Raw genomic sequence first — 54,399 nt, forward strand, 5'->3', positions numbered from 1 at the left:
GCACCATCCGAAAAGCGCAAGACGCAGGTGTCCCGGTCATCACGGCGACCGAGATGCTCGACTCGATGGTCCACTCCCGCCGCCCGACTCGTGCCGAGGCGTCCGACGTCGCCAACGCCGTCTTGGACGGCACCGACGCAGTGATGCTCTCGGGCGAGACCGCCGTCGGCGACCACCCCGTTCGCGTCGTCCAGACGATGTCCCGCATCGTCGAAGAGGTCGAAGAGAGCCCCGAGTACCACGAGAGCCAAGAACAGCGCGTTCCGACCGCCATCGACGGCTCTCGAACCGAGGCGCTCGCACGCTCTGCCCGCTATCTCGCCCGCGACGTGAACGCTGCGGCAATCGTCGCCGTCTCCGAGTCCGGGTACACCGCCCGGAAGACGGCGAAGTTCCGCCCGGGTGTCCCTGTCGTCGCCGTCACCCCGAACGACCGAACGCGACGCCAACTCGCACTTCTGTGGGGTTCGTCGGCCGAGTACTCCGACTACAGTACGAGCGTCGAGTCCGTGATGGACGACGCCGTCACGGCCGCCCTCGACGCCGGTGCCGCAGAGTCCGGTGACACCATCGTCGTCCTCTCCGGGATGATGACCGAACTCGAAGGCACGAACACGACGAACATGCTCAAAGTGCACGTGGCTGCAGAGTCCATCGCCACCGGTCGCAAAATCGTCGGTGGGCGCGTCGCCGGACCGCTGTACCGGACCAACGATGGCGACCTCTCAGACGTCCCCGAAGGGGCGATTCTCTCGCTCGCCGCCGACTTCGATGGCGAGTTCGACGGCGATGCAGACAAACTCGCGGGAATCGTCGATGCACGAGCAGGCATGACCGGCTATCCGGCACTCGTCGCTCGTGAACTCGACATCCCGATGATTTCTGGCGCACCGCTTCCCAGCACAATCGACGAAGGGTCCACCGTTACCCTCCACGCGGAACGCGGTGTCGTCTACGAAGGTGCCGTCATCGGCCACGAAGGCGACGTCATCGGCCACAAACGCGACAACCGATAAGCGTGCGGTAGCCCTTTCCCGCCCCATCCCCTATCTGTAACTAATGTCTCGCTCTCCCCAGCCGCAGACCGAAGACGAACCCGAGTGGCGATTCGGTATCGACGACGTTGGACCAGACGGTATTGTCGACGACTCGACCGTCGAGGAAGAGCCAATCGAACCCGGGTCGCCACGGACGGAGAACGTCGTCTTCGTGCTTCTCGGCGTGCTTCTCGCAGTTGGACTCATCCTCATCACCGTCTTCCCGAGCGCTGCCTGACGCCGGCCGCACCGCCCTCGCTGCCGGGGTGAATTTCCGTTTTGATAATCGGGCCTTTTGATTTATGTAACCCCGAGCGAAATCGCCGTCAACCCCAACCGGGACACACGACATGAGTTACGTAGCCCGCGCACCCTCCGTCTTGGCTTCCGTGCTGATTCTCGTTGCGGCGCTGTGGGTTCCGATGCCCACTGCTGCGGCCGGCGAGCCGACCGCTTCGTTCGAACAGGACGTCACGACCGTCACGCGTGGCGACGTCGTCGAGATACGGGTGAGACACTCCGACCCCGGTGTCCTCCACGTCGGCGGCGACGACTACGGCTACCACCTGACGGTCGAACTCACCGGCGCAGGTGTGACGACGGTCACCATCGACACGTACAACTCGACCGGGACGCCGGAGAACTACGTCTCCGGAGGTGGGAACAAGACCCTCCACACTGCGCAACTCAGTCGGCCAATCGAACCGACGACGTACTTGATGAACGTGACCATCGGGGGCGTCGAACGTGCTATCGGCCAACTCGACGTCGAACCCCGAGGCAACACGTCGGCGTCGACGTTGGTCGCCCCGGCCAGTCTGAACGGCACCGACTCGTCGCTCTCGCCCGCGTCAATCCAGTCCGCGTCGACGGCGCGAACGACCGTCGCCAAAGGTGACCTCGCCATCATCCGTCTCAACGAGAGCGGTCTGGAATCGGCGCTGTCGCCCAACGACGTGGCCGGCGGTGCGACGGCAAACGGAATCGAGGTTTCGATGAACCAACTCGAAGTGCGCCCCAACCACGACCAACAGACGTTCCTCGCCACGTCCGAAAACGGCGCGACGGTCGTTCCAGACTTCGAAACCGACCGCGTCTACGTCGTCTGGGACACGTCTGACTTGCCGCTCGAAGGCGAGGCCGAAGACTACGAAGTCACGGTGACCCTGCAGGGCGACCACAGCGACTTCGTCGAATCAGACACCATCACTGCACGCTCCCGGGTTCGACTCGTGAAACCGACAGTGTCGATGGCCGTCGACAACGAGACCATCTACCCGTGGGACGCCCCGTCGGTCAACGTGAGCGGCGAGTCGACGTTAGCGCCCGGAAGCGTCGTCGAACTCCGAGCGCGTGCCCCGGGGCAGCCGTTCTTGAAACTCGTCCCGATGACCGTCTCCGAAAACGGGACACTGCGTGAAAATCTGACGTTCGCACCAGAAGACCGTGGCCTCGTCTTCCCGCTGTGGGTTCGTGACTACCGCGACAGTACCGAGACGACGATGCGGATTCTCGAATCCGACGCGAGTCTCCGGTTCGTCGACCAGGAGACGGACGGAACCTTCGTCACCATCAGCGAAGTCAACCTCTCTGTGGGTGGCTTCATCGAAGTGGAGACACCCGACGAAGAACGCCTCGGGACGAGCGCGTATCTCCCACCCGGACACCACGAGAACGTCATCGTCGAGTTCGACCGTCGACAACTGACCGACAGCGAACTGCTCGCACTCTCCTACACCGACCGCGACCGCGACCAGAACTTCTCGTCGTCGGTCGACCGCCCGTATCGGACGAACGGGAGTAGCAACGGGACGCTCATCGCAGACGACGCGATGGTCCGACTCGAACCCGACGCCAAGACACCGACGCCGACCAGCACTCCGACGACGGACGAACCACCTTCGACGGCGGCGACGCCGACTGGGACCCCATACCCGGTCGTCGAACGGACACCACTCGAACCAGCAGTCGCTGGGACGAACACGGGGATTCCGTTCTCGCCCGGACTCGTGGTCATCGCGTTCGTCGTCACCGGACTCCTCGCACGCCGACGATGATTCGCACGCCAACGATGGTCCACGTACCTCGACTAAACGAACACGGACACCACATGACCGGATACGACGGACGAACGAACTGGGACCGAGTGGAGGGAGCCTGACGATGGCGAGACTCGTCGAACTCGAACCAACGAAGTTCGTCCGCTTCCTCGCAGACCTCTGGACGCAGCGCAACTGGCAGACGAACGTACAACCGCGTGGCGAAGGCCGCTACCTCGTCCAGGGACAGCGTGGTGACGGGGCGAAGGGGATGATGCTCGTTCTCCCCACCGCCGAGGGGACGGTCGAGATGGACCACGTCAGAGGCTTCGTCGCGCACGCGAAGAAACGCCAGATAGACGTCATCTCCATCGCAACGCAAGGCGAGTTCACCGACGAAGTCCGAGGATTCAGCACGAAGCACGACGTGACACTCCTCGATTTAGACACCCTCGGTGAGACCGTCGAAGACGAAGAACTCGAAGAGACCGTCAAGCAGTACACCGACGGCGACGTGTACGAGACTGCAGAAGTCGAGTTTGGACTTCCGTTCGACCTGCCAGAACCGGTCGCGAATGCTGTGTCCTCGCTCCCGCTCGACAGCATTCGAGCGCGCCTTTCTGGCAATTCGGGCGACAGTGACGTGTCGCTTCGAGACCGCCTCCCCTCGTCGCTCGAAGATCTCAAATCTGGGTCACCGCCGAGCGTCCGCGTCGTCGTCGTCGCTGTCCTCCTTCTCGTCCTCGCGCTTGGGTCGGTCGCCGCCCTCGGCCCGGTCGTCGACGGACTCGGCACACAGGTCGGCCAGCGTGGTGTCTCCGTCTCCGCAGTATCGAGCGCGCCGTCTTCGTCGGCGGACCTCGTCGCACGCTGGAACACACAGACCACAGACTCGGTCGCAATCGGGAACGACTCGTACACTGCACCCGAAGGCACGCAGTTCGTCGTCGTGGCGCTCAACGTGTCTGCCAACGGGTCGTCACCGGGGTCGCTCCCGTCATCGTCGCTCGTCCTCGAATCCGACAGCGTTCGGTACGGCTACCAACCCCTCACGAACAAAAGCGGATTCGCTAACGGAGGACTGTTCGCGCCAAACGAGTCAGAAAGAGTCTGGACGGTGTTTTCGGTGCCGGAGAACACGACAACCGGAACCCTCCTCGTCAGCGATTCGAACGGCGACACTGTCGCCTTCGTCCATGACGAGACGGTGTCTGCCGAACCGACCGACTCCGCGTGACCGCTGTCGACGCGACCGACTCCGTGCGATTGCTGTCGACGCGACTGACTCTGGATGACGACCACCGACCCCCAGACAGGATACGTCACACCCTCAACCCTTAATCGGACGACGGCCCTAGAGCACCTATGGCACGCCCGCCGTTCCCGTTGCAGCTCGACCTCATCGGCCCCGAGACGCTTCCGTTGGTCTTGGTTCTCGCTGGACTCGGCCTCTCGCTCGCCGAAGCGATGGCTCCCGGTGCCCACTTCGTCGTCCTCGGCGTTGCCCTCCTCGCCGCGGGACTCGTCGGGCTCCTCATCGGGCCGTTTGCGACCCCGCTCGTCCTCGGCCTCCTCGTGTTCGTCTTCGGAGCACTCGCGCTGTACGGCTACCGCGAACTCGACCTGTACGGTGGCAAAGGCGAAGGGAAGACGAGCGATTCGAAGGCACTGAAAGGGAAGACCGGGCGCGTCACGGAACGCGTCACTCCAACCGACGGCGAAGTCAAGTTAGACGAAGGTGGGTTCAATCCCTACTACGCCGCTCGGTCAGTCCACGGCGAACTCGAAGTCGGAAGTGAAATCGTCGTCGTCGACCCCGGCGGTGGCAACGTCGTAACTGTCGAGGGATTCGGTCCCGGTGAGGACGAAATCGACCGTGAACTCGCCAGAGAGCGGGCACGAAAACAGCGTGAACGAGACGAACGCGAACGAGAAGCCGAAGACGCAGAGCGGGTCTGACGCCGACTCGGACAGGTTCGACCCCGCTCCAGTCTTGGAAAAACCGTCCGACGTGATTGCCGTGGTACACGAATACTTATCATATGGCCAACCCTAGACCAAGTTATGGACCTTATTGCCCTCCAAGTGGGGTTGGGGCTCGGAGGCGCCGTCGCCGGCCTCCTCGTCCTCGTCCTCGCTGTCGTCACGGTGTACCAGATGGTGGAGATCGTGGACGCCTACGAGAAGAAGGCACTCACGGTCTTCGGGGAGTACCGACGACTCCTCGAACCGGGTATCAACTTCATCCCGCCGTTCGTCTCTCGAACCTACGCGTTCGACATGCGGACGCAGACACTCGACGTGCCACGACAGGAAGCAATCACCCGCGACAACTCACCGGTGACCGCCGACGCCGTCGTCTACATCAAAGTGATGGACGCCAAGAAGGCGTTCCTCGAAGTCGACGACTACAAGCGTGCCGTCTCCAACCTCGCCCAGACGACCCTTCGTGCCGTGCTCGGCGACATGGAACTCGACGACACGCTCAACAAGCGACAGGAAATCAACGCCCGCATCCGCAAGGAACTCGACGAACCGACCGACGAGTGGGGTGTTCGCGTCGAATCCGTCGAAGTCCGCGAAGTCAACCCGAGTGCAGACGTGCAGCAAGCGATGGAACAGCAGACCTCTGCCGAGCGCCGTCGCCGTGCCATGATTCTCGAAGCGCAGGGTGAACGCCGCTCCGCCGTCGAGAAGGCAGAGGGTGAAAAGCAGTCGAACATCATCCGTGCGCAGGGTGAAAAGCAGTCGCAGATTCTCGAAGCGCAAGGTGACGCCATCTCGACGGTGCTTCGTGCGAAATCTGCCGAGTCGATGGGCGAACGCGCCATCATCGACAAAGGCATGGAGACGCTGGCGAACATCGGTCAAAGCGAGTCGACGACGTTCGTCCTCCCGCAGGAACTCACCTCGCTCGTCGGCCGGTACGGCAAGCAGCTAACCGGTTCAGACGTACAGGACATGGAAGGCCTCTCCAGCATGGAGTTCGACGAGGAGACGCGCGAACTCCTCGGCCTCGACGACATCGACGACATCCTCGGCCAGATAGACCAGGCCGCCGAGATGAACGTCGAACAACTCGAACAGGAGGCCGAGGCGATCAAAGCCGGTGCAGAGGTCAACGACATCAAGTCACCCGACGAAGTCATCGCCGAGGCCGACGACGAAGAAGAACCAATCAAGTCACCCGACAAAGTCGTCGCAGAATCCGACGAACAGGCAGCAGAGCCGGCCGAAGGCCCGACAAACGGCCAGCAGCGCGACGAGGAGGCAGACGAGGACGAGTCGGAGATGACGTTCGAGAAAGACCTCGAATAGGGACGCCGACACCCGTTCCGCCATCGTTCGAACCCGTCGAATCGACAGACAGTCGTGGTATCAAGCGGCATAGATGGCGAAGCGCTTTTCTTAGGGCCGTCTCGTATGTGGGAGTAGATGTCGAATCGCCGGATAGACGACGACAAGCGTGCGACCCTTCGCAGATTCGCTGCACTCGGTGCGGCGACGCCACTCGTGGGACTCGGGAAACGCGACGACGACGAGTCGGGGTCGAGCGATGCTCGTGACGCAATCGTCGGATACGTCGCGTCCACACCGGGCGCTCACTTCTCGAAGGTACGCGACGATTTGAAGTTGGGAACGGGCGAGACACAACACCACCTCCGGACCCTCGTCGACAGCGGGACGCTGGAAGTCCGCCGCGACGGCGACTACAAACGATTCTTCCCCGCAAAGCGATTCTCCGAGTTCGAACAGGTCGCTCTTGGTTATCTCCGTCGGGACACGCCACGAGGCATGCTCGTTCATCTCCTTCGCGACCCGGACGCGACCGGGAGCCAACTCGCCGCCACACTCGACGTGTCGCGGGCGACAGTGAGTACGTACGCCAAAGAACTCGACGCGGTTGGTCTCCTCTCCCGTGAGAATGGTTACGCGGTCACCGAACCCGAGACGGTCATCACACTCTTGATTCGGTACGCCGACTCCTTCGGTGCCGACGCCGCCGCGTTCGCCGACGACGCGGCCGGGTTGATTCGGTTCGACCCCTGACCACTCGGCCACGCGGTCCGAGTTCCCAAGAGAGCACCCCAGATTTTCGGCGTGGCCCACACGAAGAGCACTGCTGCGGTGTCGGCGGTGAGGTAGCCGAGCAGTGAGTGAAGGGTAACGAGGGAGAGAATCACTCAGCGACTCGAACTGCGAAACAGAAGTGAATGCCAGATGATGTGGAACGCGTAGGGGGAGACACCGGCGTTCCGAGGGGCGCGTGAGGGCAGTGAGGCGTCAGCGAGGTGTCAGACCGTGACTTTCCACGTCGTGCCCGACGAGTAGCCCCACTTCTCGATTTCCACGTCGAACTCGCCGTCGAGAAGCGGCCGCATGTTGGCACCGACTTCCTTAGCCGTGAGGTCGAGGTCTTCGGCGATGAGGCGCGATTTGAAGTACATCTGCGACTCCGCGTTCTGCCGGAGGTACTGAAGGATGCGACGTTGTTTCTCGGAGAGAGAACTGGTGGTGTCGAGGACGTTCCCCTCGACTGCGGTCGTGGTGGCGGTCGTGCTCATATCAGTATAGAATATCGAGACGCCTATCAGGGGTTTGGTACACGAGGTTAACACGCCGCTGTCTGTCGATTTTCTCGCCGAATACTGCGTTCGGAAGGGTCGTCTGAGCCATCGCAGGTACGGTCACCTAACACTCACGCACGCCTGACACTCCACACTGACCGAGGGTATGTCCGTCTCGTCGGGTGACTGTCTACGGGACGAGACAGAAAATTCATACGCGGATAGCGGCCATACCACGACAATGGACCGTCCGACAGACCGACGCTCGGCCACGTCCTCCTCCACCGGCGTCGAAGTGAGTGTCGTCCTCCCCGCGTACAACGAAGAGCGGACCATCGAGAACACGGTCCACGTGACGGTGGAGACGCTCGAATCGTTCCTCCCGTCCGACGCGTTCGAGGTCATCGTCGCCGAAGATGGATGTGACGACCGCACCCCCGAAATCGCCACGCGGATGGCCGACGAGGACACACGAATTCGCCACTACCACAGCGACGAGCGACTCGGCCGTGGTGGTGCGCTCGAACGCGCCTTCGACGCCGCACACGGCGAGACGCTGGTCTACTTCGACACGGACCTCGCCACGGACATGCACCATCTCGAAGAGTTGGTCGAGCGTATCCGGTCGGGAGAGTACGACGTCGCAACCGGGTCGCGCTGGATGCCTGAGCACGTCGCCAAACGCCCGGTCAAACGCGGGTTCCCGAGTCAGGTCTACAACGGCCTCGTTCGGTTCTTCCTCCGGTCGGACCTCCGCGACCACCAGTGTGGGTTCAAGGCCTTCAGTCGGACGGCGTTCGTGACGCTCCGCGACGACGTCGAAGACAACCACTGGTTCTGGGATACGGAGATGCTCGTCCGCGCACAGCGCGCTGGATTCCGCGTCGCCGAGTTCCCCGTCGACTGGGAGCCGAAAGGTGACACGAAAGTCGACCTCGTCCGCGACATCCTCGGCATGGGGAGTCAGATTCTCCGAACGTGGTGGCAACTCTCGGTTCGACCGCATATCACCCAGCGGGTGACGATTGCCGCCGGACTGTTGCTCACCATCGCTGCCGTGGCGTTGATGACGCTCTACATCGACCCCTCGGAGGTGCTCGCGGTCCTCAGCGAGACGAACCCCGCACTCGTCGCGTTGGCCGCAGGCATCTACGTCCTCTCGTGGCCACTTCGGGGCGTCCGCTACCGCGACATCCTCCGCGAACTCGGCTACGACGAGAAGGCGAGTTTCCTCACCGGTGCAATCTTCATCAGTCAGACAGGGAACCTCGTGTTCCCGGCCCGCGCGGGTGACGCCGTGCGCGCGTACATCGTGAAAGCCCGACGCGGCATCCCGTATCCGTCTGGATTCGCGTCACTCGCCATCGAACGCGTCTTCGACCTGCTCACGATTGCCGGCCTCGCCGGTGTCGTTCTCGTCGGACTCGCGGCCACGGGCGGTCTCCAAGACATCGCCACCGTCCTCGCCACCGGCGTGAGCGGCGGGTCCGTGAACGTCTCTGCGGACGACGTCCGCACCGTCGCTTACGTCGCGACCGGCGTCGGTATCGTCGCAATCGCCGGCGTCATCGGAATCGCGCTCTCCGCGCGTGCCGACCGCAACTTCGTCCGTGAGTTCGTCGGCCGGTTCTCGTCTGACTCGTACGTCGAGTACGTCGCAGACATCATCGAGCAGTTCATCTCCGACCTGCAGGCCGTCGCTGGCAACCGTACCGCGTTCGGTCTCGTCGGGATGTCGAGTCTCGCCATCTGGACCATCGACGTGGTGAGTGCCATCGTCGTTCTCTACGCACTGGGTGTGGACATCGACCCTGTCGTCCTCGTCGGCGTCTCCTTCTTCGCGGTGAGCGTCGGGAACCTCGCGAAGGTCTTGCCACTCTCGCCCGGCGGCGTCGGTCTCTACGAGATCGCCTTTACCGTGTTCCTGGCCGCACTCGCACCGGTCACACCGGCAACTGCGCTCGCGGCGGCCGTCCTCGACCACGCAGTGAAAAACGCCGTCACGCTCGTCGGTGGCGTCGTGTCGATGCTCTCGCTCAACGTCTCGCTGACGACGGCAGTCGAAGAGAGCGCCGACGTTCGTGACCGAGAGTTCGCCGAGTCAGAATAGGGAACGTCGCCGCAGGAGTCGAGCTATTTTGCAGACAGCCCGTGTCAGTACAGGTCGCTTCGAATCGGCGACAGTGCGGCCGTCACTGCCGAAACGAGTGCATCCGCCCGGGTGATTCGTCCCTCCGAGAACGCACCTGCAGCGCCCTCGTTCTTCGCGACATCCTCGGTTCCGAGGACGTCGTCCATCACCGGGCCGAGTTCCTCGCCAGCACGGATTCGGTCGGCGATGCGGTCGGGGAGTGCGAACGTCGGGCCAGCACCGCGGCCCACTCGGTCGCCGTCGGTCACGGCCGACCACATGATGAGATAGAGGTCGTCGTCGGTGTCGGACCCCGACGGATGTGCGGCGACGCCGCCTTCGATACCGACGCCGAGGGCGTAGTCGCCGGACTCGAACGCTCGGCGCGCGCGAGTGACCGCACCGGAGATGGTCTCGTCGTGCCCGACGGGTTGTTCTGAGACGCCAGAGTCGACGGCGACTGCCGCCACACTGGCGTGGGGTATCGCCCGTTCGACTGCACGCCGCTTCACTGGGTTACCGCTTCCGACCGCGATGTCCATGTCGTCAGAGCGTGAGTGAACTCATATCGCTCCATCGGATTCCGTCTCCGGGGGCGACCAGGGGGCGGGGAGGTCGACAGTCGGGAAGAAACAGCGTGCGAGTCGGTCGACTCCACCCAAGAGCGCCGGACTCGGTTGGTTGAGAAGTGAGTCGTCGACGGCGTGAACCGCGGCGTCGACGTCCCACTGTCGTGTCTCGAACGCTTCGGGGTCGCCGCGTTCACCCTTCCCGCAGGGGTGGAGGACCACGAAATCTGGGTCGGCCGCGGCGACCGTTTCGGCCGTGATTTCTCGTGACCGTTCACCCGCGTCGAGAAACGGGTACGACCCGCCAGCGGCCCGAACCACGTCGGGGACCCAGTTTCCCGCGGCCATCGGTGGGTCTGCCCACTCCTCACAGTAGACGGTCGGTCGCGGCCGGTCGCCGACTGCCGCCGCGACTCGGTCGATGTGGTCACGACAGTCTTCAGCGAGCGTGGTGCCGGCGCGCTCATCGCCTGCAACTGCACAGATAACGGGGAACGTCTCGAACACCTCGTCGAGGGTCGCCGGCTCGACGTGGCACACGTCGAAGCCCCGCGCTCGGGCCTCGTCGGCAATCTCCGCTTGTAAGTCGTCACAGGTACAGAGCACGTCGGGGTCGAGGGCCGCGATTCGCTCGAAGTCGGGGTTCAGCCAGCCACCGACAGTCGGGCGCTCGAGCGGCGAGTGGACTGTCGTCCCGACGATTCGGGACGCAAGCCCTGCAGCGTCGAGGATGGCGGTCGCGCTCGGCGCGAGTGAAACGACACGAGGTGGTCCGGCCATGCGTACGTGTCACGAGGGACGTGCGTGAAAAATATGTATCGTGTCGCCTCGTTCGGGAGGACACCGGAGATAGCAGTGAGATTCAATTGGGCCGTGTGAGCCCCCCACACATGCAAATATCGCCAAATTCTCCCGGGCAATACCAAACCATTTATGCAGTCGTCTGCGGTCGTTCGTGTTACGGACAGCATCCGGGTTCTAGCCGCCTCTACCAACCCCTTCCCGGAGCACCCGCCGTCGTATCCATGAGCGAACGAATCTGGACCCGAAACCCCGGCGCACAGGAGCGAGAAAACAAACAGCGAAACGGTCGACAGCAGACCGAAAGCGAAGAAGAGACCACCAAGGGTGACACCCTCAAGTGCCCCGAATGTGGCGGTCACGTCGTCACCGACGACGAACACGGAGAGACCGTCTGTAACGACTGTGGCCTCGTCGTCACCGCCGACTCGGTCGACCGTGGCCCCGAGTGGCGCGCCTTCGACGCCCGCGAGAAGGACGAAAAGTCCCGTGTCGGTGCCCCCACGACCAACACGATGCACGACAAGGGGCTTTCGACCAACATCGACTGGCGCGACCGCGACGCCTACGGGAACTCTCTCGGCGCCCGTCAGCGCCAGAAGATGCAGCGCCTCCGCAAGTGGAACGAGCGCTTCCGCACGCGCGACTCCAAGGAGCGCAACCTGAAGCAGGCACTCGGCGAAATCGACCGAATGGCATCTGCACTCGGCCTTCCCGAGAACGTCCGCGAGACGGCATCTGTCATCTACCGCCGCGCACTGGACGACGACCTGCTCCCCGGTCGCTCCATCGAGGGTGTCGCCACGTCCTGTACCTACGCCGCCGCCCGCATGGCCGGCGTTCCCCGCTCGCTCGACGAGATTGCCGAAGTCTCCCGCGTCGAGAAGAGCGAAGTCGCTCGCACGTACCGCTACATCGCCCGCGAACTCTCGCTGGAAGTCAAGCCCGCGGACCCCGAGCAGTACGTCCCCCGTTTCGCCAGCGAACTCGGCCTCTCTGACGAGTCGAAGATGCGTGCTCGCAAGCTCCTGAAGAACGCCAAAGAGAAGGGCGTCCACTCCGGCAAGTCGCCGGTCGGCCTCGCCGCCGCGGCCGTCTACGCTGCTGCACTCCTCACCAACGAGAAGACGACGCAGGCAGCAGTCAGCGACGTCGCCGACATCTCCGAAGTCACGATTCGCAACCGCTACCACGAACTCCTCGAAGCCGAAGAGAACCTCGGCCTCGTCTGAATCGTCGACGCTCCCGACGGCACGAGTAGACGACTGACGATTCAGTTTTCGCTTATTCGACTGCCGAGCCACAGCACTGGCTGCTGCAGCAGAGAGTGACTGGTCGACGACATCTCACCGGGGAGAAACATTTTGTCGTCGCGTGAACACCTATCTACGATGCGCACGAATCACGCCCTCCGCGTGGGCGATGCCGCCGACACTGGACTCGCCGACGGGAGCGTGGACCTCGTCGTCACTTCACCACCGTACCCCATGATAGAGATGTGGGACGACCTCTTTTCGTCGCGTGACGAGCGAGTCTCTCGTGCCCTCTCGGCGGGCGACGGTGACGCCGCGTTCGAGGCGATGCACGAACAACTCGACGCGGTGTGGGACGAAGTCAAACGCCTCCTCGCACCGGGGGGTATCGCGTGTGTGAACGTCGGTGACGCGACGCGAAGCCTCGACGGGTCGTTTCGGCAGTACCCAAACCACGCCCGAATCCTCACTGCCCTCTGTGAGCGTGGGCTCGTCCCACTTCCAGACGCAATCTGGCGAAAGCCGACGAACCGACTGACGAAATTCATGGGTTCGGGGACGCTCCCACCTAACGCGTACGTCACACTCGAACACGAGTACGTTCTCATCGTGCGAAACGGCGACTCTCGGTCGTTCCCACCGGGTGACGAACGCCGCTACGAGAGTGCCTTCTTCTGGGAAGAGCGAAACAGTTGGTTCTCGGACCTCTGGGAGTTCACCGGGACGGACCAGCGACTGGATTCGGGCACCAGAGAACGCTCTGCTGCGTTCCCGGTCGAACTTCCGCTGCGACTGATACGGATGTACTCCGTCTACGGCGACACCGTGTTCGACCCGTTCACCGGGACCGGAACGACGACGCTCGCGGCCATGCTCGCAGGGCGTGATTCGGTCGGTTACGACCTCGACGCTGGTCTCCTCAGTGCGTTCGAAGACCGACTCGACGATATCGAAGAGCGCTCTCGAAGAGACGTCGAGCGACGACTCGACGACCACCGGGCGTTCGTCTCCGACCGGGACGACCGGCCCGGCCACGAGGCCGAACACTACGACTTCCCCGTCGTGACGAAGCAAGAACGGAACATTCGACTGTACGCCGTCTCGTCGGTCACGAAGTCACAGTCCGGTGACGACCACCTGTTCACCGTCGACCACGAACCACTCGACGAGGCGTCGGACACTGACGTGAGTGCTGCGTCGACTGAGTCGCCACCCGAAGCCGTCTCCGAAGACGTGCAGACGACCGATTGAGGCCCCATCAACACCCAGACCACCTCACACCGGTCCTGTCCTGAGGCGTTTGCGGACACGAACACCGATTTATCACCGGCCGACCCAGCAAGCAGTATGGACCTGTCGTTCGACTCGTTCGTCCTCGCGGCGAGCACCGCAGACTTAGGCGACGAACCCGCCGCACGGGGTGTCGCTGACGCCGTCGAATTTCGGATGGACCTCGCAGACGACCCGCTTTCTGCCCTCGACGAGTACGATGGGTCGCTTCCGATTCTGGCGACGAACCGTGCCGACTGGGAAGGCGGCGAAGCCGACGCATCCGACGCCGAGCGGCTCGAAACACTCGTCGCGGCTGCCGAGTTCGACGCCGTCGGGGCGGTCGATATCGAACTCGCCTGTCTTCGGGCGGACGTCGGCGTCGACGCTGCAACCCGTGTACGCGACGCTGGCGCGACAGTCGTCGCGTCCGTCCACGACTTCGACCGGACACCCGCGCGTTCAGAACTGATTGCACTCCTCCACGAGGCGGCAGCGCTCGGCGACGTTGGGAAACTCGCCGTCACCGCGCACTCGAACGCCGACGCACTCCGTCTCCTCGACGTGACCCACACGGCAACTGAGTGGGGTGACACAGTCGCGACGATGGCGATGGGCGAGGCGGGCAGGCACACCCGTGCAGTCGCGCCAGTGTACGGTTCGAAGATTGGGTACGCCCCCGTAGACGCCGCTGACGCAACCGCACCAGGTCAGTACGACATTCAGACACTTCGTTCGCTCGTGGACGACCTGTCGAGTAATCCGGACGTTTAAGAGTACGGGCGTTGAGGCCAACGCACGATGCCAGATGTACGTCGTCGCGCCGTTGTCGCCGCCCTCGTGGGCGTGTTAGGCGCATCTCTCGGAATCGCTGGCGCTGGTCACGTCTATCTCCGGGAGTGGCGACGCGCAATCGCGTGGTTCACGTTCGTCCTCGGCGCGGGACTCGTGTTGGTTTCGACGTTTGCGGACCCAGCGACTGCGTCTATCGATACACTCCCGACCGAAGTGACAGTCCCCGTCATCGCACTGTTGTTCTTGAGCGCGCTCGACGCGTACCGAATCGGGATGCGGACGCCCAGCCAAACGAAGGACGGCACGCCTGCCTGTCCGATCTGTGGGGGCGAACTCGACCAGCAACTCGACTTCTGTCCGTGGTGTGCGACAGAACTCGAATGGCACTTCGTCGAAGAATAACCGCCGCGTCGGTCGAAAACTGGAGATTCCGTCTTACTTCTCGATGATGCTCTCTTCGACTGCTTCACCGAAGTGGCGCGCAGTGTCTTCGTAGTAGATGAGCATCTCGTCACCGGGTTCGAGGTCGGTGACCGCGACCCGACCGTCTCGGGTGTGGACTTTGATGGTTTCGGCGTTCTGCAAGAGCGTCGTGACGCGGTCGCCCTCGTACTCCGCAGTGATTCGGAACATCGGCCGTTTTTCTATCTTCACGCGTCCGACGATTGCCTCGCGGGTGTGGCCGTTTTCGTCGACGATTTGTACTTCGTCGCCGCTCTCGAGTTCCGAGAGGTAGGTCGTCCCCCCGTCGGGTGTCCGCGCGTAGGCGTGGACTGCACCTGCGTTGACCCGGAACGGACGAGAGGCGACGTACGGCGACTCGGCCGTCTCGGCGTGGACGAAAAAGAGACCGCGAGACATCGACCCGACGAGCATCCCCTCGTCGTGGTCCATGAGCGACCCCGTGTCGACGCAGACGCGGTCTGCCATTCCCGTGCGCTCGACTTCGGTGACCTCTGCCCAGACGAGGTCGAGGGACTCGCGTTCGGCCTCGTCACGAATCTCGGTAGTTCGCCGGATTTCGTCGGGACTGTCGCTGTCGAGGAGAACACCGTCGGCACCGATTTCGAGCGTCTCGAAGGCGGCTTGCGCCTCGTCTGCGCTCGTCACCCCAGCGATGAGGTCGGTCTCGTCGCCGATGCGCGCAATGAGATTCTCTAACGGGATGATAGTCCAGTCCTCGCCGACGACGATGGTGTGGTCGCCGTCGTGAGCGGCCTCTTCGGCGAACGCCTCGTAGTCTTTGCTCAGGATACGGATGTACGACCCATTCGTTCGGTCGTCGCCACGGCGGAGCGTCGTCAAGTCAGCAGACCCAGAGAAGTCAGACGGGAGGTCGACGGTCCCGTCACCTTCGCCATCCTTCCCGACGATGTAGGCGTCGGCGAGGGATTCGGGTTCGTCGTCTTCTTCTGCTTCCATCACGTGAACGTCGGCGTCCGTCCGGAACGCAGCGACCTTGACGTCACCGAGTTCACGAACCTTCTCGACGTCGTCCTCGTCGACGAGGACCCAGTCGACGCCAGCTTCGAGGCCTGCCGTGATGCGTCGCTTCCGCGTCTCCCAGTCGCCGACCGTGTCGTCGGCTTTGAGCCAGACGCTTCGTGTCATTATCGACCCCACTCGGTCGGCAGTCTTGAACGTGGCGGATGAATCAACGGACAGCGATGTGGTCTGGTCGAACAGCGCGTTTCCATCGTAGAGCAATTCTGTATCGCACTATGTGGTTTATGAGGGCCGATTCAGACATCTTTCGGCCCAATCGACTGCCCACAGAACACGGTTGCGACGGAGACTGCACGCTACACGGTTATCCGAGCCTCAAAGAACCGAGTTCGGGCGTCTACGATCGTGGAACGCGACCGTCGCTGACACGCCTCGGTACTGAACCTGTTGAGCACAGCAAATGGCATCAGACATGCGACCGCCTCGAACGTGGTCCGGTGACGTGGGAGTCCGAATCCAGCGAGCGAAGAGATAGCACTCAGCAGTTCACGAGTGTAGTGTCGACCGAGTCCGAACCACGCCGTGCAGTGAGTACCAGACAGACTCTCGAAGAGGTGGCCTGTTCAACGCGCAACCCCGGGGGTGAGCAGGCTGAAGAGAGGTCTCTGTCAGCACTGACACACACCAGTCTGACCAGTGCTGCATCGCAGTGTGCGCCTCTGTTAGCGAACAAACCGGCAGACGTCGGCGCTGTCGACGTGATTCGTCGAGAGGCAACAGAGCACTCAGCTGGTGGACTCAACCATGGGTGGGCTCCTTCTCTTCGAAAACTATCGAATAGCCGACAGCAACGCAAAGACACATCCTCTCCACCGAATCGAGTGGAGTCTATAGTTGGTACGACGATACCGAGCAGATTGGCCGGAGTAGGGATACGTTCACACCGATTGAGTGATCGTCGCGGGAAACAGGTCGTAGACGCCACTGTCTCTTGGTCACTTAGGCCTGCTCGAACACTCACGTGGCACGCCGTTACCGCACCAGAATCACCGCCTGGGCCTCTGACGCCGAAACGCCCGAATTCGTTGGCGAAACTGGCTCTCTCCCGACTCAGCAGTGGCACGCGACATATTCATAAACCAAATGTTGCGATACCAAATCCACTCTCGTCCGCGAACCTCGGTCGTTCTATCGAGTTGGGCGCGAGCGCGTGTGCTACCCGCTGCGTCGGGAGAAAACGAACGAATGACGCGCCCGATTGGTCGAGCGTATGCAGAAACTCAGTCGAAGGAAGCGAGGTCGACCTGTTCAGTGTCCTCGTCTGCTTCGTGGGCGAGCAACGCGTGTTTTAGCTCGACGCCACCCGCTGCAGAGAACCCGCCGAGTGAATCCGCCCCGACAACGCGATGACATGGGACGACCAGTGGAACGGGGTTTCGCCCGCACGCCTGCCCAACCGCGACCGGGTGACTGTCGAGTTCGGCCGCAATCTCGCCGTAGGTTCGCGTCTCCCCGTACGGAATGGCCAGCATCGCGCTCATCACTCTCCCGGTGAACGAGTCGGGGACGTCGACGTCGATATCGAACGTTCGACGCTCGCCGTGTTCGTACTCCGAAAGTTGCATCCACAGGTCGTCTGGTGACACCGCAACCAACTGCTCGTCGAGTTCCACGTCGAACCCCCACATCGTGACGTGCATCGACTGTGCTTCGCGCCCGACGCACATCTATGTGTGGCGTCTGCTCGGCGAGCGTCTACACAGGTCTCTGAGAGGTCCAGAACTACTGAAAGAGAAAACAGCCGCGAGTTAGGCTTCGATACCGAGACCTGCGCGGGTGAGGGCGGTCTCTACGTCGGCATCGTCGTGAATGACGGCGCTGACGGCGCGAGTGATGGCTTCGGGGTCGTCGTGCTGGAAGATCGACCGACCCATCGAGACACCGGCGGCACCGGCGTCCATCGTTCCACGGACCATCTCGACCGTCTCACGGTCGGTTCCGCGACTGCCACCGGCGATGACGACTGGCAAGCGCGTCGCCTCGACGACGCGACTGAAGGACTCTGCGTCGCCGCTGTAGGCTGTCTTGACGATGTCAGCACCGACCTCTTCAGCGAGGCGGACGGCGTGCGCGAGTGCCTCGGGGTCTTGTTCGTCGATACCGGGACCACGAGCGTACGCCATGGCGAGGACGGGGACACCGAAGTCTGCGGCGCGAGAACAGAGATTTGCGAGTTGCGTCATCTGGTCGGGTTCGTACTCGGAGCCGACGTTGATGTGGAACGAGACGGCGTCGGCGCCGACGCGGAGGGCGTCTTCGACCGACCCAGTGAGTCGTTTGTCTGCTTCGTCCGGGCCGATGACCGTCGAGCCATTGACGTGGACGATGTATCCTTTTCCGTTCTTGTTCGGGTGGACGCGGGGTGCTGTGCCTTTGTGTGTGAGGACGGCGTCAGCGCCGCCGCGTGTGATTGCATCGATTGTCGATTCGATATCTACGAGGCCTTTGACCGGGCCGAGTGTGATACCGTGGTCCATCGGGACGATGAGGTATCGCCCATCTGTCGAGATGCGTTCGAGTCGTGCCGAAAGTCCTGCGTCAGTGTTCATGTATGAGAAAGGGTGGCAGAGTAGTTATGTGCGTTCCGGATGCGGTGGGCGTTGCGAAGCGCCGGCCACTGCGCCGTCTTTGAGTTCGCGGGCGAGCGTTTCGAGGCGGTCTGCGACAGTTTTGGGGTCTGAGCCACGTTCGTGTCCCTCGGCAACGATATCCACGAGTGCGCTTCCGACGATGATTCCGTCCGCGCCGCTTCGAACGATTCGTTCGGCGTGTTCTCCGCTACTGATTCCGAACCCGACGGCTTTGGGCACGTCGTACCCGTCCAACCGCCCGAGAGAGCTCCCAGTCTCGTCGGAGACTTCCGACTGAGCACCTGTCGTCCCGAGGCGGGCCTGGACGTAGACGTAGCCAGAGACCTGTTCCATGATGCGTTCGAGGCGCTCGCCGCGCGTCGTCGGTGCGACGATAAACACGAGGTCGAGGCCGAACTCGTCGCAGGCCTCACGGAGTGGGTCAGACTCCTCGGCGGGCAAGTCGGGGACGACGAATCCCTCGATGCCGACCGACGCCGCCTTCTCGACGAATGGGCGCGGCCCGGGCTCGTCGCCGTAGCGGTAGATGAGGTTGTAGTAGGTCATACAGACCAGCGGCACCGACACGTCGAGGTCTTCGACGAATTCGAAGAAGCGCGTCGGCGTCATCCCTCCCTGGAGCGACCGAACGACGGCGTTCTGGATGGTCGGACCTTCTGCGATTGGCTCTGAGAAGGGTAGACCGAGTTCGATGATGTCCGCACCGCCGCGTTCGAGAGCTTCGACGTATTCGAGCGACGACTCGTAGTCCGGGTCGCCCGCAGCAAGGTACGGGATGAACGCCGGACCGTCGGCGAAGGCGTCTTCGAGCGACATCACAGTCCCCCCGTGAACTCGTCCATGTTCGGTGCGATGTCGATGTCGCGCTCGTACGTCTCTTCGATAGCCGATTCGAGGTCCTTGTCACCACGGCCAGAGACGTTGACGACGACGAACTCTCCGAGGTCGTCGGCTTCACCGGTCGAATCGGGACCGGCGACGCGTTCGAGATAGCCGAAGGCGTGGGCTGTCTCCAGTGCAGGAATGATTCCTTCCAGCTGCGAGAGTCGGTGGAACGCGGTCAGGGCGTCGTCGTCGCCAACGTTGACCGCAGTGACCCGACCGATATCGACGAGATATGCGAGTTCTGGGCCGACACCGGCGTAGTCGAGACCCGAGGAGATGGAGTGTGACTCCATAATCTGCCCGTCGTGGTCCTGCAGGATGGTGGTCCGAGCGCCGTGGAGGATTCCCTCGCTCCCGGTCGTGAGCGACGCCGAGTTTGGTGCGACGCCGGCGTCTTCGTCGACTTCGAGTGTCGACCCGCCTGCTTCGACGGCGTAGAGTCCGACTTCCTCGTCGTCGACGAACTCGGCGAACGCACCCATCGTGTTCGACCCGCCGCCAGCACATGCGAGAACCGAGTCGGGGAGGCGGCCCATCTTCTCTCGCGCCTGCGTCCGTGCTTCCTCGGAGATAACCGACTGGAAGTCGCGAACCATGCTCGGGAACGGATGAGGGCCGACGACAGACCCGATGACGTAGTGGGTGTCTTCGACGTTCGTCGCCCAGTCGCGCATCGTCTCCGAGATTGCCTCTTTGAGCGTCCCCCGGCCGACGGTCACGGGGTTGACCTCCGCGCCGTTGAGTTTCATCCGGAAGACGTTGGGTCGCTGGCGGTTGATGTCGCGCTCGCCCATGTAGATTTCACAGGGCATATCGAGGTGCGCGCAGGCCATCGCCGTCGCCGTCCCGTGCTGTCCGGCACCGGTTTCGGCGATGATGCGGTCTTTGCCCATGTACTTCGCCAACAGCACCTGCCCGAGTGCGTTGTTGAGTTTGTGGGCGCCGCCGTGGACGAGGTCCTCGCGTTTGAGGTACACTTCACGACCGTACCGCTCAGAGAGTCGGTCGGCACGCTGGAGTGGTGTCGGCCGTCCGCCGAACTCTCGCAGTCGCGTGCGGAACTCGTCCATGAACCCGTCTTCGTTGTTCAGGACGTATCGCTCGTACGCGTCTTCCAGTTCCTCGATGGCCGGCATCAGGGCCTCGGGAACGTACTGTCCGCCGTAGTTGCCGAATTTTCCGTCTACGCTCATGTCGATGTGGAAAGAGAGTGTGTGTTTTCCCGCACGTTTCCGTCCATGATGGCTGTCCCGACGAGGAGGGCATCCGCACCCGCCTCACGCATCCGTCGAACGTCCTCGACCGTCTTTACGCCGCTCTCTGCGACGAGAAGCACGTCGTCGGGAACCTCGGGTGCGAGTTCTTCGAACGTTCCGAGATCGACTTCGAGTTTCCCGAGGTCGCGGTTGTTGATTCCGACGATGTCTGCGCCTGCCGCGAGGGCCGCGACGAGTTCGTCGCGAGTGTGGACCTCGACGAGCGGTTGGAACCCGCGTTCACGGGCCGCCTCGACGAGAGCCGGGAGGTCCTCACCCACGAATCGGGCGATGAGGAGGACGAGGTCAGATTCGACCACGTCGAGTTGTTCTTCACGCATGATGAAGTCCTTCCGGAGGACAGGGACGTCGACCGCGTCACGGATACGACGCAACGAGTCGGTCGACCCGCCGAAGTGGTCGGGTTCGGTGAGAACCGACAGTGCCGTCGCACCGCCAGCGACCATCTCTCGCGCCAGTTCGACCGGGTCGTCGTCGCGGACGCCGTCGGTCGTCGGACTGGTCGGTTTTACCTCACTGATTATCGGGACTCGACCGTCGGCCACCGCCGCGTCGACGGCGTCCGAAAACGACCGCGCATCGACCGTGACGCGCGTGTCGCCGCCCGGTCGCTCCCGTGCGGCATCGAGAATGGCGCGCACTTCGGGAGCTAATTCGTCTCCGCTAGCGTTCATTGATGTACACTAACGAACGCATCTGTACATAAGGCTTGCGTCGGCGGGGACACTGACCGTCTCTCGCGTACGCGCAGACACGCGGTGATGAATAGTGAGCAACGGTGGCGAGAACTGAGACTTACTAAGCAACGTGGCGAGAACGGTGAGACACCACCGAGGTGCTGTCGCGCCGCAAGGGTCAAGCGTCCGGCGTGGACACCCGAATACATGGACGTCTCTGGAATCTACGCCCGCAAGTCGCCGGCACTCGGCCGCGTCGTACAGGTCGGCGTGGTCAGTGGGAAACTCATCAGCGTCTCGTTCCCCGACTCGCTCCCGGAAGACGCCGAACCCGACAACGCGTATCTGGATACGATTCTCGACGCTATCGAAGGGGGGGACGTCGACCTCGCTGCGATTCCGACCGGACTCACCGTCCCCACGGACCAGCGAGCAGTGTTAGAAGCAGTCCAAAACGTCCCCCGCGGCGAGACGGTCGACCTCGGAGTCCTCGTTCGAATGGCGGGGTTGGACCCCGAAGACGACGAGTCGAAACAACTCGCGCGACAGGCACTCGCGGCGAATCCGATTCCCGTCGTCATCCCAGACCACCGGATTCGAGACGGGCCGAGCGCCGCCCCCGACGACGTCGCCGACGCGCTCCGCCGTGCAGAAGGAATCTAAGACAGCGCCTCAGAACGGTGCTGCGTCGGTCTGTCGCCGAAGTGCGAGGTAGCCGAGAAGACCGGCGAGGAGGAACAACGTACTCGCGAGGGCGACCGACTGAAGGCCGGTCGCGAGTTCGACGAACTGTGCGATACCGGCGAGGAGAAAGCCACCGCCGGCGACGTACTTCAACTGTCCATTGAACGGAACCTGTAGCGTGACGACGCCGAGGAGGATGGCGACGACACCGAATGCAGCGTCTGCTGCGAACTGAAGTGCCGGGTTCCCCGTGGCGATTGCCGCGACGACGAGGACAAGATATCCGATGAGCCCCGCCTGCGTCAACATCTTCGTGTCGATGTCCATACTTGGTAGGTGCGGCCCGCACACTTGAACGCATCCCCGCACGAACGCGGCCCCGCATCCAGTCGAAGTCGATATCGTCACCGACTACCAGTCGAACAGCGCGTTGCCCACGAACTCCAGTGCGTTCACCAGATAGTGAGCGACGACGACGACGAGGAGACTCTCCGTGAGGACGAACGCCGCCGCGAGGACGAATCCGAGGAGGCCGGTGACGATGATACCGAGTCGACCCTGCGCGCTGTGGCCCGCACCGAACGCCGCCGACGACACGGCCGCCATGAGCCACGGCGAGACGTCGAAACCGACGGCGACGGCGCCGACGAGCGCACCACGGAACAGCAGTTCTTCGAATCCTGCGATAAGTGGGAGTGCAACGAAGAGCAACAACACCCACCCTGCACGGGACTCCGGAGTGAGTGACTCACGGAGCGCTTCGTCGGGGGTGAATCCGAACTGCCGACTGAGCGTCGACCCGAGGCGGTTCGCTCCGTAGAGAGCGAGGCCGAGTGCGATTCCGATGCCGACTTTCGTCGGCAGGTCACCGGTCGAGAGACCGAGTGCTGCCGCCGGGATGCCTGTATACCACGCACCGACGGCCAAGAACGCGCCCAACACCCCCTGCGAGACGGCGACGTTGGCAATGAGAAGGTATGTGGGAAGGTCTGCAGGCGCCGACGCCGGGTCTGGTGTCGGGACGACCGGTGCAGACGACACGCGGTCGAACACGCTCTCGTCGTCTCCTGTTGCTGCAGTGTCGGTGGTGACTGCAGCTTCGTCTGTCGTGACTGCTGCGTCGTCTGACGTGTCTGTCTCACTGGTCACGTCGGTGTCGGCCACGGCTGTTCTGTCGTCCTCGCCGCTGGAGTCTGCCGCTTCGTCACCACCGTTGGCGACGTCGTCGGACTCACTGAGTGATGTCTCTCGGCGGGAAGCGTCGTCGAAAGAAGGTGCGTGACCGTCTCCGTGCGGAACTCCTCGGGAGACGTACGCGAAAGAGAGGAGGACGACGAGAACGAGGCCAGTGAAGCCCGTAAACGCCGCCCAGTCGGTCATCCCGCGTTACTGCGGGCTGGGGCTGGAGGGCCCGACGCCCTTGCCCTTGTTGAGGGCCGAGCCAGTGATGCTCTTGAGGCGGTCGACGAGTGAGTCCTTCTCGGGTTCGCCTTCGAGGGCGACTTCGAGGACCTCGCTGATGTGCGAGACGGGGATGATGTCGATCATCTCCTTGTACTCGTCTTCGATCATCACGTCCTGCTCGTTCGCGGCAGGGATGATGACCGTGTCACAGCCAGCCTTCGCGGCGGCTTCGATCTTGTGGGTGACACCGCCGACCGGGAGGACGTCACCGCGAACCGACAGCGAACCGGTCATGGCGACCGACTGGTCGATTGGGATGTCCTCCAGCGCGGAGATGACGGCGGTCGCGACCGTGATGGACGCGGAGTCACCGTCGACACCTTGCTGGCCGGTCTGGACGAACTGCACGTGCACGTCCATCTCAGAGAGGTCCTGGTTGGAGAACTTCTTGATGATGGCCGAGACGTTCTGGACGGACTCTTCGGCCATCTCCTTGAGTTGGCCGGTCGCGATGACCCGTCCCGGACCCTGTGACGGCGTGACTTCGGCCATCACGGGGAGCATGATACCGGAGTCTTCGCCCATGACGGCGAGACCGTTGACGCGGCCGGTGACGAACCCATCGTTGACAGAGAGTTCGTAGTCCTTGCGGCGCTGGATGTACTGGTCGGCAATCTGCTGCTCGATGGAGCGCGCGCGGCGCTTCGCCTGCAGCACGTGGTCGCGGGTGGTGAACTCCGCGTTCTCGCCGCGGGCGATGTCGCCTGCGACACGGACCAGTCCACCGAGGTTACGGAATTCGAGGGTCAGGTGGCCCTTGCGGCCGGCACGCCGACGGGCTTCGAGGATGACTTCCTCGATTGCCTCTTCGGTGAAGTGCGGCAGACGGCCGTCGTTGGAGACCTCCTGAGCCACGAAGCGCGCGTACTTGCGGCGCATCTCGGGGGAGTCTTCGATGGTGTCGTCCATGTAGACCTCGTACCCGTACCCTTTGATACGGGAACGGAGTGCGGGGTGCATGTTCTCCATCGCGTCGAGGTTACCCGCCGCGATCATGATGAAGTCAGTCGGGACGGGTTCGGTCTGGACCATCGCACCCGAGGAACGCTCGGACTGGCCGGTGATACCGAACTCGCCTTCCTGAATCGCCGTCATCAGGTGCTGCTGACTGCGCACGTCGAGGGTGTTGATCTCGTCGATGAACAGGACACCCTTGTTTGCCTTGTGGATGGCACCGGGTTCGACGCGGTCGTGGCTTGGCGTCTCCATCCCACCGGACTGGAATGGGTCGTGACGCACGTCACCGAGCAGGGCACCCGCGTGGGCACCGGTCGCGTCCTGGAACGGCGCGGCCTTCTGGTCGGCGTTGTTCACGATGAGGTTCGGAACCATCGCGTCGCTGCCGCGGGAACCATAGCGGAATGCGAGATAGATGATACCCGCGGCGAGGATGCCGAGGAGGACCTGCTGTGCGATGATGAGGGAGTAGCCCAGCACCACCGCGATGATGATCCACATGAGGAACGAGCGCATCTGGTTGCGCTTGCGTGCTTCCTCTTTGTGGGCCTCGACAATCTGGTCGCCTTTGCCCGCGGGAACAGTACGGACCTTCGGGCGGTTGCCGTCGTCGGGGTTGTGGTAGACGAGAACGTCCTGTAACTCTTCGCGGGGAAGGAGTTCAGACATCGCCTTCGCGAGCATCGACTTCCCCGTCCCGGGGGAGCCAATCATCATGACGTGGCGGCGCTGTTTGGCCGCCTTCATGATGACGTCGCGGGCGTGTTCCTGTCCGATGACCTGGTCGACGAGTCGGTCTGGGACAGTAATCTCCTCGGAGGTCTCTATCTGGAGTCCACCGAGCAGGTCGTCTTCGTCCACGTCGTCAGCCACGTCGGCCTCGATCTCGACGTCACTCCCGAGGTCGTCGATAGTATGCTCATCGACCTCTTCGGCCTCCTCGTGCTGGAGATTCGACCCACTGTCGGCACCCTCGTCGAAGGGCGTCTCGGCGGGCGAGTCCTCCTGCTCGTGGAGGCTGTCGTCGGTATTCGTATCGTTACTCATAGAACTGTCGTCGCTACTTCTAATGTAGGCCCTTCGCCTGATATACTTTCTCCCCATTTGCACATCGTGCACCTTGCCGTAGCTGTGTGTTTCGAGGCCCCTACTACCAGAATACCGGATTTATTCCGACTCGGCGTATTTATAAGTAGTCCGACCTAACGGCCGACCGATGCGGGGGTTCTACATCGGCCGTTTCCAACCGTACCACAACGGCCACCACCGAATGGTCGAAGAGATCGCCTCAGAGGTCGACGAGCTCGTCCTCGGTATCGGGTCCGCCGGAGACTCACACTCACCGCGAAACCCGTTCACTGCCGGCGAACGAATCATGATGGTCAACAAGGCCGTCTCGAATTTCGATATCACGACGTACGCGGTCCCAATCGAGGACCTCGACCGGAACTCCGTGTGGGTCAGCCACGTCCAGTCGATGTCGCCAGCGTTCGAAGTCGCGTACTCGAACAATCCGCTCGTCATCCAACTGTTCAAAGAAGCGGGTGTCGAAGTCCGCCAGTCACCCATGTTCAACCGCGAGGTTCTCGAAGGGACCGAGGTTCGACAGCGGATGATAGAAGACCGCGACTGGGAGTCGCTCGTCCCCGACGAAGTCGCCGACGTCGTCCACGAAATCGGCGGTATCGAACGAATTCAACGGATCACCGCGTCGGACCGGTCTGAGCACGTGACGAGTGGTCCCGACGACGATTCGAGTCCCTACTGAGATGATCACCCTCGCGTCTGACTTCGGTTCGGCATACCCCGCGGCGATGAAGGGCGTCATCCTCTCCAAGACGGACGCTCGGCTCGTCGACATCGGACACGACTTTCCGCGACAAGACGTTCGCGCAGCAGCGTTCTGGCTCCGCGAGACACTGCCCTACTTCCCACCCGCAGTACACCTCGCGGTCATCGACCCGGGTGTCGGCACCGAGAGACGAGCGGTCGTCGTCCGCGTCGGCGACCACGTCTTCGTCGGCCCCGACAACGGCGTGCTTCGACCCCCGGCACGCCGCATCGCCGAGGGCCACGGTGGTGACGTCCCAATCGAAGCCTACGAAATCCGCGTCACTGACCCGGAATCTGCGACGTTCCACGGCCGCGATGTCTTCGCTCCCGCCGCAGCAGACGCGCACGACGTCGGTTCCGACGCGCTCGACACCGTCGAACGATTCGAACCATGCTCCGTGGAGCCACTCACCGACCTTCAGTTCCCGTCCCCCACAGTCGACAGCGAGGCTCAGACTGCAACCGGAGAAGTCCTCGTCGTCGACGACTTCGGCAACTGCATCACCAACCTTCCCGGTGACTTCGTCCGCGGCCACGACCGCGTCGACGTGAACGGCGAACCGACGCCGGTCGGCCAAACGTTCGAGGCAGTCGCTCGCGGTGAGCGACTCGTCACCGTCGGCAGTCACGGCAACGTCGAGTGCGACGTCAACCACGGCCGAGGAGACGAGGCGTTCGGCCTCGAACCCGGCGAGACAGTGCGCCTGCGGGTCGCGTGATGGTCGTCGCCGACGTCGACCCCTTCGCGGTGATGAACGTCGTCGGGCTGCTCGCGTTCGCGGTCGCAGGGTCGCTCAAAGCCGCAGACGCCGGCCTCGACATCTTCGGTGTCGCAGTGCTCGGCGTGGTGACAGCGCTCGGTGGCGGGACGACCCGAGACGTTCTCGTCGACCGACTCCCGGCGTCACTTGCGGCCACAGGCGACATGAGCGTCGCGCTCGTCGGCGTCGGCATCGCGCTCGTCCTCATCCACTCGCTCCACGGGCAGGTTCGTGACCATCCCGCATTCTTGACGTCGGACGCCATCGGTCTCTCGGCGTTCGCCGCAACGGGTGCGCTCGTCGGCGTCCAAGCCGGTGTCTCACCGTTCGGCATCGTCATCCTCGCGACGATTACGGCCGTCGGCGGCGGGTCGATTGCGGACATCCTCATCGGTCGCGTTCCAACGGTCCTCCGCGACGACTTCTACGCGACGCCAGCAGTCGTCGGCGGTGTCGCGTTCCTCGTTGCCGAGTCAGTCGGCGCACCGACTGCCGTCCCCTCGGCACTCTGTGCCGCGCTCGTGTTCACGGTGCGGATGCTCGCCCTCAGATACGAGTGGCGGTTGCCACGGGTGTGAATTCGAGGTTCAGCGTCAGAGCGAGGCGCTCGCGGAGCGTGTGAATCGAAAAAAGGCGCTTCGGAGCAACACGAAGTGGCCCGACAACCACGGGATGGTCGTCGGTGAGCAGTACAGGTGCAGTCGGGTGAGACTGCTTACTTGGCGGCGATGACGTCGTCGATGCGGACAATCATCGTCGCGGCCTCGGTCGCGGACTCGATGGCCTCGCGCTTGACGGCCACGGGGTCGATGACGCCGTGTTCGACGGGGTCGCCGATTTCACCGGCGCGGCCGGTCGAGATGATGCCGGCGATACCTTCGTTCTCGTAGCGGGCGCGCAGGTCGACCAGTGCGTCGATGGGGTCCATACCCGTGTTCTCTGCGAGGGTTCGCGGGAGCGCTTCGACGGCGTCGGCGTAGGCTTCGACGGCGAGTTGCTTGCGCCCCTCGATACCGGCGGCTTCGGACCGGATGCGGTCGGCGATGGCGATTTCGGTCGCGCCAGCACCGGGGACGACACCGCCCTTGTCGATGGCGGCGACGACCACGTCGACGGAGTCGTTGATGGCGCGTTCGAGTTCGTCGACGACGTGTTCGGTGCCTCCGCGGAGGAACAGCGTCACGGACTTGGCCGCGGCGCCACCCTCGACGAAGGTGAGTTCGTCGTCGCCGAACTTGCGGATGCTGACGGAGTCGACGTGACCGAGGTCAGACTCCTCGATGTCAGAGAGCGACCCGAGACGCTTGGCGCCGGTCGCACGGGCGAGGGCGCGGGCGTCGGAGTTCTTCACGCTCTTGAACGCGAGGATGCCGGCGTCTGCGAGGAAGCCTGCGACGCGGTCGTCGATGGACTTCGTGCAGAACACGACGTCGACACCGGCGTCCTTGAGAGCCTTCGCGTAGCCACGGAGTTCGCGGTCTTCGGCGTCGATAGCCGCGGTGAGCTGGTCGACGGAGGTGATGTTGTACTCGGTGTCGACTTCGCTCTTGCGGACGTCGAGTTTGACGTCGAGGACGGCGACAGTCGCGTCTTCGACGGACCGGACCATGTTCTCGCTGACGGGTTCTTTGTCGAGGACGACGCCCTCGACGAGTTCCGTCGCGGACGAGGAGGCACCCGTGCGAGTGAGCACCCGAACGTCGTCGCGGTGGAACTTGCCTTCGGCGTCTTCGTGGACCATACGAACGCCTTTGACTACGTGTTTCGCGAGGACGTCGGCGGTGACGTCACCGGTTCCCTTGCCCGTCATCGAAGACTCGGCGACCTTCTGGAGGAGGTCGTCGTCGAGGTCGACGTCGAGGACCATGTCGTCGACCGCTTCCTGCGCGATGCGGGCGGCCTCTGTGTAGCCTTCGACGATGACGGTCGGGTGGAGGTCTGAGTCGAGGAGGTCCTCGGCGTGGGCGAGGAGTTCGCCCGTGAGAACGGCGGCGGTGGTCGTGCCGTCACCGACTTCCTCTTCTTGGGTCTGCGACACTTCGACGATCATCTGCGCGGCGGGGTGTTCGATGTCCATCTTTTCGAGGATGGTCGCCCCGTCGTTCGTGATGACGACGTCGCCGGAGGAGTCGACGAGCATCTTGTCCATGCCGCGGGGGCCGAGCGTGGTTCGTACGGCCTCGGCGACGGCCTTACCGGCGCGGATGTTCGAGTCCTGTGCGGAGCGGCCGTGTGTTCGGCTGGAGCCCTCTGCGAGAATGTATAATGGTTGCTGCATTCGTGAAGCCATGTTGAAACCTCAACCGCTATCAATGATTGCAATTCTATAAATATGTTTCGGCGGGAAGTGCGCTAGGAAATCGCACGACACAGTGGCGTTCACCGGGGGTGTTCGTCGGGTCGAGTCCGTGGGTCGTCAGTCGTCGACTTGACTCACGGTAATCGTTCCGTCTCCAAATAACGAAACGAGCAATCCGGCATAGTGAAACGTGAAACGTCGAGACGGGTCGTGGGAGGGTTCAAATAATGTATCGAGAGCCTCAGGGTCCACTCCAATATCTGCCAGCGGTGGGAGTTCGAGGGGACTGAGTTCTTTCGCCGTTGCGACAGCAGAGGTGATAGCAACGGCTACCTCTTCGTAACGGTCGGCCGAGATGGTTACCACGGACCCAGCGTTCGTGTCGAGCTGGTCGTCCATACGTCCGGAACGGCAGTCTGGTACGTATCGGTGTGGGTTGATTATGTAACCCGTCGAATTTAGGGAGACTCGTCTCGAATCCGCTCTGCGAGGGTCCGATACGCACGACGGAGGCGTGCTGCGACGGCCTGTCGGGAGATATCGAGCTCCGCTCCGAGTTCGTCCAGCGACGTTCGACGGTGTTCGTCGAAGTATCCCAGTTCGAGTGCGAGGAGGAGTGCTTCACGTTGGCTCTCTGTCAGCCCTTCGCTCAACGGCGCCTCGTCTGCTGCGAGCGGTGTAATCCGGTCGAACTCGGCTTCGATACCGTTGTTGGCCCAGTGTACCCTGAGGGCGCTCAAGTCGCTGTGAGATGGGACACGAAGTCGAAGTCGCCACGTCTCTGCACTACTCGAACATTCGAGGAGGACGGTCCCGTGGTCGTCTAACGCGGCGAGCAGACCACTTTGGCGTGGGTCCCAGTTAGAACCATAGAGTGCCCCATTTGGGACCGTCTGAACGAGCGTCACCTCGTCGGGTCCCAACGAAGATTCGATTGCATCTCTGAATACAGCGGCATCTGGGCCCCTCGCCCAGACGTACGACGTTGCGTCGTCCGAGAGTGGAATCGTCTGTTCGAGTTCGAGTTCGAGGTCGTACTGCGCTACCGACTGACCGAATGGAAGCGCAGAAAGAGGGACGAGGACCTCCGCAATCAGACACACAGTGACTGAAGGAGAGAACAGACCAAAAAGCTGCGTCGTTGTGTTCTCTCTCGTCGTTGTAGAAGAAATGAACGTCACAGACCACGACGAGTCATCTGCGATTCTAAACCTATTTGACGCGGACGGATGACCACTGGACGATGCTGGAGCTGGAACACGGGTTTCGGGTCGTCGACGTGAACGCACGCCTCGACCCCGACAAGCAGTCGATTGCGACGCGAGGACGAGAGATTAGCCCCGAGCGATTAGAACGCGAACTGCATCAGGCGGGCGTCGTCCGGGCGATCGTCTCTCCGGGCACACAACCGGGAGACCAGAGTTATCTGCGGCCGAACAACGCAGTCGCACGGATGAGCGTCGACCGACCATTTCTCGCGTTCGCCCGCGTCAACGGCCCACGAGACCCGAGCAGTCGGACGTCCGCACGTCTTCGGAACCTCACGTCCTCACGGAAAGAGTATCACACCGACCCCGACGACGTCGAACAGTACGCGTACGACGACCGTTTCCACGGGTTCAGTCTCGCCCCCGCAGTCGACGGCCTTCCGGACGACGAGACGTTGTCGATGTTGGAAGACGTTGGGCTCCCCGTCTTCGTGGAGGGTGGAGAAGCGTTCCCGCCACGTGCGGTCGCTGACTCGCTGTTAGGGCGGTTCCCCGTGATTCTCTCGAGTTTCGGCGGCTTCCCACTCGACCGAGACCTGATGCACGACGCGATGGAGTTACTCGACGACCACGACGACTTCTATCTCGACACGAGTTTCGTCAGATATCGAAGCATCCTCGAACGAGCACTGCTCGAACATCCGGACCGTGTCCTGTTCGGGAGCGGTGCACCGGAGACGCACCCGAACGTCGGCGTCATGGAGATTCTCACGCTCGACGTCTCGGAAGATGCGATGGCGAAGGCGTTCTCGAACAATGCGGCGCGAGTCATCGAGTCGCTCGCACCGGGAGAAACGTAGTCGGCGCGAACTCAGCGCCAGTCGTAGCGCGCGACTGCTCGGTCAGCACGGGCAGAACAACCGTGCGGGTTTCGTGCCCGCGAGCGGTCACGGGCACGGGCAACCATCCCGTCTGACGTTCCCGTCGCGATTCCAGCGACGACGTCACGTCCGGTTCCGACCCAGCCAGACGGCGTCACGTCACCTCTGAGGACACCGACCGCTGCTTCGAATCCATCAGAGATGGCGTGTTTTGCGGTGCGTTCGACAGCGGCCGGTCGAAGGCCGTAGTTCTTCACGAGTCGGTACGTCAACGCCCGATACTTCCATCCCCAGTCCCGTTCTGAGATGCCACCGTCCGCTTCGAACTCACGACGCACGCACATCTCCGGTGCCCATCCGACTCGCCGGTCGAGGTGTGCAAGTCGGTGGGCTGCATCACGAGCACCGCCGGTCTGGAGGTACTCGTCGAATCCGTCCAGTGAGTCGATGACGGCGCGGCGGAAGGCGACGTTTCCGCCGTTGAAGTAGGTGACGTCACGGCCAGCAATCGTGTTCTCTTCGAGTGACTCGGTCGTCATCCCGTTTCGGAGGGTCTGGTGCATCGGCCCAGTGACGACGTCGGCATCGTCGATGCCGTCTTCGAGCGCCGAGAGCCACGAGGGCTCTATCGAGAGGTCGTATCGGAGGAGGGCGACGACGTCGCCACTCGCCACTTCGATGCCCGCGTTGCGTGCGACGTTGAGGTTCCGGTCAGACAGTTCGACGAGGACGTCTACGTCTTCGCGCTCTCTCACCATCCCGGTCGTCCCGTCGGCCGATGGGCCGTTGACGACGATAACCTCGGCGTCGGGGGCATGCTCGGCCAGCGCGTCGAGGCTGGTTGCGAGACGGTCCCGACCGTTGAGAGTCGGGAGCACAACCGAGAGGTCCATACCGGACACTGGGAGTGGACGTACTTAAATGTGAATCGAGAACCGTGTGAAAGTGTATCGCAGAACAGCGCTACCGTCGTCTCACTCGGCGTCGCTCGCACGATTCGTCGCGCGAGACTCGGCCTCGGACGCCCCGGTGACGTTCGCATTCCAGTACGAAACGGACGCGATGTCGTCACCGACGGGTGAGTTTCCGACTGTGAGGTCGAGCGACCGGAACGGACGCGCGATGCCGTTCGGCACCTTCCGATAGAACCCGAACGGGACGACGAAGTCGTGTTTCGCGTCCGTGAGTTCGAGACCCGCGTCGTCGAGAAGTCGGTGGACGTCGTTCTCCGAGTAGAGTCGAGAGCCCATCGGAAGCAGCCAGTTGTAGGCGACACGAAGACTCTGGTCGTTGAACGTGTCGAAGAACACCTGTCCCTTCGAGACACGCGCCATCTCTGCTAAGAACTTCGCCGGCGTGTCCGCGAGGTGGAAAAACCGCATCGCGAACACCGCGTCGAAGTGGTCATCTGGGAATGGTAACCGCGCAGCGTCGCCACGGAGGAACTCGATCCGATCTGCGACGCCTGCTTCGCGGGCCTTCTCCCGTCCCTGTACCATCATCGCCCGTGAGATGTCCAGTCCGACGACGTTCGCTCCTTCCTGAGCGAGCATCACGGTGAACCGACCGGTCCCACAAGCGATTTCGAGGACGTTCTTGTCCTCGACAGGGCCGAGTGCCGCGAGGACTGCCTCTTTTTCACGCCGGTCGATGAGCCGACCACCCTTGGAGAACCGCTTCGAGTCGTACTCCTGGGCGACCTCGTCGGCCTGGTACCACTCCTTTCCTTTCACGCTACGCATAGTCGCGGGGGCGACGGTAAAACGGTACTGGATATGCGATGACGAACCGGTGCGGTACAGGGATATACTTTCGTCTATAGAGCGCGTACCATGGTACATGCCAGCATGTCGATGTTGTGGGTCGATACACGAGGCCGACGAACTGACGCGCCACGTCCACGAGGAGTGGGTCGTGGTCCACTGTCCCGACTGCCACGCCGCGATGGGGAGTTACCGTCTCGGCGCTCCAGCCGTCGACACGATGCGAAAAGCGAATTAATCACGTGACAGTCTGGCGATTATCGCCCACTTCCCGGAAAATAATATGTGTATAAGGTGTCTGCATTGTTTTGTCACACTTGAAGCTAACCCTTAACACAGAGGAACTATGTCACACAGGTATGAGCACCACCACTGCAGAGCCTGATACTGAAGACCTTCTCTCGGAGGCCGAGTTCCGAGAGCGTCTCCGCGAACTGCCACCGAGCGCGAAACTCGTCGCCAAAGTTCTCGAGAGCGATGCACCGCTCTCGCAGGGCCAACTCGCGGAGGAGTCGCTGCTGCCGGACCGCACCGTCCGCTACGCACTCAACCGTCTCGAAGAGTCGGACCTCGTCGGTTCGCGCTACTCCTTCAAGGACGCGCGCAAGCAGGTCTACTTCCTCAACACGTAGAGCGGGCGACCACGGTATCGCAGTCGACGACGCGGGGCGCACCCCGCAGACCAAGCCACCACTTCTGTCGAACCCGATAAACCACTCGCGAGCGTAGCCGCCGCCATGCACGTCACGCGCGTCTCGGTTCCCGTCACGACTCGCGCCCCGAGCGGTGCGACGAACGCGTACATCGTCTCCGACGGAGACGAACAACTCCTCGTCGACCCGGCGGCACGAACCGCCGAACTCGACGCCCTCGTCGAACGACACGGTAGTACCCATCTCGCGGTCACCCACACCCACCCCGACCACGTCGGCGCAGTCGCCGAGTACGCTCGTGAGACCGACGCGACAGTCTGGTGTCGTCGCGGGCGAGAACGCGCCTTCGAAGCTGCGACCGGTGTCGAACCAGACCTGACGTTCACCGAAGGGACGACCATCCCCGTCGGGTCTGGCGTCGACGTACTCGACACACCGGGACACGCACGCGACCACGTGACCTTCGTCGTCGGCGGCGACTACCTGTCGGGTGACCTCGCCGTCGCTGAGGGGAGCGTGGTCGTCGGGGCGCCCGACGGAGACATGCGCGCGTACCTCGTCGCACTCAGACGACTCCATGCACGCGACCCGGCGACACTCTACCCCGGCCACGGACCCGAGATTACCGACCCGCGACCTGTGCTCGAACGTCTCGTCGCACACCGCAATTCCCGCGAAGCGGCAGTTCTCGATGCTATCCGCGCCGGCAATGCGACACCAGACAGCGTGACCGACGCCGCGTACGACAAAGACATCTCGGCGGTTCGTGACCTCGCTCGCGCGACGGTCGTCGCCCACATCGAGAAACTCGCCGCCGAGCGTCGGGTTCAGTGGGACTCCGACCAAGAGCGCGTGGTCGCAATCTAGCGCCGGACTGCTTCACCGAACCGCGTGCCTCTTGACGCTCGCGCCCGCACCACGGGTATGGACCTCGAAGCCGAACTCGCCCGCGCCCGCGACCTCGACGTGTCGGAACTGGCCGACGCCATCGAGTCTATCGGCTTCGAATGCACGCGCTGTGGCGCGTGTTGCAAGGGCTACGACACCGACGACGGCCGGGAACCGCACACGGCGACCGTCTTTCCTGACGAGGTGCGGACGATTCAGGCGACAACTGAGTACGACTGGAGAGACGTCGCCCGACCGATGCCGTACGGGCTCGTCGAAGGTGACGACGGCCTCGAAGGCGAGACGTTCGAGTGGGCGCTCCAGACGACTGCCTGCGGCGACTGCCGATTCTACGAAGAAGACGACACCGGACAGGGTGCCTGTCAGGTCCACGACGACCGGCCACTCATCTGCGAGACGTACCCGTTCAGTGTCGACGTCGCCGGCACGAGTCAACCGATGGGCGAGGCCGTCGACGAGGAGGGAGTCGTTCGCGCACACGAGTGCGAGGGCCTCGGACGAGACATCTCTCGTGAGGATGCAGCGGAACTGGCAGCGGCGCTCAAAGAACGCGCCGTCCGCGAGATACAGGAGGCACTCGCCGTCTCCGACGCCTACGAACCAGTCGAGACGAACGACGGCGAAATCGTCGTCCACGACTCCGAAGGTGCGAAGCGTCCCGATGGGACAGAGATTCCGTAGCTGAATCTCAGGGACGGCGGTACATCTTTAACAGTTCGGACTGACCACATAGTGGAGGTCTAACGGTGGAAATCTCAGATAAACTCCTGTGTCTGTTCAATGCTGACGTTCGCACCGAGGACGACCGATATATCGTCGAGATTCCTCGCCGCGAAGTCGAAACCGGGGCAATCGACCCTGGTGAGACGTATCGCGTCGCTCTCATCTCTCGCGAGGCACACGAAGCCGTCGAGTCTGAACCGAGCGGCAGTGCCACGCCATCTGCCGAACCACAACCCCCGGTCGAAGCCGGAGAGCTTCGGTACGTCGAAATCGAAGATATCGGAAAGCAAGGTGACGGAATCGCCCGCGTCGAGCGTGGCTACGTCATCATCGTTCCCGGTACCGACGTCGGTGAGCGCGTGAAAGTCGAAATCACCGAAGTCAAGTCGAACTTCGCAGTCGGCGAAGTCGTCGAAGACGACTTCTAACGTCTTCCTTTTTGCGACCTGTCGACCGCATAGGCGACGGGCACGGCCTGACTCGTGAGGACCGCTGTCTCCGTCACGGAATACTGACGACACACGCCACCCACGAACAGACCACTCTTGCAAGTGAATCACTCACCACTTCTGCGAGTGAACGAGAGAGCACACTTGCACGTGAAGAGTTGCTTCAGAAACGTTGTGTCGGCTACTGAACGTACTTCAGCAGATTGGCATCGATGCCGACGTTGGCCGGGTCGTCGTAGGGGCGGTTGACCACGATATCGCCGGCGGTGGACTTCCCAATCCCGGGAATCGCCGTCAGTTCGTCCATCGACGCCTCGTTGATGTCAAGTGGGTACGGAACACCCGTGACAGAGCGGTACCCGTGGTCGGTGACGACGATATCGACGGTCTGACCGAGTTCGCGTTCGCCGGGAATTCCCACGAGCAGTGGGTAGGTGCCGAGTTGTCGGCCGAAGGTGCGCCCGTCTTGGTGGTACTCCAAATGAACATCTGGAAGGACAGTCCCGGGTGGGGCGACCCGACGCAGCATCGGTCGGTCGATCTCCTCGCGGACCTCCTGTTTGTACTTCTTGAACAGTTGTTTGTGGTCGCGGGCGATGGAGGCGCCGGTGTCCGACATGTCGGTCCCGTCGAACGCCATGACCTGTCGGATGTTGATGCGGCGGACCATCAGGCCCTCGTCGTAGACGCGCTGGAGGAAGCGTTTGTTGTGCTCGAACGTCTCCTTGGACTCGCCTTTCAACCCGTGGAGGAGGTTGATTCCGGGGAGGAGTTTGGGGAGGCGGTTCGACGCGTCGGGACCGTGTGTCGGCGCGTCGGCGGGGTCGTCTCCGGGACGCCAGCCTGCGACCTCGTTGACGATTTTGACCGCTTCGAAACACTCGTCCGCGGAGACGTTGAGATTGTTCTCTTCTTGGACCACCGGGTCCGCAGATTCGAGCCCGAACGCTGCGGTGTCGCCCGCGGTGTTGTGTTCGGCGATGATTTTGAGCGCCTCGCGAGATTTCTCGGGCCAGTTGACGATGGTGATGGGGTTGACGTTGTCGAGGTGGAGCGTGCCGAGGTCCGGTGCGACTTCGCGGATACCACCGTAGAGACGACGGAGTGCGTCAGGGTTCGGGGCTTCACCGTCACCACCGAACGCGAGGATGTCGGCCTGTCGGCCGAGACGGAAGTGGCGCGCACCACGGTTGTACAGGTTCTCGACTTCCTTGACCACAGAGTCGGCGGTTCTGAATGCGGGGTTGCCGTACAGCGGTTCGGTACAGAACGAACACCGGTACGCACAGCCGCGAGACGTCTCCATCTCGCAGATGAGGTGGTCCGGATGGTTCGGGTGTTGTTCGACGACGAAGGCGCCCTTCGCAGCCCAGCGGTCGAGTTCCTCGTTGTCGCGCATCCGGTTGCCGAAGCCTTCGAGCGCGCTGTCGACGAGGTCGAAGGCGGCCGCCTCGATGTCACCTTTGGCGACGAAGTCGTAGTCGAGGTCCTTGCGCTGCATGTCCTGTCCGCCGGCGTTCTCGTCGCCGACGCCGAACCGAATGGGACCGCCCATGAGCGTCGTACCTTCGGCGACCCACGCGAGTTCGCGGACTTCGTCGGGTTCGGCAGGCGTCCCGCCCACGTACTTTCCGGGGACGGTCATGCCGCCGATGTAAATCATCAGGTCCGCGTCGGCGACGTCGCGCCACTTCTGGCGGTCGTCGCGGAGTTCGTCGATGGTGTGGTAGACGACGTTGGACTCGGGGACGCCCGCGTCGACCACCGCACCCGCGGTGAATCGAGGATACGTCGAGATGTACGGCGGCACGCCGAAGTGCGCCGGTTCGTCGACGTATCCGTCGACGATAGTCACGGTGAGGTCGGCGGGGTCAGTCATCGGTCGCGGTTCGCGTTCGACGCTGAAAACGCAACCGGTCGAGACTGGCCCCGCTGACGAGATGAGATCGCCGCCACTGACGAGACGGACGCCCCCACACTCGTGGTTCCGCCTCCCGCGCGTTTATGACCGTGGGAGCGCAAGAAATGGGTATGCCTGCGACCCTCGAACTCAAGTGCGCCAACGAGGACTGCGAACTCGACATGTTCGAGTTGCATTACACCTACGACATGCCCGACGACGTGACGGTTGCGGACTTCTCCTGTCCGTACTGCGGCGAACAGCAGTTCCTCGAGGTGATCGAACTATGAGCGACCTGCGAAAGTTCGGAGAGTCCGCGGCGAACGCGGTCCTCGAACGTGTCGGCCGGGGTGTCAGCCAGATGCAAGAGCGCAAACCGCTCGCGCACGACCTGCTCGAATCAGACGACGCCTACCTCCTCGTCTTCGACGCACCCGGTGCGCGTGCCGAAGACGTGCAGGTTCGGTTCCTCGACGGCGAAGTCGAACTCCGCATCGACCGCTTCCGCGAGTTCCACGAGGGATTCGAGATGCGCTTCCCCGGCCGCGGCCTGACGCTCTCCAGTAGCGCGACACTTCCCTCCGATGCCGCCGTCGAAGCGGCCGAAGGCACGGCGACGGTCAAAAAGAACGGGACGATACAGATTCAGATTCCCAAAGACGACCGTGGCAGCGACATCGAAGTCACGGAAGAAGACGGCGACGAAGCAGACGAAGACGTCGATTACGGTGACGTCGACGACCAAGACGCCTGAATAGCACCCTCCTTCTCACGACTCGTCGTCGTTGTCGACCGTCATCCCGTCGACCACTGCGAACGACTCGTCTCCGTCGAATCGACGCGGGTCGAACGGGTCGGGAACAGAGCTATCTGGGTCTCCGAGCACCTCGCCCGCGACGAGTTCTCCCATCGCCGGTGCCCACATGAATCCGTGGCCGTGCCACCCGGCGGCGACGTAGAGTCCATCGCCGACTGCGCCGACGAGCGGATTTCGGTCCGGCGTCGCGCCACAGAGACCGGCCCACGCTCGCTCGACAGTCGGCTCCGTCTTGGTCCGGTGGGTGACAGTACTGAGCGAATCACGGACGAACCAGTCGTCTGCAGTCGGGTCCCAGTCGTCCGGGTTGGCCTCGACGGGTTCGACGCCGTCACCCGCGAGAACCCCAGATGGGTGCGGCCGGAGGTACGATTCGTCCGTCGCGTCGTAGACAGTCGGACCCCGGTAGTCACAGTCGCCGACGAGCGCCTGCACGCGGTACGGTTTGAGCGCGATTGGGTATCCGGCTTCGGCGAGGAGTCGGCGAGAATGGACGCCTGCGGCGACGACGACGGCGTCGAAACGGGCGGTCACAACGTCGTCGACAGCGACTCCCGGCGGGTCTCCCCGAATCGACACGGCGTCGCCGAGGCGGAACTCGACACCCATCGCTTCGCACTTCTCGACGAACAGGTCGACGTACGCCGCGGGGTCGGCCCATCCCGCGTTCGCTGCAACTCCCGCGAGCGCGACGTCGTCTGTTCGAATCGGGAACCGGTCGGCGAGTTCGTAGGCAGTTACAATCGAAACGTCGCGGCCGTGTACCTGCATCCGCTCGACTGCCTCCGAGAGCGCAGCCGCCCCTGCGTCGTCTCCCTCACGGGCGAGAAACACGTAGGGCGTGTCGTGGAAGACGAACGCACCCTCTCCCGAGAGCGAGCGAAGTCGAGCCATCGCTCGGTCGGCGACTGCGACGTCGATATCTTCGGCGTAGGCATCGTAACAGATGCCTGCAGCACGACCGGTCATTCCCCCGCCGGGCGCATCTCGTTCGAAGACAGTCACGCGTGCGCCGTTCTTCGCGAGGTCGTGGGCGACGGTCAGGCCGACGGCACCGGCGCCGACGACAGCGACTCGCTCGGGAGGCTCCATACTGCGCGCTGGGTCGTGATACTACTTGAAAGAGCGGGGAAAATCGACGCGACGCGGTTGGTTGTCCAGTTACTGCACGAACTCGTCGACACCGCGCGCAGGGTACCCCACGAAGAGGTCGACGCCGATGTCGCGAAGCTCGTCGATGCGGCGACGAACGTCCGCGACAGACCCGATGAGTGCGTAGTCGCGAGCGGCTTTGACAAGAACCTCACGCGCGCGACCCTCGGCCGACGAGTCTGTGGATGCACCGTCGGGGAGTGCCCGAGCGACGGGGCGTCGCCGCGAGATATACGCGCCGACCGCGTCGAGAATCTCGTCTTCGTCGTCCGTCAGGACGGTCGGTGCGTAGAGGGCGACTTCGCCGTCGAACCCGGCGGCGCGAAGCGCACGAACGTCTCGGCGTGTCGACCGGGAGAGGAGTTCGTACTGTGTTCCCCCGGCCGCGAGGGCGATACGCTCGATGCCTTCGGTGCCGACCCACGCGTCAGGTGCGCGCTCTCTGGCGGCCCCGAGTCGGGGAGCGACCGGTCGGCCTTTCTCTTCGTCAGTCAGGTAGGCGGGGTGCCCCGCCACGAGTACCTGCTGGATACCGTCGGGAAGCCACTCGTACAGTGAGTCGTCGCCGAGTGGGTCGAAGCCATCTGCTCGAACTGGCGTCGTCAGCCTGACCTCCTTCTCCGCGGTGAGCGTTTCGAGCGTCTCGGCATCAGGAATCTGATGGTGACCCTCGTAGTCGATAGCGACGATATCTAACGGGATATCGAGCGCTCGACGCACGTCACACTCTGCGGGTTTGAGTGCGACAGCGTCCAATCCAGCTTTCGAGACCGCGCGACTGGCGGTCAGCATGCTATCACCACAAAAATTTCAGTACCGTCGCGGAACGCGATCCATCGTCTGTGCGACCATGTGAAAGCGGATACCGCAGATGAGGGCAAAACCCTGTCGGTGACGGCGAGGCTGACCACTCCGTACGGGGGTTATATACCTGCGTCGCCGCCGACCCGACAACTGTCGGGATAGTACGACAAACCCTCTCATTCCCGTACAGCTGTCTGTCAGCTCTCGGAGCAATAGAATTGCGCGTTTTTCACTTTTTTCAGTGCCAGTAAAACACAGTTTTCAACCGAACCACGGTCTGAGAATCGATTTCGGTGATTCCCAGTTCCAGAGATTCGAAAATCACTCTCCGTTTATATGGTATGTCCGGCCGTCGATTCAGATGTAAGGTGAACTAAGATGGCCGCAACTGGACAAATCGAGATGCTGGGGAACCGCTTGGACTTCGACTACTCGCAGGGCGTCACGGGATACGTGCTCCTGCTCACCCGTATCCTCACGGGATACTGGTTCCTCCACGCGGGATGGGGGAAGCTGATGGCACCAGAACCGTTCGCGGCAGGTGGCTGGCTGGCCAACGCGACCGGTGGCTCGCCAATCCACGGCTTCTTCGTCTTCGCGGCGAACACCCCGTGGCTGCTCGACCTGACGAACTTCATGATTCCGGTCGGTGAGTTCCTCATCGGGCTCGGCATCCTCGTCGGAGCGTTCACCCGCCTCGCCGCCTTCTTCGGTGGCGTCCTGATGGTGTTCTTCTACCTCGGGAACGCCGACTGGGGACACGGCCTGGTCAACGGTGACCTCTTCGGCTTCATGATGTTCGCCATCGTCGGCACCCTCGCCGCAGGGCGCATCTACGGCCTCGACACCATCATCGAGAAGATGGAGTTCGTCCGACAACGCCCGGCCCTCAAGTACCTCCTCGGCTGAACGGCCACGGACGGCCATTCGGGTGGGAGGTGGGCTGAACTTTTTTATCGAACGTTACACCGGATAGTCAGCGTCAGGGTCGACCACACGGTCGACTTCTGGCGGGACTTCCCACTCAGTCGTGAGTTCCAGAAGTTGGACGAGCATTCGACCCGTCGCACCCCAGACGGTGTACCCGTCGACGTGGAAGAAGTGGAGTCGGATCTCGCCGTACTTGGGGTGGTCCCGAAGCTCCGACTCGTAGTTCGACCGGTCGGTGAGTTCGTCGACTGCGAGTGCCGCGATCTCGGCGACTTCTCGGTGGTCTGGGTCGTACTCTCGGTCCGGGATGGTCGCGACGAACGGGGTCACAGCGTAATCTGTCACCGTGAGAATGTCGTCGAGTTGGCCGTGGAACGAGACTTCCTCGGGTCGAAGGCCAATCTCTTCGTTGGACTCGCGGAGGGCAGTCGCTTGAAGGTCGGTGTCGGCGGGTTCGCGCCCGCCGCCGGGGAAACTCATCTGACCGGGATGTTCGCCGAGGTGGTCGGCCCGCTTCGTGAACAGAATGTGCGGCCGCTCGTCACGGTACAGTACGGGGGCGATGACCGCCGCCCGTCGTCCCGCCTCGACTGTCACCGGTTCGTGTCGGGTGACGCCCGCGAGGTCCATCGTCACGAGTCGTAAAGTGATGACACGACTTAGGCCTGCCCCTCTTCGGCCAATGCTGCGTCGAGTTTGTCTCTAATCGACGCCACGTCGGCGTCGGCCCACGCTTCGAGGTCGTACGTCACGTCGAGTAAGCGGGCGATTTCGTCGATGTCGCCCGACTGGACGGCGCGCGCGGCGGCACCGCGGAGGCGAGATTCGACCTGTTCGACGAGGTCGTTCCGGGGGACGTCACGGACGGGATAGTCGAGGATGTGGGGCAAGTCCTCCGCTCGCGGCGGCAACGTGGGGAAGGCCATCGGGCCGACGGTGAGGAGTTCGTCGTCCGCCTCGTCGGAGTCGTAGGCGACGAGGTAGTACGCGTCGACCGCGTCCGAGATCGCGCCAGAGAGGGCGTCCGTATCCGTCTCACGCCCCTCTTTGAACGCCAGTTCGTCGAGTGCATCTTCGAGTTCGGTACGGGTGAGCGCGCCGAAGAGGTCGACGATACCGGCGAGGTCGTCGTAGGTCGACTCGCTCATTGTTCCTCCCGTTTCGCATCGATGTCGGCGCGCGAGGCAGCCAACACGTCTTCGGGCGACAGCGGTGCGTCCGCCCACGGCGGAAGTCGCGTGTCTTCTCCAGGTTCGGAGATTGCCTGTGCGTACGTCTCGACCTGTTCGCGTTCGTCGGTCCGGTCGTAGTCGAACCCGTTGAACGCCGCGTCCGCGGCGTACTGTTCGACGAACTGGTAGCCAGTCTCGCGGTAGCGCTCGGCGAGTGTCTCAAAGTCGGGCGTCCCGCCGTGTTCGACGACGGTCTGGAGGAGTGTCTGACCGACCGACTCGCTCATCTCCGACAGGCCAGTCGGCCCGCTGACTGCCCGGTGGTCGTGTTCGTACGCGCCGAGGTCCACCTGCGCGCTCCTATCGAATCCGGCGTGGGCGAACGCGTCGCCGAGTGTTCCGACTTCGAGTCCCCACGACCGAGGCGAACGCATCTGTCGTGCGAGGTCACCCGTCATCGCGAACTCGCCGGCGAGGGCGTACCGGAACGATTCGAGATAGTGGACGATTGGCGCGTTCGTCTCGGCTGCCAGCGTTCGGACGAGCGGGGCGTAGAAGAGTCGAAAGAGTCGTCCGTAGAGTTTGCCGTCTTCGACGCGGGCGTAGTAGCCCTTCGAGAAGTCGTGTCCGTGTGCGAGCGGAAACAGCAGTCGTGAGACGTACCGCTCGTCGTATGTCTTGGTGTCCGCGTCGTGGACGACGACGTAGTCTTCGCGGGCGGCGCATCCGAGGGCGAGCCACACGTCCCGTCCCTTCCCTCGGGCACCGTCGATACCACTCTCTTCGAGTAGGTCCCCGACGCGCGGGCCATCGCACCAAACCACGTCGAGCGGCAGGTCGAACTCCGCCAGCCAGTCGACGAAGGGGACGACACGGTCGGCGGGGGCACGAAGCGGAACGACGACGCGTGCGGGCGAGAGCGACTCCAAGGTCGAGAGAACGCGCTCGGCGGCGAGGCCGGCGTACTCCCGTTCTGTCATGGGGACGACGACGGCCGCGCGGTCGGTGGGCGCGTCGGGGACCGTCCCTGAGAGGTCGTGGAGCGTCGTGACCCGCTCTTGTACGTACTCCATCGTATCGGTGGTTGGACTCGGTGAGCAAAAGTGCGGCGAGAGTCGGGGTCGACGGTGGGTGTGAGTCGAGGGTTGTCTGTCGGGGCGAGTCGAGGGCAATCGGTGGGTTCGACCCGACGTGGAGACCTAGTTAGGAATCCGTCCGGCGCGCTGGAACACGACCAGTCCGGCGACGACGACACCGAGTCCGAGAGCGAACCCGATGAACACTTCGTCGAACGTGTAGCCGACGTCGGTGAGATACCCGACAGCGCCCGACCCGCTGGCCTGGAAAATCATCATCCCGAACGAGTAGGCCGCGTAGGCACTTCCGCGACTCTCGTCGGGAAGCGTGCCGAGCAGGTAGGCGTCGAGTGCTGGAAACAGGCTGTGGATGACGTAGCCGAGGACGGCCGTGACGGCGAGGAGCGCGAGGAAGCCAGTCGTCTGTGTGAGGACGAGCACCGAGGCGACGAACGCGACGAGGACGCTGAGGATGTAGGGGACGCGCGGCAGTCTGTCGGCGAGACGGCCCGAGAGGAAGAACGCCGGAACGCCCGCCCCGAAGACGACTGTGAGCATGTTTCGTGCTGTCGCCGCTTGGAGGCCCTTCGTCTCCATGTACAGTTCGTAGAAGTTGAACAGTCCCTGCCAGACGAATCCGGTGAATCCGAGGATGACGATGCCAGTGAGGATGATGCGCCACTCCTTTCGAACGGCGCCCAACAGGTCACGGTCCGTCGAACCGGCTTCCGGCAAGTCTGTCGAGCGTGCCGCGAAGAAGAGCGCGACTGTGACGACGGCGGCGGCGACACCGATACAGACGAAGACGAGTTGCCACGACGCCGAGACGAATCCGTATCGAGCCACGATATCTGGGCCGACAGCGAGGACGAGCGTGACGAATGGTGCGACGCCGACGGCAGCGAGTTGACTCGCGGTGCCATGGATACCCATCGCGCGGCCCACACGCTCTGGGTACAGTTCGCTGACGAGCGGATTTGCGGCGACGAAGTACGCGCCCGAGGCGAGACCCATGGACGCAGCACCGACCATCAGCATCTCGATGGTTTGCGCACTGGCAGTCAACGCAGAGGCGGCGACGAGGATGACACCGGTCCCGAGGACGACGTAGTGGCGGGGGACGCGTGTGAGTATCCACCCCGTTGGCATGCGGAGGCTGGCACTGCCAAGCCAGACGAGCGTCGCGACGAGTCCGACTGTTGCCCGATTCACTTCGAAGAACGTAATGAACTCTCCGAGGAGGGGCGCAAAGACGATTCGCGCGAGATTGACGAGGAAGATCATTCCGCAGAGCGTCCCAAAGAGGCGGCCACGTGACACGCTCGAAAGCGAGCACCGAGTGGTGACAACCCTTTCGAACCGAGATTCGATTACCGGGTCGCCGGCGGGTTTTTATGTTCGTTGCACAAACGAATATTCATGAAGACAACGCGGAAGGGCCTTCGAGACGGCGAATTGGATAAAGACACGTACGGCCGACTGACGTGTTCCGAGTGCGGCGACTCCTTGAAAAAGAAGAACGACCCGGACGAAGTGTTCTCGCTTCGTATCTGCCCGGACTGCGGAACGCAGTGGAAAGAACTCAGATAGAGACGGATACGGACAGACCGACGACCAGCGTCACTCGAAGACCGAATCGAATACCCGCGCACCAAGCGGGTCGAACGTGCCGGCTGCGACATTCTCTGCAACGTGTTCAGGCGACGACGCACCGACCAACGCGGCAGTGACACCCGGCGCACTCCGTGAGAAGTTGAGCGCACGTTGTGCAAACGTATCTCCCGAGAGCACTCCGTCGACCGCCTCCGGAATCTCGGTCGCGAGGTCACCCTGTGCGAGACTCGCGCTGGTGAAGACGTGGAGGCCGTGTTCGTGTGCGTACCACAGCGCACTCGTCAGCTCTCCAGCTTCGGTCTCGTGGACGTCGGCGGTGAACGCGTCGGCCATCACGACGTTGAACGGCAGTTGAATCGCTTCGAGTCCCGACTCCTCGTTTCCGACTGTCTCGGCCGCACGTTCGGCCCGTCGGACGACTTCGGGCAGCGAGAGGTACGAGTCGTGGTCAGGCGCGACGCGGAACGCCTCCCACGAGGCGACGCCATACCGGCCGATGTCATCCGCGGCGACCCGTCGTTCGAGTACTTCGAAGGCCGCTTCGATGCGGTCGTACACCGTCTCTCGGTCGGTGATAGCCAACTGCGTCTCGGGGTTGTGGAGATAGTAGAGGTCGATGTGGTCGAGACCCGTCAGGTCGAGTGAGCGGTCGACCATCTCGTCGACGAAGTTCGGTGCGATGGTGTGGCTTCCGTGAGCGAGTTCGTCGGCGCTCGCGAGGCCGCTGTCGAGGACTGTCTCTCGGATGTACGCCCCGGGGTTGTCGGGGCGTGAGCGGTCGAAGGGAACGAACCCTGCCTTCGAGGCGACGACGACTGCATCACGGTCGATATCCGCGTCGCGGAGCGCGTCACCGACCACGCGCTCTGAGCGCCCGTGGCGGTAGTTCGAGGCCGTGTCCACGAGGTTGATGCCGCTCTCCAGTGCGAGGACGAGCGACTCGTGGTATCGGTCGTCTACTTCGTCGGTCGGCTCACCCAGGTACGTTCCGATACCGATACTCGAGACGACGCCGGGTCCGAATCGACGGAAGAAGGTCCTGCCAAAACTGTCGCCGAAGCGGTCGCGGTAGGCCCACGTTCCCGGTCCTGTAGCCATGTCCGAGGCTAGGAAGGCCGACGATTAAGGGCCACCGGTCGAACGCCGGACGCGTCCGTCGAAGAAGGAGTGTCTCAGATGTCGCCAGTGAGCGCTTCGAAGATGTCCTCGATGAGTTCGTCACGGGCGATACCGTTCCCGTTTCCACCGTCGGCGACGGTGTCGGGGCGGAGAATCTGGCCGCCACCCATGCGAGCGTGCCCACCAGCGCTTGAACCACGATAGTCAGTCAACGCCGCTTCGAGGGTTCGACCCATGTGGACCCGGTCGTCGCGAGAGCGACCCGAGAGGTAGACGTTGCCGTCGCGTTCGCCGCAGACGACGGCCGCCGTGACGCCTTCGAGTTGGATGAGTTCGTCTGCCGCCTGTGGGATGGCGTCGACGTTCGAGAGCGTCCCGATGTCGGCGACGGCGAACGGACCGCGCACGTCGCGGCCGGCGATTGCCCGGGCCTTCGCTTCGAGCACTTCGCGAGAGACTTCGGGGTTGGCGATGCGGTCTAAGTGGTCTTCGTTGACGCCGGGGAAGAGATAGCCAGCAGCGTCGAAGTCGGCCGACGAACACCCGGCAGTCAGATGTTTCGTGTCCGTGAGAATCCCGTAGACGAGGCCCGTCGCGACCTGCGAGGGCACGGTGTACGTCGAGTTCACCTCGCTGGCGTGCATGTCCGGCGGGACGGGTTTCGCACCTACGTCGCGGAAGTACTCCGCGATGATGCTCGAACACGCGCCGTAGTCGGTTCGGACGTCGGTGAAGGCCTCACCCGTCCCGTCTCCGGGGTGATGGTCGACGACGGCGTACGGGAGGACGCCTTCCGCCCCCGCGAACCCGCGCGGGGTGTTGTGGTCGACGAGGACAACCGCCTCGGCGGCGAGGTCGCTCACGTGGTCGATAGCGTCTAAATCGAGGTCGAGAACGGTCCGAAACGCGCGGTTTTCTTGATGTCGAATCTGCCCAGCGAACTGAATCGTCGGTTTCGTGCCGACCTGTTCGGCGAGACAGGCGACCCCAATCGCGGCCGCCATCGCGTCGGGGTCGGGGTTCGGATGCATGAGGACGGCGACTTCGTCGACGTCTTCGAGTGCTTCGGCGAAGCGCGCGCCCATCGGGCGTTTGAATCGAATCGCAGCATAAATCGCGAGCGCGAGGGTGCCGAGGCCGACGACGATCGCCGCTGCCATCTCCGGGTGAGTGCTGACGAACGAGCCCACTGACTCGAACACCTCACCGGAGTCGAACTGCCCCACCGAACCAACCATACACAACACGACCGAGGCAGATGGTATGAATATTCCCCCTAATCGACCGTTCTCGATTGACAGAATGTGTGACCCCTAGACCTCTCGGGTCACAAAGACGCTCACGAGAGAGTCGCCCGATAGCCGTCGATTGCCGCTTGGTAACCCTCTCGATACGTCGGATAGTTGAACTCATATCCGAGTTCGTGGAGGGAGTCGTTTGAGCAACGTTTGCTCGTCAAAATGCGGCGCCGGGCCGCCTCCGAGAGGTCGCCCGCGTCTAGTCGTTCCTGTTTCGACCGCTTTTCTGGACGTGGCACGCCGCACTCGTCGGCGAGCCAATCGGCGAACTCGTGTTTCGAGACCGGTTCGTCGTCGACGACGAGGACAGTGTCGTCGCGTGCGCGGTCTGCTTCGAGGAAGAACGCGACGGCACCCGCAGCGTCGTCGCGGTGGACCATGTTGAGATAGCCTTCAGTGACCGGGCCATCGAGATAGCGTTCGAGACGGTAGCGGTCTGGGCCGTAGAGACCCGCGAATCGTGCGACTGTTCCCTCGATTCCCTGCTCTGCGGCGTACTCGCGCGCGACTCGTTCCGCCTCGGCCAGCACACGTGTCTTGTCGGTCGTCGGGTCCAGCGGTGTCGATTCGTCGACGAAGGCACCACCGTGGTCGCCGTAGACACCCGTGCTCGACGTGTAGACGAGTCGTTCCGGCGGGGTGTCGCGTGCGGCGAAGTGGTCGATTGCCGTCCGCAGTCCCTCGACGAAGACTTCTCGGGCGGCATCGGCACCACGACCACCAGAACTCGCCGCGAACACGACGTGGTCGACGTCTGGAATCGCTTCGAGGCTTTCGGCGTCGGTTACGTCGGCCCGTACCGCTTCGGAACCAGTTTCGGAAACGGCGTCGAGGCCGGCGTCAGACCGTCGGACTCCCCAGACGTCGTGTCCGTCTGCGACGAGTCGCCGAGCGAGTTCGAGGCCGACGTACCCACACCCGAGGATTGCGACTCTCATCGCTCGTTTCGGACGGCGATGGCGTGGTGGATGGCAGCGAGTTCGTCGAGTGTCGCCGGCGTTCGACCCTCGATGGCCTGTTGAATCTCCTGTCCGGACAGGTCGAGGTCGACCTCTGCGGCGAGTGTGTCCACGTCGAGAATTCCGGTCGTCATGCCCATGAGGAGGTGGTCACGGAACTCCCAGACGATGGCGTCGGCATCCGGATTCTCGTCGGCGAGTGCCAGAATCGCGGCGGCCTGTTCGAGCGTCAACTCCAGCACGTCGTTCGTGAGGTGGTCTTCGGACACGTCGGCGGCGTCGGCGGCGACATCCGCTCCCGCGGTGTCGACTACGGCGCGGAGTTCGTCCTCGTAGGCGGCCCGAAGTTCGTCCGGAGACACAGTGCCGGGTTGCGCGACGGCGTCGTACAACATATACCGGGGGTGGGTATGCTGGCGGCAAAACGGTTGTCACTCGGCACGAATCGTGCCACGAGCGATGTCGAGCGAGGAGTACACGGAAGCACGCGGGTCAGGGTGCACGGCAGTCGGCAGGGACAGTACATCCTGCACCACCCTCCCATCCGGCCGACCGTTCGTCGGCGTCGCCGTCGACGTCTCCCGACGGTTCCCGATGGCCGCGTCGTCTTCGAGCGAGGAGATATCGGCGTCCGTCCGGTCGGCAGTCTGGGAGAAGTCGTCGGTCTGCTCGTAGGGAGTTCCGTGCGTCATAGCCCCGATTGGTCCCGTCTTCCTACATAAACGTCCGCTGGCAAAATCGAGTGACTCACCGCCGGTACCCACTTCGTGGGGAACGTTCAAGACACGTCCCAGAGTGGTTTGGCCCATGAAGACCGTCCTGATTGGTGTGGGTCAAGCCGGTGGAAAACTCGCTGCCGCTCTCCAGTCGTTCGACCAGCAGATGGGTTTCGGTGCCGTCCTCGGTGCCGTCGGGGTGAACACCGCGAAGACCGACCTCCAGTCGCTTCCCTTCGAGACCGTCCTCATCGGCCAAGACCGTGTCAACGGACACGGCGTCGGCGGCGACAACGAACTCGGTGCCGAGGTGATGGACGCCGACAAGACCGAAGTCATGTCGGCACTCGACGGCCGTGTCACGGCCGAGACCGAGTCGATATTCGTCGTCGCGGGCCTCGGTGGTGGGTCGGGGTCCGGTGGCGCACCCGTCCTCGCAAAGGCACTCAGACGCGTCTACGATGTTCCTGTCTACGTACTCGGAATCCTCCCGGGAGAGGACGAAGGCGCGATGTATCAGGTGAACGCCGGTCGCTCGCTCAAAACCGTCGCACGCGAGGCCGACGCCGTCCTCCTCGTCGACAACGATGCCTTCCGGTCGTCCGGTGAGTCGATGAGCGAAGGGTTCGACGCCATCAACGACGCGATCGCACGGCGCGTCGGCCTCCTCCTCGCGGCGGGTGAGGCAGTCGAAGGCGTCGGCGAGAGCGTCGTCGATAGCTCCGAGGTAATCAACACACTCCGAGCCGGGGGAATCGCGGCACTCGGCTACGCGAGCGCCGAAGCCTCAGACGTCGCAGAAGAGAACATCAACGCCGTGATGAGCACGACCCGTCGGTCTCTCCTGACAGGGACCAGCCTTCCGGATGCGAGCGACGCTGACTCAGCACTCGTCATCATCGCCGGGAAGCCGGACACCATCCCTCGGAAAGGTGTCGAACGCGCCCGTCGCTGGGTCGAAGACGAGACTGGAAGCATGCAGGTCCGCGGCGGCGACTTCCCGCTAGAGAGCGGTCGTCTCGCCTCGCTGGTCCTCCTCGGCGGCGTCGAACGCTCGGGGCGCGTCGAGTCGTTCATGGAACGTGCTCGCGCGGCTATCGAGGAAGCCGAGACCGAAGAGCGAGAAGACCCGAACGAGCTGTGGCACAACGACGAGTTGGAGGACTTGCTGTAAGCGAGCGCTGATGCGCTAAAATCGAACCCAGAACGAGAAGAATCCGACCAGTGCGACACAGAACGCACCGGGCCGAGGTGTTTTTTCGACCTACGAACGTCGCGTTACCGACCGTCGCTTACTGGTGGATGAGACTCGCACCGTCGAGTTCGGTGCGGGCGTAGTCGATTTCCATGAGGTCGAGGATGGTCGGCGCGATGTCGTAGAGGTCGGCGTCTTCGATCTCCGCGTCGGGGTCGTCGATGTAGAGCGTCGCGTTGTCGAACGAGTGCATCCCGTTGCGTGGACCGGTGCCGAACACTTCGTCGTGACCTTTGAAGCCAGACTTCAGGTCGAAGCCGTGGTTCGGGATGACGACGAGGTCCGGGGCGATGTCGTCGTGGTTGCCGCGGAACGCTTCTTCCTTGACGACGACGCGCTCTGCGACTTTCTTGCCGTCCGGTCCTTCGAGCGCTTCGAGTTCGTCTTTCAGTTCGTCGCGGACTTGTTCGTACTCGTCTTGCGGGACAGAGCCACGAGGTTCGCGGCCTTCGAGGTTGATGAAGAATCGACCGGGGATGAGCGAGTATGCTTTCGACTCTTCGGCGATGTCGGACAGCGAGTCGTGGTCCTCACTCTCGTAGGAGAGCCAGCCTTCCTGTTCGAGCCACGTGTTGCAGTGGACCTCGTAGTCGAGCGAAGTGAAGCCGTGGTCGGAGGCGACGACGAGGGTCACGTCCTCGGGGAGGATGTCACGGATGTTGCCGATGTACTCGTCGACTTTGCGGTAGAACTCGACGAAGGCGTCTTTGTTCTTCCCGTCGCGTTCGTAGTCTTTGAACAGGAAGTGGTTGACCCGGTCGGTCGTCATGAACACGCCAAAGAAGAGGTCCCAGTCGTCTTTCTTGAGATAGTGCGTGAAGGCCTCGTAGCGCTTGTCGAGCGTCTCGTGGGCATCTTGCATGAACGCCGACTTGTCGTCGTCGTGGCCGAGTTTCGCGTTCACGTCGATTTTGTAGCCCATCTGTTGGAGGTGGTCGCGGAAGTCGTCGGGATAGGCGGCCTTGTCGACACCGGGCGAGAGGAAGCCGGAGACCATTCGCTGGACGTTTCGCTGCGGCGGGAACGTCACGGGGACGTTCATCACCGTCGCTTTCCGACCAGCGTCGGTCACGCGGTCCCAGACACGCGTCGCCTGCACGTCACGCCCCATCGGGACGTACGTGTCGTACGAGCCAACTTCACGGTCTTGGAACCCGTAGACGCCAGTCTCACCGGGGTTGACACCTGTCGTGAGTGCCGGCCAACACGCGCTGGATTCCGGTGGGACGATGCTGTCGATAGAACCTGCTGCACCATCGTCTGCGAGTTCCGCGACGTTCGGGAACTCCTCGGGATGCTCAGAGAGGAGACTAAATGGCACCCCGTCGATGCCGATGAAGGCGACGCGGGGGTGGTCCTTGCCGCGGAGTCGGTCGAACAAACCCATACCTCACGGTACCAAAGAGAACCATAAGAAGGTTCGTCTCTGTACGCGAGTTTGCGCCGATAGACGACGGATACCCGCGACTGTCCGAGGTAGCGGCGAGATTCACCGTCCGGGACGCAAAGAACGTGAACTGAGGGAACGAGACGGGTCGCCCGACCCCTTCGATGGTCAGGCCCGCGGTGACCCGCGGCTTCTGAGTGGCCGTTCTGCCGAGGCAGACGTCCGCCCGCTCACGCGGAGTTCGCTCACCACGACGAAGGCCAGTCCCCACAGGACGAGCGCGATGGCCCACATCATATCCACACTCGACACCTGTGTCGGGAACACGAGTGAGACTGCGCCGAAGTAGACTGCGAGACCAGCGGTCAACCACGCGACGAAGCGGTGGCCCGGTGCACCCCCGGCGGCGATGAGGCCGAGAATGAGCAGTCCGACCGACATCGTCGTCATCTCCATGTAGTGACCAGCCATGGCGTGAATGTCACCCGAACTCTGGAGTGTGAACTGGTTCACCGCGAACGCGAGAACGGGAAGTGCCGCCACGGCGACGAGGCCGAGAAGCGCCGGACTGTAGTCGTCACCGAGCGAGATGACTTTGCGGCCGGCAGGGTGGAAGAGCGTCATGAGGCCCGTCAGTACGAAGAATGGGACGACCTCTTCGACTGGCCCACCACCGACGATGGTCCCGAGGAGGACGAGCGTCGTCACGAGGAACGCGACTTGCATGAGTGCGACCCGCTTGAGCGGGCGGTACAGTTGACTCGCTACACTGAGGATGATTATCCAGACGTTCGCCGCGATGACCATCAGGTGAAGTCTGTGCTCTGCGAGGACGTCACCACCTGCCCCCCACCCAGTGATAGCGAACGCGAGTAGTTCAGAGATGAACGCTGCCGCCATTCCGAGCGTCACCAGTGTGAGGAGGTAGAACGCGTACAGCCGAGCGCGTTTGAACGTCGTCGGTGTCGATTCTTCGTGCTCGCCAGTATGCGTCGTGGTATCAGTAGACATGCTTACAAGAGAAGTACGCGAGAGTACGAGATAACCGTTTTTCGCGATTTTCAGACGTATTTACTGGATTATCCGTGGACACGACCGGCGGGCGTCGATCGTACAGACGCGTCACGAGCGGACGGGGCGAAGGAGCGAAGTGTCGTGCGGGATAACGTCAGAGCGTGAAGGAGTTCGAGCGCAAGCAACTCTTGGAACGCGTCAATCGGGAGGGGGCGACGGTCGGCGTCCAGATTCCCGAGCGAATCGAGGTCCAAGGTGAGCAGATAGACCTCAAGGAGTTCGTTTTCGAGATAAAGCGCCGCGACACCATCCCGGCGGGCGAGCGCGAGCGAGTCGACCAGGCGAAGCGAAACCTTCGCCGCGAGCGCATCGAACGGCTCAAACCCATCGAAGACGGCGAGATAAGCTACGATGAGGGCAGACGACTCGTCGACGACATCATCGGCATCGACCGGGCACTGAACGCCCTCGAACAACTCCGTCCCACCGACCTCGAACAGGAGGCAAAACTCCAGAACGCGGCCGACCAGAAACGCTGGATGAACTTCTTGAAGAAGGCGCTCGGCCGCGATAGTGGCAAGAGCAAACGGGGTGGCCGATGAGTCGCAACGACGAGATTGCGACACTCCTCGAAGAGTTCGCCGACCTGCTCGACGCGAAGGACGTCGCGTACAAGCCGTCGAGTTACCGCCGCGCCGCGGAGAACGTCCGCGAGTACCCAGAACCGGTCGAAGAACTCGCCGAAGACGGCGAAGACGCCGTCAAAGAGATAAACCGCGTCGGCGACGCCATCGCGTCGAAAATCGTCGAGTACGTCCAGACGGGCCACATCGAGGAGTTAGACGAGCTTCGAGCGGAGTTGCCGGTCGACATGGCCGGCATGACGAGCGTCGAAGGCGTCGGTCCGAAGACCGTCGGGAAGCTCTACGAAGCCCTCGGCATCACCGACCTCGACGAGTTAGCGGCCGCCGCCCGCGACGGCCAGATTCAGGAGGTCAAAGGCTTCGGTGCGAAGACCGAGGCGAACATCCTCGACGGTATCGAGTTCGCCCGCGAGGCAACCGGCCGAGAACTCCTCGGCAAGGCACGACCCGTCGCAGACGACCTGTTGGCGTACCTCGGCGAACACGACGCTGTCGGCCGGGCCGAACCCGCCGGGTCGATGCGGCGATGGCGCGAGACAGTCGGTGACATCGACATCCTC

The 54,399-nt window shown here is 62.9% G+C and carries 60 protein-coding genes (2 of these 60 only partly in view); 29 read left to right on the plus strand and 31 right to left on the minus strand.

All coding sequences use genetic code 11. The annotated features are described in order from the left end of the window. The 7 genes from pyk to GJR98_RS14180 all read left to right on the plus strand — a co-directional run. A protein-coding gene (gene pyk / locus GJR98_RS14150) for a pyruvate kinase (protein ID WP_151139286.1) crosses the window boundary here: on the plus strand, nucleotides 1-1,016 show its 3' portion. 763 nt of this gene lie to the left of the window's left edge; 1,016 of the gene's 1,779 nt are visible here — the last part of the coding sequence; the start codon falls outside the window, past its left edge; it ends in the stop codon at nucleotides 1,014-1,016. 43 nt (nucleotides 1,017-1,059) lie between these two features. Next, on the plus strand, nucleotides 1,060-1,275 hold the full coding sequence (locus GJR98_RS14155; protein ID WP_151139287.1) for a DUF7312 domain-containing protein: 216 nt from the start codon (nucleotides 1,060-1,062) through the stop codon (nucleotides 1,273-1,275). A gap of 112 nt (nucleotides 1,276-1,387) precedes the next feature. Further along, nucleotides 1,388-3,094, plus strand: coding sequence for a DUF7282 domain-containing protein (locus GJR98_RS14160; RefSeq protein ID WP_151139288.1), 1,707 nt, complete (start codon nucleotides 1,388-1,390; stop codon nucleotides 3,092-3,094). Between the two features lie 106 nt (nucleotides 3,095-3,200). Continuing rightward, complete coding sequence (locus GJR98_RS14165; RefSeq protein ID WP_151139289.1) at nucleotides 3,201-4,313, plus strand: restriction endonuclease; 1,113 nt, start codon at nucleotides 3,201-3,203, stop codon at nucleotides 4,311-4,313. A 128-nt stretch (nucleotides 4,314-4,441) separates the two neighbouring features. Next, nucleotides 4,442-5,035: an NfeD family protein gene (locus tag GJR98_RS14170; RefSeq protein WP_151139290.1), complete on the plus strand. Its 594-nt coding sequence runs from the start codon at nucleotides 4,442-4,444 to the stop codon at nucleotides 5,033-5,035. A 105-nt stretch (nucleotides 5,036-5,140) separates the two neighbouring features. After that, nucleotides 5,141-6,394: an SPFH domain-containing protein gene (locus GJR98_RS14175; RefSeq protein ID WP_151139291.1), complete on the plus strand. Its 1,254-nt coding sequence runs from the start codon at nucleotides 5,141-5,143 to the stop codon at nucleotides 6,392-6,394. A 117-nt stretch (nucleotides 6,395-6,511) separates the two neighbouring features. Next, complete coding sequence (locus GJR98_RS14180) at nucleotides 6,512-7,126, plus strand: winged helix-turn-helix transcriptional regulator (RefSeq protein WP_151139292.1); 615 nt, start codon at nucleotides 6,512-6,514, stop codon at nucleotides 7,124-7,126. A 245-nt stretch (nucleotides 7,127-7,371) separates the two neighbouring features. Here GJR98_RS14180 and GJR98_RS14185 read toward each other — a convergent pair whose 3' ends face one another. Beyond that, nucleotides 7,372-7,641 carry a DUF7123 family protein gene (locus GJR98_RS14185; RefSeq protein WP_151139293.1) on the minus strand — a complete coding sequence of 90 codons (270 nt, stop codon included), beginning with the start codon at nucleotides 7,639-7,641 and terminating at the stop codon, nucleotides 7,372-7,374. Between the two features lie 244 nt (nucleotides 7,642-7,885). Here GJR98_RS14185 and aglD point away from each other — a divergent pair, with 244 nt between their 5' ends. Next, the gene (gene aglD / locus GJR98_RS14190) at nucleotides 7,886-9,754 is read left to right on the plus strand and encodes a flippase domain-containing glycosyltransferase AglD (RefSeq protein ID WP_151139294.1); all 1,869 of its coding nucleotides are present in this window, start codon (nucleotides 7,886-7,888) and stop codon (nucleotides 9,752-9,754) included. 44 nt (nucleotides 9,755-9,798) lie between these two features. Here the strand turns inward: aglD and yjjX are convergent, their stop codons facing one another. Further along, on the minus strand, nucleotides 9,799-10,317 hold the full coding sequence (yjjX, locus tag GJR98_RS14195) for an inosine/xanthosine triphosphatase (protein ID WP_151139295.1): 519 nt from the start codon (nucleotides 10,315-10,317) through the stop codon (nucleotides 9,799-9,801). Nucleotides 10,318-10,338: 21 nt separating this feature from the next. After that, nucleotides 10,339-11,124, minus strand: coding sequence for a helical backbone metal receptor (locus GJR98_RS14200; protein ID WP_151139296.1), 786 nt, complete (start codon nucleotides 11,122-11,124; stop codon nucleotides 10,339-10,341). Between the two features lie 245 nt (nucleotides 11,125-11,369). Between GJR98_RS14200 and GJR98_RS14205 the strand changes: the two genes are divergently transcribed. The 4 genes from GJR98_RS14205 (at nucleotide 11,370) to GJR98_RS14220 (ending at nucleotide 14,864) form a co-directional block, all read left to right on the plus strand. Further along, a complete protein-coding gene (locus GJR98_RS14205) occupies nucleotides 11,370-12,377 on the plus strand; it encodes a transcription initiation factor IIB (protein WP_151139297.1) in 1,008 nt (335 codons plus the stop codon). 159 nt (nucleotides 12,378-12,536) lie between these two features. After that, on the plus strand, nucleotides 12,537-13,649 hold the full coding sequence (locus GJR98_RS14210; RefSeq protein ID WP_151139298.1) for a DNA-methyltransferase: 1,113 nt from the start codon (nucleotides 12,537-12,539) through the stop codon (nucleotides 13,647-13,649). 96 nt (nucleotides 13,650-13,745) lie between these two features. After that, a complete protein-coding gene (locus tag GJR98_RS14215) occupies nucleotides 13,746-14,441 on the plus strand; it encodes a type I 3-dehydroquinate dehydratase (RefSeq protein WP_151139299.1) in 696 nt (231 codons plus the stop codon). Between the two features lie 27 nt (nucleotides 14,442-14,468). Continuing rightward, nucleotides 14,469-14,864, plus strand: a complete 396-nt coding sequence (locus GJR98_RS14220; RefSeq protein ID WP_151139300.1) for a DUF7575 domain-containing protein — start codon at nucleotides 14,469-14,471, stop codon at nucleotides 14,862-14,864. A gap of 33 nt (nucleotides 14,865-14,897) precedes the next feature. Here GJR98_RS14220 and GJR98_RS14225 read toward each other — a convergent pair whose 3' ends face one another. The 6 genes from GJR98_RS14225 to trpC form a co-directional block, all read right to left on the minus strand. Next, nucleotides 14,898-16,073, minus strand: a complete 1,176-nt coding sequence (locus GJR98_RS14225) for a 3-dehydroquinate synthase II (RefSeq protein ID WP_151139301.1) — start codon at nucleotides 16,071-16,073, stop codon at nucleotides 14,898-14,900. Nucleotides 16,074-17,188: 1,115 nt separating this feature from the next. Then, nucleotides 17,189-17,608 (minus strand): methylated-DNA--[protein]-cysteine S-methyltransferase, encoded by a 420-nt coding sequence (locus tag GJR98_RS14230; RefSeq protein ID WP_151139467.1) that lies wholly within the window; start codon nucleotides 17,606-17,608, stop codon nucleotides 17,189-17,191. 108 nt (nucleotides 17,609-17,716) lie between these two features. Next, nucleotides 17,717-18,517: a 2-amino-3,7-dideoxy-D-threo-hept-6-ulosonate synthase gene (locus GJR98_RS14235; protein ID WP_151139302.1), complete on the minus strand. Its 801-nt coding sequence runs from the start codon at nucleotides 18,515-18,517 to the stop codon at nucleotides 17,717-17,719. Nucleotides 18,518-18,541: 24 nt separating this feature from the next. Continuing rightward, nucleotides 18,542-19,375 (minus strand): tryptophan synthase subunit alpha, encoded by an 834-nt coding sequence (gene trpA / locus GJR98_RS14240; protein ID WP_151139303.1) that lies wholly within the window; start codon nucleotides 19,373-19,375, stop codon nucleotides 18,542-18,544. After that, on the minus strand, nucleotides 19,375-20,637 hold the full coding sequence (trpB, locus tag GJR98_RS14245; RefSeq protein ID WP_151139304.1) for a tryptophan synthase subunit beta: 1,263 nt from the start codon (nucleotides 20,635-20,637) through the stop codon (nucleotides 19,375-19,377). Before trpB ends, trpA begins: the two co-directional genes overlap by 1 nt. Then, nucleotides 20,634-21,395: an indole-3-glycerol phosphate synthase gene (trpC, locus tag GJR98_RS14250; RefSeq protein WP_151139305.1), complete on the minus strand. Its 762-nt coding sequence runs from the start codon at nucleotides 21,393-21,395 to the stop codon at nucleotides 20,634-20,636. Before trpC ends, trpB begins: the two co-directional genes overlap by 4 nt. A 210-nt stretch (nucleotides 21,396-21,605) precedes the next feature. On the opposite strand from trpC, the gene GJR98_RS14255 reads away from it, so the two are divergent. Further along, nucleotides 21,606-22,061 (plus strand): MGMT family protein, encoded by a 456-nt coding sequence (locus tag GJR98_RS14255; RefSeq protein WP_151139306.1) that lies wholly within the window; start codon nucleotides 21,606-21,608, stop codon nucleotides 22,059-22,061. A 9-nt stretch (nucleotides 22,062-22,070) separates the two neighbouring features. Here GJR98_RS14255 and GJR98_RS14260 read toward each other — a convergent pair whose 3' ends face one another. The 3 genes from GJR98_RS14260 to lonB all read right to left on the minus strand — a co-directional run bounded on the left by GJR98_RS14260 (nucleotide 22,071) and on the right by lonB (nucleotide 25,550). Further along, complete coding sequence (locus tag GJR98_RS14260; RefSeq protein ID WP_151139307.1) at nucleotides 22,071-22,409, minus strand: hypothetical protein; 339 nt, start codon at nucleotides 22,407-22,409, stop codon at nucleotides 22,071-22,073. Between the two features lie 84 nt (nucleotides 22,410-22,493). Beyond that, nucleotides 22,494-23,462 (minus strand): CPBP family intramembrane glutamic endopeptidase, encoded by a 969-nt coding sequence (locus GJR98_RS14265; protein WP_151139308.1) that lies wholly within the window; start codon nucleotides 23,460-23,462, stop codon nucleotides 22,494-22,496. 6 nt (nucleotides 23,463-23,468) lie between these two features. Then, nucleotides 23,469-25,550, minus strand: a complete 2,082-nt coding sequence (gene lonB, locus GJR98_RS14270; protein ID WP_151139309.1) for an ATP-dependent protease LonB — start codon at nucleotides 25,548-25,550, stop codon at nucleotides 23,469-23,471. A gap of 169 nt (nucleotides 25,551-25,719) precedes the next feature. Here lonB and GJR98_RS14275 point away from each other — a divergent pair, with 169 nt between their 5' ends. The 3 genes from GJR98_RS14275 to GJR98_RS14285 are packed head-to-tail and all read left to right on the plus strand — an operon-like array spanning nucleotide 25,720 to nucleotide 27,675. Then, nucleotides 25,720-26,271, plus strand: coding sequence for a nicotinamide-nucleotide adenylyltransferase (locus tag GJR98_RS14275; protein WP_151139310.1), 552 nt, complete (start codon nucleotides 25,720-25,722; stop codon nucleotides 26,269-26,271). Nucleotide 26,272: 1 nt separating this feature from the next. Next, nucleotides 26,273-27,055 (plus strand): SAM hydrolase/SAM-dependent halogenase family protein, encoded by a 783-nt coding sequence (locus GJR98_RS14280; RefSeq protein WP_151139311.1) that lies wholly within the window; start codon nucleotides 26,273-26,275, stop codon nucleotides 27,053-27,055. Beyond that, nucleotides 27,055-27,675: a trimeric intracellular cation channel family protein gene (locus tag GJR98_RS14285; RefSeq protein WP_151139312.1), complete on the plus strand. Its 621-nt coding sequence runs from the start codon at nucleotides 27,055-27,057 to the stop codon at nucleotides 27,673-27,675. The genes GJR98_RS14280 and GJR98_RS14285 overlap by 1 nt, the downstream gene beginning before the upstream one ends. 137 nt (nucleotides 27,676-27,812) lie before the next feature. Here GJR98_RS14285 and thsA read toward each other — a convergent pair whose 3' ends face one another. The 3 genes from thsA to GJR98_RS14300 form a co-directional block, all read right to left on the minus strand. Then, a complete protein-coding gene (gene thsA / locus GJR98_RS14290; RefSeq protein WP_151139313.1) occupies nucleotides 27,813-29,375 on the minus strand; it encodes a thermosome subunit alpha in 1,563 nt (520 codons plus the stop codon). A 138-nt stretch (nucleotides 29,376-29,513) separates the two neighbouring features. Next, nucleotides 29,514-29,795 carry a HalOD1 output domain-containing protein gene (locus GJR98_RS14295; RefSeq protein WP_151139314.1) on the minus strand — a complete coding sequence of 94 codons (282 nt, stop codon included), beginning with the start codon at nucleotides 29,793-29,795 and terminating at the stop codon, nucleotides 29,514-29,516. Between the two features lie 59 nt (nucleotides 29,796-29,854). Then, a complete protein-coding gene (locus tag GJR98_RS14300) occupies nucleotides 29,855-30,499 on the minus strand; it encodes a helix-turn-helix domain-containing protein (protein WP_151139315.1) in 645 nt (214 codons plus the stop codon). Nucleotides 30,500-30,639: 140 nt separating this feature from the next. Between GJR98_RS14300 and GJR98_RS14305 the strand changes: the two genes are divergently transcribed. After that, complete coding sequence (locus tag GJR98_RS14305; RefSeq protein WP_151139316.1) at nucleotides 30,640-31,464, plus strand: amidohydrolase family protein; 825 nt, start codon at nucleotides 30,640-30,642, stop codon at nucleotides 31,462-31,464. Between the two features lie 11 nt (nucleotides 31,465-31,475). Here the strand turns inward: GJR98_RS14305 and GJR98_RS14310 are convergent, their stop codons facing one another. Continuing rightward, nucleotides 31,476-32,378 (minus strand): glycosyltransferase family 2 protein, encoded by a 903-nt coding sequence (locus GJR98_RS14310; protein ID WP_151139317.1) that lies wholly within the window; start codon nucleotides 32,376-32,378, stop codon nucleotides 31,476-31,478. A gap of 81 nt (nucleotides 32,379-32,459) precedes the next feature. Further along, nucleotides 32,460-33,218: a class I SAM-dependent methyltransferase gene (locus GJR98_RS14315; RefSeq protein WP_191965473.1), complete on the minus strand. Its 759-nt coding sequence runs from the start codon at nucleotides 33,216-33,218 to the stop codon at nucleotides 32,460-32,462. Nucleotides 33,219-33,324: 106 nt separating this feature from the next. Here GJR98_RS14315 and GJR98_RS17545 point away from each other — a divergent pair, with 106 nt between their 5' ends. From GJR98_RS17545 to GJR98_RS14335, 5 genes are all read left to right on the plus strand, one after another. Then, the gene (locus GJR98_RS17545; RefSeq protein ID WP_191965474.1) at nucleotides 33,325-33,486 is read left to right on the plus strand and encodes a hypothetical protein; all 162 of its coding nucleotides are present in this window, start codon (nucleotides 33,325-33,327) and stop codon (nucleotides 33,484-33,486) included. Nucleotides 33,487-33,607: 121 nt separating this feature from the next. Next, nucleotides 33,608-33,880 carry a winged helix-turn-helix domain-containing protein gene (locus GJR98_RS14320; protein ID WP_004044165.1) on the plus strand — a complete coding sequence of 91 codons (273 nt, stop codon included), beginning with the start codon at nucleotides 33,608-33,610 and terminating at the stop codon, nucleotides 33,878-33,880. A gap of 105 nt (nucleotides 33,881-33,985) precedes the next feature. Further along, nucleotides 33,986-34,768, plus strand: coding sequence for an MBL fold metallo-hydrolase (locus GJR98_RS14325; RefSeq protein WP_151139319.1), 783 nt, complete (start codon nucleotides 33,986-33,988; stop codon nucleotides 34,766-34,768). Nucleotides 34,769-34,825: 57 nt separating this feature from the next. After that, the gene (locus tag GJR98_RS14330; protein ID WP_151139320.1) at nucleotides 34,826-35,491 is read left to right on the plus strand and encodes a YkgJ family cysteine cluster protein; all 666 of its coding nucleotides are present in this window, start codon (nucleotides 34,826-34,828) and stop codon (nucleotides 35,489-35,491) included. Nucleotides 35,492-35,556: 65 nt separating this feature from the next. Next, nucleotides 35,557-35,961 carry a TRAM domain-containing protein gene (locus GJR98_RS14335; RefSeq protein WP_151139321.1) on the plus strand — a complete coding sequence of 135 codons (405 nt, stop codon included), beginning with the start codon at nucleotides 35,557-35,559 and terminating at the stop codon, nucleotides 35,959-35,961. A 202-nt stretch (nucleotides 35,962-36,163) separates the two neighbouring features. Here the strand turns inward: GJR98_RS14335 and GJR98_RS14340 are convergent, their stop codons facing one another. Continuing rightward, the gene (locus tag GJR98_RS14340; RefSeq protein ID WP_151139322.1) at nucleotides 36,164-37,861 is read right to left on the minus strand and encodes a radical SAM protein; all 1,698 of its coding nucleotides are present in this window, start codon (nucleotides 37,859-37,861) and stop codon (nucleotides 36,164-36,166) included. A 152-nt stretch (nucleotides 37,862-38,013) separates the two neighbouring features. Here GJR98_RS14340 and GJR98_RS17550 point away from each other — a divergent pair, with 152 nt between their 5' ends. Then, on the plus strand, nucleotides 38,014-38,172 hold the full coding sequence (locus GJR98_RS17550; RefSeq protein ID WP_191965475.1) for a DUF7559 family protein: 159 nt from the start codon (nucleotides 38,014-38,016) through the stop codon (nucleotides 38,170-38,172). Further along, nucleotides 38,169-38,636 carry an Hsp20/alpha crystallin family protein gene (locus tag GJR98_RS14345; protein WP_151139323.1) on the plus strand — a complete coding sequence of 156 codons (468 nt, stop codon included), beginning with the start codon at nucleotides 38,169-38,171 and terminating at the stop codon, nucleotides 38,634-38,636. The genes GJR98_RS17550 and GJR98_RS14345 overlap by 4 nt, the downstream gene beginning before the upstream one ends. Nucleotides 38,637-38,651: 15 nt before the next feature. Here GJR98_RS14345 and GJR98_RS14350 read toward each other — a convergent pair whose 3' ends face one another. Together GJR98_RS14350 and GJR98_RS14355 are read right to left on the minus strand one after the other, a co-directional pair. After that, nucleotides 38,652-39,791: an NAD(P)/FAD-dependent oxidoreductase gene (locus tag GJR98_RS14350; RefSeq protein WP_151139324.1), complete on the minus strand. Its 1,140-nt coding sequence runs from the start codon at nucleotides 39,789-39,791 to the stop codon at nucleotides 38,652-38,654. A 69-nt stretch (nucleotides 39,792-39,860) separates the two neighbouring features. Then, nucleotides 39,861-40,643, minus strand: a complete 783-nt coding sequence (locus GJR98_RS14355; protein ID WP_151139325.1) for a DUF7388 family protein — start codon at nucleotides 40,641-40,643, stop codon at nucleotides 39,861-39,863. 429 nt (nucleotides 40,644-41,072) lie between these two features. Here GJR98_RS14355 and GJR98_RS14360 point away from each other — a divergent pair, with 429 nt between their 5' ends. Beyond that, nucleotides 41,073-41,564 (plus strand): DoxX family protein, encoded by a 492-nt coding sequence (locus GJR98_RS14360; protein WP_191965494.1) that lies wholly within the window; start codon nucleotides 41,073-41,075, stop codon nucleotides 41,562-41,564. Nucleotides 41,565-41,618: 54 nt separating this feature from the next. On the opposite strand, the gene GJR98_RS14365 is transcribed toward GJR98_RS14360, so the two are convergent. The 4 genes from GJR98_RS14365 to GJR98_RS14380 form a co-directional block, all read right to left on the minus strand. Then, complete coding sequence (locus tag GJR98_RS14365; RefSeq protein ID WP_151139327.1) at nucleotides 41,619-42,215, minus strand: NUDIX hydrolase; 597 nt, start codon at nucleotides 42,213-42,215, stop codon at nucleotides 41,619-41,621. 29 nt (nucleotides 42,216-42,244) lie between these two features. After that, complete coding sequence (locus tag GJR98_RS14370; RefSeq protein WP_151139328.1) at nucleotides 42,245-42,733, minus strand: DUF7109 family protein; 489 nt, start codon at nucleotides 42,731-42,733, stop codon at nucleotides 42,245-42,247. Further along, on the minus strand, nucleotides 42,730-43,830 hold the full coding sequence (locus GJR98_RS14375; protein ID WP_151139329.1) for a glycosyl transferase family 2: 1,101 nt from the start codon (nucleotides 43,828-43,830) through the stop codon (nucleotides 42,730-42,732). Before GJR98_RS14375 ends, GJR98_RS14370 begins: the two co-directional genes overlap by 4 nt. A gap of 126 nt (nucleotides 43,831-43,956) precedes the next feature. Next, nucleotides 43,957-45,117, minus strand: coding sequence for an MFS transporter (locus tag GJR98_RS14380; protein WP_151139468.1), 1,161 nt, complete (start codon nucleotides 45,115-45,117; stop codon nucleotides 43,957-43,959). A 135-nt stretch (nucleotides 45,118-45,252) separates the two neighbouring features. Between GJR98_RS14380 and GJR98_RS17555 the strand changes: the two genes are divergently transcribed. Next, entirely contained in the window at nucleotides 45,253-45,423 is a 171-nt protein-coding gene (locus GJR98_RS17555; RefSeq protein WP_191965476.1) for an HVO_0758 family zinc finger protein, read from the plus strand. A gap of 30 nt (nucleotides 45,424-45,453) precedes the next feature. Here the strand turns inward: GJR98_RS17555 and GJR98_RS14385 are convergent, their stop codons facing one another. The 5 genes from GJR98_RS14385 to GJR98_RS14405 all read right to left on the minus strand — a co-directional run bounded on the left by GJR98_RS14385 (nucleotide 45,454) and on the right by GJR98_RS14405 (nucleotide 49,515). After that, on the minus strand, nucleotides 45,454-46,545 hold the full coding sequence (locus GJR98_RS14385) for an aldo/keto reductase (RefSeq protein ID WP_151139330.1): 1,092 nt from the start codon (nucleotides 46,543-46,545) through the stop codon (nucleotides 45,454-45,456). A gap of 74 nt (nucleotides 46,546-46,619) precedes the next feature. Then, nucleotides 46,620-47,804: a DHH family phosphoesterase gene (locus GJR98_RS14390; RefSeq protein WP_151139331.1), complete on the minus strand. Its 1,185-nt coding sequence runs from the start codon at nucleotides 47,802-47,804 to the stop codon at nucleotides 46,620-46,622. Nucleotides 47,805-47,905: 101 nt separating this feature from the next. After that, nucleotides 47,906-48,802, minus strand: coding sequence for an SDR family oxidoreductase (locus tag GJR98_RS14395; RefSeq protein WP_151139332.1), 897 nt, complete (start codon nucleotides 48,800-48,802; stop codon nucleotides 47,906-47,908). Continuing rightward, on the minus strand, nucleotides 48,799-49,218 hold the full coding sequence (locus GJR98_RS14400; protein ID WP_151139333.1) for a DUF5791 family protein: 420 nt from the start codon (nucleotides 49,216-49,218) through the stop codon (nucleotides 48,799-48,801). The genes GJR98_RS14395 and GJR98_RS14400 overlap by 4 nt, the downstream gene beginning before the upstream one ends. A 36-nt stretch (nucleotides 49,219-49,254) precedes the next feature. Continuing rightward, nucleotides 49,255-49,515 carry a hypothetical protein gene (locus GJR98_RS14405; RefSeq protein WP_151139334.1) on the minus strand — a complete coding sequence of 87 codons (261 nt, stop codon included), beginning with the start codon at nucleotides 49,513-49,515 and terminating at the stop codon, nucleotides 49,255-49,257. A gap of 115 nt (nucleotides 49,516-49,630) precedes the next feature. Here GJR98_RS14405 and GJR98_RS14410 point away from each other — a divergent pair, with 115 nt between their 5' ends. After that, nucleotides 49,631-50,713 carry a tubulin/FtsZ family protein gene (locus tag GJR98_RS14410; protein ID WP_151139335.1) on the plus strand — a complete coding sequence of 361 codons (1,083 nt, stop codon included), beginning with the start codon at nucleotides 49,631-49,633 and terminating at the stop codon, nucleotides 50,711-50,713. A gap of 118 nt (nucleotides 50,714-50,831) precedes the next feature. Here the strand turns inward: GJR98_RS14410 and GJR98_RS14415 are convergent, their stop codons facing one another. Further along, on the minus strand, nucleotides 50,832-52,181 hold the full coding sequence (locus GJR98_RS14415) for an alkaline phosphatase family protein (RefSeq protein WP_151139336.1): 1,350 nt from the start codon (nucleotides 52,179-52,181) through the stop codon (nucleotides 50,832-50,834). Between the two features lie 168 nt (nucleotides 52,182-52,349). Further along, nucleotides 52,350-53,192, minus strand: a complete 843-nt coding sequence (locus GJR98_RS14420; RefSeq protein WP_151139337.1) for a hypothetical protein — start codon at nucleotides 53,190-53,192, stop codon at nucleotides 52,350-52,352. 164 nt (nucleotides 53,193-53,356) lie between these two features. Here GJR98_RS14420 and GJR98_RS14425 point away from each other — a divergent pair, with 164 nt between their 5' ends. Both GJR98_RS14425 and polX read left to right on the plus strand, forming a co-directional pair. Next, nucleotides 53,357-53,797, plus strand: coding sequence for a DUF5788 family protein (locus GJR98_RS14425; RefSeq protein WP_151139338.1), 441 nt, complete (start codon nucleotides 53,357-53,359; stop codon nucleotides 53,795-53,797). After that, a protein-coding gene (gene polX / locus GJR98_RS14430; RefSeq protein WP_151139339.1) for a DNA polymerase/3'-5' exonuclease PolX crosses the window boundary here: on the plus strand, nucleotides 53,794-54,399 show its 5' portion. 1,143 nt of this gene lie beyond the right edge of the window; 606 of the gene's 1,749 nt are visible here — the first part of the coding sequence; its start codon is at nucleotides 53,794-53,796; the stop codon falls past the right edge of the window. Before GJR98_RS14425 ends, polX begins: the two co-directional genes overlap by 4 nt.

Source organism: Haloferax marinisediminis (assembly GCF_009674585.1).
GTDB classification, from domain to species: Archaea; Halobacteriota; Halobacteria; order Halobacteriales; family Haloferacaceae; genus Haloferax; species Haloferax marinisediminis.

Bases quoted from the DNA above. Each gene is read 5' to 3' on its own strand.
- trpC (WP_151139305.1), bottom strand. From the start codon at position 21,395: ATGAACGCTAGCGGAGACGAATTAGCTCCCGAAGTGCGCGCCATTCTC.
- GJR98_RS14215 (WP_151139299.1), top strand. From the start codon at position 13,746: ATGGACCTGTCGTTCGACTCGTTCGTCCTCGCGGCGAGCACCGCAGAC.
- GJR98_RS14375 (WP_151139329.1), bottom strand. From the start codon at position 43,830: ATGGAGTACGTACAAGAGCGGGTCACGACGCTCCACGACCTCTCAGGG.
- GJR98_RS14390 (WP_151139331.1), bottom strand. From the start codon at position 47,804: ATGGTTGGTTCGGTGGGGCAGTTCGACTCCGGTGAGGTGTTCGAGTCA.
- thsA (WP_151139313.1), bottom strand. From the start codon at position 29,375: ATGCAGCAACCATTATACATTCTCGCAGAGGGCTCCAGCCGAACACAC.
- GJR98_RS14355 (WP_151139325.1), bottom strand. From the start codon at position 40,643: ATGCTGACCGCCAGTCGCGCGGTCTCGAAAGCTGGATTGGACGCTGTC.
- GJR98_RS14230 (WP_151139467.1), bottom strand. From the start codon at position 17,608: ATGCACGTCACGATGTGGGGGTTCGACGTGGAACTCGACGAGCAGTTG.
- GJR98_RS14210 (WP_151139298.1), top strand. From the start codon at position 12,537: ATGCGCACGAATCACGCCCTCCGCGTGGGCGATGCCGCCGACACTGGA.
- GJR98_RS14220 (WP_151139300.1), top strand. From the start codon at position 14,469: ATGCCAGATGTACGTCGTCGCGCCGTTGTCGCCGCCCTCGTGGGCGTG.
- GJR98_RS14265 (WP_151139308.1), bottom strand. From the start codon at position 23,462: ATGACCGACTGGGCGGCGTTTACGGGCTTCACTGGCCTCGTTCTCGTC.
- GJR98_RS14180 (WP_151139292.1), top strand. From the start codon at position 6,512: ATGTCGAATCGCCGGATAGACGACGACAAGCGTGCGACCCTTCGCAGA.
- GJR98_RS14365 (WP_151139327.1), bottom strand. From the start codon at position 42,215: ATGGACCTCGCGGGCGTCACCCGACACGAACCGGTGACAGTCGAGGCG.
- GJR98_RS14160 (WP_151139288.1), top strand. From the start codon at position 1,388: ATGAGTTACGTAGCCCGCGCACCCTCCGTCTTGGCTTCCGTGCTGATT.
- GJR98_RS14260 (WP_151139307.1), bottom strand. From the start codon at position 22,409: ATGGACATCGACACGAAGATGTTGACGCAGGCGGGGCTCATCGGATAT.
- GJR98_RS17545 (WP_191965474.1), top strand. From the start codon at position 33,325: ATGCCAGCATGTCGATGTTGTGGGTCGATACACGAGGCCGACGAACTG.
- GJR98_RS14405 (WP_151139334.1), bottom strand. From the start codon at position 49,515: ATGACGCACGGAACTCCCTACGAGCAGACCGACGACTTCTCCCAGACT.
- GJR98_RS17555 (WP_191965476.1), top strand. From the start codon at position 45,253: ATGAAGACAACGCGGAAGGGCCTTCGAGACGGCGAATTGGATAAAGAC.
- GJR98_RS14310 (WP_151139317.1), bottom strand. From the start codon at position 32,378: ATGGACCTCTCGGTTGTGCTCCCGACTCTCAACGGTCGGGACCGTCTC.
- GJR98_RS14350 (WP_151139324.1), bottom strand. From the start codon at position 39,791: ATGGAGCCTCCCGAGCGAGTCGCTGTCGTCGGCGCCGGTGCCGTCGGC.
- GJR98_RS14165 (WP_151139289.1), top strand. From the start codon at position 3,201: ATGGCGAGACTCGTCGAACTCGAACCAACGAAGTTCGTCCGCTTCCTC.
- trpB (WP_151139304.1), bottom strand. From the start codon at position 20,637: ATGAGCGTAGACGGAAAATTCGGCAACTACGGCGGACAGTACGTTCCC.
- GJR98_RS14155 (WP_151139287.1), top strand. From the start codon at position 1,060: ATGTCTCGCTCTCCCCAGCCGCAGACCGAAGACGAACCCGAGTGGCGA.
- trpA (WP_151139303.1), bottom strand. From the start codon at position 19,375: ATGTCGCTCGAAGACGCCTTCGCCGACGGTCCGGCGTTCATCCCGTAC.
- GJR98_RS14280 (WP_151139311.1), top strand. From the start codon at position 26,273: ATGATCACCCTCGCGTCTGACTTCGGTTCGGCATACCCCGCGGCGATG.
- GJR98_RS14395 (WP_151139332.1), bottom strand. From the start codon at position 48,802: ATGAGAGTCGCAATCCTCGGGTGTGGGTACGTCGGCCTCGAACTCGCT.
- GJR98_RS14225 (WP_151139301.1), bottom strand. From the start codon at position 16,073: ATGACACGAAGCGTCTGGCTCAAAGCCGACGACACGGTCGGCGACTGG.
- GJR98_RS14380 (WP_151139468.1), bottom strand. From the start codon at position 45,117: ATGATCTTCCTCGTCAATCTCGCGCGAATCGTCTTTGCGCCCCTCCTC.
- GJR98_RS14400 (WP_151139333.1), bottom strand. From the start codon at position 49,218: ATGTTGTACGACGCCGTCGCGCAACCCGGCACTGTGTCTCCGGACGAA.
- GJR98_RS14185 (WP_151139293.1), bottom strand. From the start codon at position 7,641: ATGAGCACGACCGCCACCACGACCGCAGTCGAGGGGAACGTCCTCGAC.
- GJR98_RS14170 (WP_151139290.1), top strand. From the start codon at position 4,442: ATGGCACGCCCGCCGTTCCCGTTGCAGCTCGACCTCATCGGCCCCGAG.
- GJR98_RS14200 (WP_151139296.1), bottom strand. From the start codon at position 11,124: ATGGCCGGACCACCTCGTGTCGTTTCACTCGCGCCGAGCGCGACCGCC.
- GJR98_RS14340 (WP_151139322.1), bottom strand. From the start codon at position 37,861: ATGACTGACCCCGCCGACCTCACCGTGACTATCGTCGACGGATACGTC.
- yjjX (WP_151139295.1), bottom strand. From the start codon at position 10,317: ATGGACATCGCGGTCGGAAGCGGTAACCCAGTGAAGCGGCGTGCAGTC.
- GJR98_RS14330 (WP_151139320.1), top strand. From the start codon at position 34,826: ATGGACCTCGAAGCCGAACTCGCCCGCGCCCGCGACCTCGACGTGTCG.
- GJR98_RS14345 (WP_151139323.1), top strand. From the start codon at position 38,169: ATGAGCGACCTGCGAAAGTTCGGAGAGTCCGCGGCGAACGCGGTCCTC.
- GJR98_RS14410 (WP_151139335.1), top strand. From the start codon at position 49,631: ATGAAGACCGTCCTGATTGGTGTGGGTCAAGCCGGTGGAAAACTCGCT.
- GJR98_RS14320 (WP_004044165.1), top strand. From the start codon at position 33,608: ATGAGCACCACCACTGCAGAGCCTGATACTGAAGACCTTCTCTCGGAG.
- GJR98_RS14235 (WP_151139302.1), bottom strand. From the start codon at position 18,517: ATGAACACTGACGCAGGACTTTCGGCACGACTCGAACGCATCTCGACA.
- GJR98_RS14385 (WP_151139330.1), bottom strand. From the start codon at position 46,545: ATGGCTACAGGACCGGGAACGTGGGCCTACCGCGACCGCTTCGGCGAC.
- GJR98_RS14415 (WP_151139336.1), bottom strand. From the start codon at position 52,181: ATGGGTTTGTTCGACCGACTCCGCGGCAAGGACCACCCCCGCGTCGCC.
- GJR98_RS14255 (WP_151139306.1), top strand. From the start codon at position 21,606: ATGGACGTCTCTGGAATCTACGCCCGCAAGTCGCCGGCACTCGGCCGC.
- GJR98_RS14325 (WP_151139319.1), top strand. From the start codon at position 33,986: ATGCACGTCACGCGCGTCTCGGTTCCCGTCACGACTCGCGCCCCGAGC.
- GJR98_RS14205 (WP_151139297.1), top strand. From the start codon at position 11,370: ATGAGCGAACGAATCTGGACCCGAAACCCCGGCGCACAGGAGCGAGAA.
- GJR98_RS14275 (WP_151139310.1), top strand. From the start codon at position 25,720: ATGCGGGGGTTCTACATCGGCCGTTTCCAACCGTACCACAACGGCCAC.
- aglD (WP_151139294.1), top strand. From the start codon at position 7,886: ATGGACCGTCCGACAGACCGACGCTCGGCCACGTCCTCCTCCACCGGC.
- GJR98_RS14420 (WP_151139337.1), bottom strand. From the start codon at position 53,192: ATGTCTACTGATACCACGACGCATACTGGCGAGCACGAAGAATCGACA.
- GJR98_RS14285 (WP_151139312.1), top strand. From the start codon at position 27,055: ATGGTCGTCGCCGACGTCGACCCCTTCGCGGTGATGAACGTCGTCGGG.
- GJR98_RS14295 (WP_151139314.1), bottom strand. From the start codon at position 29,795: ATGGACGACCAGCTCGACACGAACGCTGGGTCCGTGGTAACCATCTCG.
- GJR98_RS17550 (WP_191965475.1), top strand. From the start codon at position 38,014: ATGCCTGCGACCCTCGAACTCAAGTGCGCCAACGAGGACTGCGAACTC.
- lonB (WP_151139309.1), bottom strand. From the start codon at position 25,550: ATGAGTAACGATACGAATACCGACGACAGCCTCCACGAGCAGGAGGAC.
- GJR98_RS14175 (WP_151139291.1), top strand. From the start codon at position 5,141: ATGGACCTTATTGCCCTCCAAGTGGGGTTGGGGCTCGGAGGCGCCGTC.
- GJR98_RS14370 (WP_151139328.1), bottom strand. From the start codon at position 42,733: ATGAGCGAGTCGACCTACGACGACCTCGCCGGTATCGTCGACCTCTTC.
- GJR98_RS14305 (WP_151139316.1), top strand. From the start codon at position 30,640: ATGCTGGAGCTGGAACACGGGTTTCGGGTCGTCGACGTGAACGCACGC.